The 57,671-nt window shown below is 74.0% G+C and carries 37 protein-coding genes and 1 pseudogene; 29 read left to right on the top strand and 9 right to left on the bottom strand.

Translation table 11 applies throughout. The features are described from left to right. Together LG634_RS01495 and LG634_RS01500 are read right to left on the bottom strand one after the other, a co-directional pair. Positions 1-385, bottom strand: a pseudogene (locus LG634_RS01495) (hypothetical protein); the annotation flags it as partial. Between the two features lie 56 nt (positions 386-441). Further along, positions 442-834: a cell division protein SepF gene (locus tag LG634_RS01500; RefSeq protein ID WP_226731710.1), complete on the bottom strand. Its 393-nt coding sequence runs from the start codon at positions 832-834 to the stop codon at positions 442-444. A gap of 139 nt (positions 835-973) precedes the next feature. Between LG634_RS01500 and LG634_RS01505 the strand changes: the two genes are divergently transcribed. Together LG634_RS01505 and LG634_RS01510 are read left to right on the top strand one after the other, a co-directional pair. Continuing rightward, positions 974-1,597 carry a TetR/AcrR family transcriptional regulator gene (locus tag LG634_RS01505; protein WP_226731711.1) on the top strand — a complete coding sequence of 208 codons (624 nt, stop codon included), beginning with the start codon at positions 974-976 and terminating at the stop codon, positions 1,595-1,597. Positions 1,598-1,686: 89 nt separating this feature from the next. After that, the gene (locus LG634_RS01510) at positions 1,687-2,955 is read left to right on the top strand and encodes a YncE family protein (RefSeq protein WP_372482358.1); all 1,269 of its coding nucleotides are present in this window, start codon (positions 1,687-1,689) and stop codon (positions 2,953-2,955) included. Between the two features lie 15 nt (positions 2,956-2,970). Here the strand turns inward: LG634_RS01510 and LG634_RS01515 are convergent, their stop codons facing one another. Beyond that, complete coding sequence (locus tag LG634_RS01515; protein WP_226731712.1) at positions 2,971-3,369, bottom strand: nuclear transport factor 2 family protein; 399 nt, start codon at positions 3,367-3,369, stop codon at positions 2,971-2,973. Between the two features lie 248 nt (positions 3,370-3,617). On the opposite strand from LG634_RS01515, the gene LG634_RS01520 reads away from it, so the two are divergent. Continuing rightward, complete coding sequence (locus LG634_RS01520; RefSeq protein ID WP_443728998.1) at positions 3,618-7,022, top strand: AfsR/SARP family transcriptional regulator; 3,405 nt, start codon at positions 3,618-3,620, stop codon at positions 7,020-7,022. A gap of 53 nt (positions 7,023-7,075) precedes the next feature. Here LG634_RS01520 and LG634_RS01525 read toward each other — a convergent pair whose 3' ends face one another. Continuing rightward, the gene (locus LG634_RS01525; protein ID WP_226731713.1) at positions 7,076-7,297 is read right to left on the bottom strand and encodes a hypothetical protein; all 222 of its coding nucleotides are present in this window, start codon (positions 7,295-7,297) and stop codon (positions 7,076-7,078) included. Positions 7,298-7,689: 392 nt separating this feature from the next. Between LG634_RS01525 and LG634_RS37700 the strand changes: the two genes are divergently transcribed. From LG634_RS37700 to LG634_RS01615, 18 genes are all read left to right on the top strand, one after another. Further along, entirely contained in the window at positions 7,690-9,120 is a 1,431-nt protein-coding gene (locus tag LG634_RS37700) for a helix-turn-helix domain-containing protein (protein ID WP_264202598.1), read from the top strand. Between the two features lie 134 nt (positions 9,121-9,254). Beyond that, a complete protein-coding gene (locus tag LG634_RS01535) occupies positions 9,255-15,725 on the top strand; it encodes a non-ribosomal peptide synthetase (protein WP_226731714.1) in 6,471 nt (2,156 codons plus the stop codon). Beyond that, complete coding sequence (locus LG634_RS01540) at positions 15,722-16,507, top strand: thioesterase II family protein (protein WP_226731715.1); 786 nt, start codon at positions 15,722-15,724, stop codon at positions 16,505-16,507. Before LG634_RS01535 ends, LG634_RS01540 begins: the two co-directional genes overlap by 4 nt. A gap of 117 nt (positions 16,508-16,624) precedes the next feature. After that, positions 16,625-17,659: a TauD/TfdA family dioxygenase gene (locus tag LG634_RS01545; RefSeq protein WP_226731716.1), complete on the top strand. Its 1,035-nt coding sequence runs from the start codon at positions 16,625-16,627 to the stop codon at positions 17,657-17,659. A 5-nt stretch (positions 17,660-17,664) separates the two neighbouring features. Continuing rightward, positions 17,665-19,518, top strand: coding sequence for a non-ribosomal peptide synthetase (locus LG634_RS01550; RefSeq protein ID WP_226731717.1), 1,854 nt, complete (start codon positions 17,665-17,667; stop codon positions 19,516-19,518). A 47-nt stretch (positions 19,519-19,565) separates the two neighbouring features. Then, complete coding sequence (locus LG634_RS01555; RefSeq protein WP_443728999.1) at positions 19,566-25,769, top strand: condensation domain-containing protein; 6,204 nt, start codon at positions 19,566-19,568, stop codon at positions 25,767-25,769. 155 nt (positions 25,770-25,924) lie between these two features. Then, entirely contained in the window at positions 25,925-26,251 is a 327-nt protein-coding gene (locus tag LG634_RS01560) for a trypco2 family protein (RefSeq protein ID WP_226731719.1), read from the top strand. Between the two features lie 4 nt (positions 26,252-26,255). Next, positions 26,256-29,297, top strand: a complete 3,042-nt coding sequence (locus LG634_RS01565) for a trypsin-like peptidase domain-containing protein (protein WP_226731720.1) — start codon at positions 26,256-26,258, stop codon at positions 29,295-29,297. A gap of 155 nt (positions 29,298-29,452) precedes the next feature. Continuing rightward, positions 29,453-36,643, top strand: coding sequence for a non-ribosomal peptide synthetase (locus LG634_RS01570; protein ID WP_226731721.1), 7,191 nt, complete (start codon positions 29,453-29,455; stop codon positions 36,641-36,643). A gap of 70 nt (positions 36,644-36,713) precedes the next feature. Further along, on the top strand, positions 36,714-36,920 hold the full coding sequence (locus tag LG634_RS01575) for an MbtH family protein (RefSeq protein WP_226731722.1): 207 nt from the start codon (positions 36,714-36,716) through the stop codon (positions 36,918-36,920). A 154-nt stretch (positions 36,921-37,074) separates the two neighbouring features. Then, complete coding sequence (locus LG634_RS01580; RefSeq protein WP_226731723.1) at positions 37,075-37,512, top strand: cobalamin B12-binding domain-containing protein; 438 nt, start codon at positions 37,075-37,077, stop codon at positions 37,510-37,512. Then, complete coding sequence (locus LG634_RS01585) at positions 37,509-38,870, top strand: methylaspartate mutase (RefSeq protein WP_226731724.1); 1,362 nt, start codon at positions 37,509-37,511, stop codon at positions 38,868-38,870. Before LG634_RS01580 ends, LG634_RS01585 begins: the two co-directional genes overlap by 4 nt. A gap of 71 nt (positions 38,871-38,941) precedes the next feature. Further along, positions 38,942-39,934: an asparagine synthetase A gene (locus tag LG634_RS01590; protein WP_226731725.1), complete on the top strand. Its 993-nt coding sequence runs from the start codon at positions 38,942-38,944 to the stop codon at positions 39,932-39,934. Then, positions 39,931-41,301, top strand: a complete 1,371-nt coding sequence (locus tag LG634_RS01595; RefSeq protein ID WP_226731726.1) for a glutamate synthase-related protein — start codon at positions 39,931-39,933, stop codon at positions 41,299-41,301. Before LG634_RS01590 ends, LG634_RS01595 begins: the two co-directional genes overlap by 4 nt. After that, positions 41,298-41,651 carry a hypothetical protein gene (locus LG634_RS01600; protein WP_226731727.1) on the top strand — a complete coding sequence of 118 codons (354 nt, stop codon included), beginning with the start codon at positions 41,298-41,300 and terminating at the stop codon, positions 41,649-41,651. Before LG634_RS01595 ends, LG634_RS01600 begins: the two co-directional genes overlap by 4 nt. 121 nt (positions 41,652-41,772) lie before the next feature. After that, a complete protein-coding gene (locus LG634_RS01605; protein WP_226731728.1) occupies positions 41,773-43,242 on the top strand; it encodes an MFS transporter in 1,470 nt (489 codons plus the stop codon). 7 nt (positions 43,243-43,249) lie between these two features. Continuing rightward, positions 43,250-44,059 (top strand): 4'-phosphopantetheinyl transferase family protein, encoded by an 810-nt coding sequence (locus LG634_RS01610; RefSeq protein WP_226731729.1) that lies wholly within the window; start codon positions 43,250-43,252, stop codon positions 44,057-44,059. Positions 44,060-44,070: 11 nt separating this feature from the next. Next, complete coding sequence (locus tag LG634_RS01615) at positions 44,071-44,523, top strand: GNAT family N-acetyltransferase (protein ID WP_226731730.1); 453 nt, start codon at positions 44,071-44,073, stop codon at positions 44,521-44,523. Positions 44,524-44,570: 47 nt separating this feature from the next. Here the strand turns inward: LG634_RS01615 and LG634_RS01620 are convergent, their stop codons facing one another. Both LG634_RS01620 and LG634_RS01625 read right to left on the bottom strand, forming a co-directional pair. Next, complete coding sequence (locus tag LG634_RS01620) at positions 44,571-45,170, bottom strand: hypothetical protein (RefSeq protein ID WP_226731731.1); 600 nt, start codon at positions 45,168-45,170, stop codon at positions 44,571-44,573. A gap of 6 nt (positions 45,171-45,176) precedes the next feature. Then, a complete protein-coding gene (locus LG634_RS01625) occupies positions 45,177-45,710 on the bottom strand; it encodes a hypothetical protein (protein WP_226731732.1) in 534 nt (177 codons plus the stop codon). 916 nt (positions 45,711-46,626) lie between these two features. On the opposite strand from LG634_RS01625, the gene LG634_RS01630 reads away from it, so the two are divergent. The 5 genes from LG634_RS01630 (at position 46,627) to LG634_RS01650 (ending at position 50,731) form a co-directional block, all read left to right on the top strand. Beyond that, positions 46,627-47,361, top strand: coding sequence for a DUF2470 domain-containing protein (locus LG634_RS01630; protein ID WP_226731733.1), 735 nt, complete (start codon positions 46,627-46,629; stop codon positions 47,359-47,361). A gap of 151 nt (positions 47,362-47,512) precedes the next feature. Further along, on the top strand, positions 47,513-48,733 hold the full coding sequence (locus LG634_RS01635; RefSeq protein ID WP_226731734.1) for an amidohydrolase family protein: 1,221 nt from the start codon (positions 47,513-47,515) through the stop codon (positions 48,731-48,733). A gap of 252 nt (positions 48,734-48,985) precedes the next feature. Beyond that, entirely contained in the window at positions 48,986-49,786 is an 801-nt protein-coding gene (locus LG634_RS01640; RefSeq protein ID WP_226731735.1) for a hypothetical protein, read from the top strand. 88 nt (positions 49,787-49,874) lie between these two features. Further along, positions 49,875-50,297, top strand: coding sequence for a roadblock/LC7 domain-containing protein (locus LG634_RS01645; RefSeq protein ID WP_226731736.1), 423 nt, complete (start codon positions 49,875-49,877; stop codon positions 50,295-50,297). Next, positions 50,294-50,731, top strand: a complete 438-nt coding sequence (locus LG634_RS01650) for a hypothetical protein (RefSeq protein WP_226731737.1) — start codon at positions 50,294-50,296, stop codon at positions 50,729-50,731. The genes LG634_RS01645 and LG634_RS01650 overlap by 4 nt, the downstream gene beginning before the upstream one ends. A 143-nt stretch (positions 50,732-50,874) precedes the next feature. On the opposite strand, the gene LG634_RS01655 is transcribed toward LG634_RS01650, so the two are convergent. Next, positions 50,875-51,597, bottom strand: a complete 723-nt coding sequence (locus LG634_RS01655; RefSeq protein WP_226731738.1) for an NUDIX hydrolase — start codon at positions 51,595-51,597, stop codon at positions 50,875-50,877. Positions 51,598-51,683: 86 nt separating this feature from the next. Here LG634_RS01655 and LG634_RS01660 point away from each other — a divergent pair, with 86 nt between their 5' ends. From LG634_RS01660 to LG634_RS01670, 3 genes are read left to right on the top strand one after another with little or no spacing between them, the layout of a single operon-like run. Then, entirely contained in the window at positions 51,684-53,447 is a 1,764-nt protein-coding gene (locus LG634_RS01660; protein ID WP_226731739.1) for an AbeC-like domain-containing protein, read from the top strand. Further along, positions 53,444-54,361, top strand: coding sequence for a 5'-methylthioadenosine/S-adenosylhomocysteine nucleosidase family protein (locus LG634_RS01665; RefSeq protein ID WP_226731740.1), 918 nt, complete (start codon positions 53,444-53,446; stop codon positions 54,359-54,361). Before LG634_RS01660 ends, LG634_RS01665 begins: the two co-directional genes overlap by 4 nt. A gap of 51 nt (positions 54,362-54,412) precedes the next feature. Then, positions 54,413-55,084: a hypothetical protein gene (locus LG634_RS01670; RefSeq protein WP_226731741.1), complete on the top strand. Its 672-nt coding sequence runs from the start codon at positions 54,413-54,415 to the stop codon at positions 55,082-55,084. A gap of 1,011 nt (positions 55,085-56,095) precedes the next feature. On the opposite strand, the gene LG634_RS01680 is transcribed toward LG634_RS01670, so the two are convergent. Then, positions 56,096-56,950 (bottom strand): tyrosine-type recombinase/integrase, encoded by an 855-nt coding sequence (locus LG634_RS01680; RefSeq protein ID WP_226731742.1) that lies wholly within the window; start codon positions 56,948-56,950, stop codon positions 56,096-56,098. 359 nt (positions 56,951-57,309) lie between these two features. Further along, complete coding sequence (locus tag LG634_RS01685; protein WP_226731743.1) at positions 57,310-57,615, bottom strand: helix-turn-helix domain-containing protein; 306 nt, start codon at positions 57,613-57,615, stop codon at positions 57,310-57,312. Positions 57,616-57,671 lie beyond the last annotated feature (56 nt).

The raw sequence follows: 57,671 nt of genomic DNA on the forward strand, positions 1-57,671 counted from the left end.
CCGCCGGCCCGGGCACCGGGCGGCCACCGGTCCACGGCTGACGGTCCTCCGTCGCGACGGACGGCCCTCCGGCACGCGACGGGAGCGGGACCCGCGCGGGCGCTGCCGCGGGCCCGGCGGGGGCCGGCGACTGCGCCGGTACGGACACGGTGTGCGCAGTGCCGCGTACGGCGTCGGTGGGCGCGGCCGGGACGGCGTGGGCGGACACGGCCGGAACGGCGTCGGTGGGCGCGGCCGCCGGGACCGCGACCCGTGCGGCTCCGTCAGGCACGGACCCGGTGTGGGGGACGGCCGGTACGGCGTCGGTGAGTGCGGCGCCGGTGCGGGTGACCGCCGGGGGCGGCGTGTGGGTGGTCGGGGAAGGGGTGGGGTGGGGGGTGGTCATGGGGCGGACGGTACGCACCCCCCGGTTCGGTGAACCGTTCCGTCCCCCGGGGCTTCCTACGATCGGGGGACGGCTGCTGCGGCGATGCCTTCGACCTCGGTGCCGGCCGGGGCGAGGAGGAAGACGTTGCGGTCCACGCGGTGCATGCCGCTGCCGAGACCGAAGACCACGCCGCTGCTGAAGTCCAGGATCCGCTTGGCCACCTCGGTGTCCGCGCCGGTCAGGTCGAGCAGCACCGGGATCTGGGCGAGCAGGTACTCGGCCACTTCCCGTGCGTCCGCGAAGACCTGCACGCGGAGCACGACGAACCGCCGCTGCTCGGCGGCGAGCTCCCCGGAGCGCGGAATGGTGCGGTGGTCGACCCTCGACGGCCATTCGTTGCGGCTGCGCAGGGGCACCACCTGGGCAAGCCCCTCCCACTGCTCGTCGGTGACGTCGTACCTGCTCACCGGCCCACCTCGGCCCCACGCTTCATGTGCATCCACCCATCCTCTCGCGTTTCACCCGTTCAGCCCAACACCGACACGGCCTGTCGGGCGGGTGGCGCGAGCGGAATCCCGCTCCTTGGCCCCGCGTAAGGTCTTGGCCATGACTGACGGTGAGGGGCGGCTGCTGCCGAGCGAGATACCGGCGGCCGGCCGGCGGACTCCCCGTCGCCGCCCGCGGGCCGACGCCGTGCGCAACCGTGCCCAGATCCTCGCCGCCGCCGAGCACCTTTTCTCAGAGCAGGAACCGCACACCGTCACGATGGACCAGATAGCCAGGTCGGCCGGGGTGGGGCGGGCCACCCTCTACCGCCGGTTCCCCGATCCAGGGGCCATCGCGGCCGCCCTGCTGGAGGAGCACGAGCGGCTGCTCCAGGGCCGGCTGGCCTACGGACCGCCGCCGTTGGGCCCGGGCGCCCCGGCGGCCGACCGGCTGGCGGCCTTCTACGCGGCCTCCGTCGATCTGCTGGAGCGTCACCTTCCGCTGGCCTTGGGAGCCGAGGCCGGCGCGGCCCGCTTCGCCAGCGGCTCGTACCGCTACTGGCAGGCCCACGTACGGCTGCTGCTCGCCGACAGCGGCAGCCCGGACCCGGACGCCTGTGCCGATGCCCTGCTCGGCCCGCTCGCGCCGGAGGTCTACCGCTTCCAGCGCCACCACCTGGGCCTGGAGCCGCAGCGCATCATCGACAGCCTCACGCTTCTGGCCCACCGGATGCTCGGCCACTAAGTTACCGGCGGTAAGTCTTCGTTCCTCCCCCTCAGGAGCAGACTGTGAACGCTGGAAACGGAACCTCCGCCCGCACCGCGCACCGCCGGATCCGCCGCCCCGGCCGCCGCCTCGCCGTACTGGCCGCCGCCCTGCTGGCCACCCTGACCGCCGCCGCCGGCCCCTCCGCCGCCTCGGCCGCCGACCCCGCCGCGGCCCGGCCCGCCGGGGCCGGGCTGCGCGAGGTGCTGTTCGTCGGCAACAACTGGGAGGGCACCGCCGATGTCCTCGCCTCCTCCGGCGGCCTGGAGAAGGTCGGGCGGATCAACGTGATACCCGACAAGGAGGAGCGGCTGCGCGAGATCCGTCTCAATCCCGTGAAGCTCGGCTACTTCCTCGGCATCCGCGCCACCGCGGGCGAGGGCCACGACCAGTTCGTGGACGACATGTACACCACGCCGGACGGCACCGCGGTGGTGGTGTCGCGCCCGAGCTTCGCGGACGTGGTGTCGATCGACCTCGCCACCGGCCGCATCAACTGGCGCTTCCCGGTGTCCGGTTACCGCGCCGACCACATGGCGGTCTCCCCCGACGGCACCCGGGTCGCGGTCTCCGCGTCGACGTCCAACACGGTGCACGTGCTCGACATCGCCACCGGCCGGCCCGCGGGCTCGTTCGGTACGGGCGACAAGCCGCACGAGAACGTCTACACCGACGGCGGCCGGTACCTGTGGAACATGTCGATCGGCGACGTCACGAGCGCCCTCGACGCACCCTGGCTGGACTGGACGAAGGGCGACCGGCGCATCACCGTCGTCGACGCGCAGACGATGCGCCAGGTGAAGGTGATCGACATGCGGCAGCGGCTCGACGCGTTCGGCCGCTCCGACCTGTCGGACGCGGTGCGCCCGGTCGCCTTCTCGCCCGACGGCTCGACGATGTACTTCCAGGTGTCCTTCTTCAACGGCGTGGTGGAGTACGACGTTTCCGCGGACCGCATCACCCGGGTGCGCAGGCTGCCCGCGAACCCGGCGACCAGCAGCGACCGGACCACGTGGGTCAACGACTCGCGGCACCACGGGATGTCGATGAGCCCGGACGGCACGAAGCTGTGCGTGGCGGGCACGATGGACGACTACGCGACCGTCGTCGACCGCACCTCGCTGCTGGAGGGCCCGCTGGTGCCGGCGTCGAAGCCGTACTGGGCGACGGTCAGCGGCGACGGGCGGTCCTGCGTGATCTCGGAGAGCGGCGCCGACCGGGTCACGGCCATCGACTTCGCCACCGGGCGGGCCACCGCCTCGGTGCCGGTGGGCGACCACCCGCAGCGGGTGCGGCTGGGGCACGTACCGGCCGGCTGGAGCGGGCCCGCCGCGTAGCCGCGCGGGCCGCCCTCACGGCGCGACCCCGTAGTAACGGCGGCAGCCCCGCAGCATCGCCTCGGGCGAGAGGGTGAAGACGTCCACGAAGCCGACGCCGCCGGTCCGGCCCACCACGACCACGCTGTCGCCCTCGGCGACGATCCGGTCGATGGCGTGCGGGGCCGGCGGCACCAGGCCCTCCTGGTGGAGCCGGACCACCTCGTCACGGCCGTGCCCGGGCGGCGCGTCCGGACGGCAGAGCTCCACGTCCTCGTCGAGGAGCGACCCGTACCCGTCGACGTCGCCGGTGTCGAGATAGTGGTAGGCGAGGCGTACGTGCTCCACGCCGGCGGCCGTGACCATGCCGCCCCAGGGCCGTCCGCGGCCCGCCTGCCTGCCGTTCCCACTGCCGTCGCTGCGCTGACTGCTCACCGATACGTGTCCTTTCGTGCTGCCTCGGACACTGTGCTCCGCCCCTCCAACCCGGAACTATCGCAGGGCTATCACCGCCGGTCACCATCACGAAATATCCACACCATGGACAAGAACCCTGCAGGTCTACGACACTTGGGCAGGCTGCCAAGCCGATCTTGCTCCGAGTTCCCGGGCGACCGGCAGGGAGACTCATGCCCAATTCCTTCAGTGGAGTGCACGCTGCCCCCGAGATGCCCGCCTTCCGCATCCTCGGACCGTTACAGGTGGCCGGACCACGCGGACCGGTGCGGGTGCCGCCGGGGCGGCAGGAGGCGATCCTCGCCGCCCTGCTGCTGGAGACGAACCGGGTGGTCAGCACGGACTCCCTGGTGGACCTGATCTGGGACGACACCCCGCCGGACACGGCCCGCACGCAGGTGCAGATCTGCGTGTCGCGGCTGCGCAAGCTGTTCACCGGCGCCGGCATCGACGCGGCCATCACCACCCGGCCGCCCGGGTACGTGCTGACGACCGGCCCCGAGAGCGTCGACTCGGCCCTGTTCTCCCGCGAGGTCGCCGAGGCGCGCGCCCTGGGGAAGGCCGGGCGTCCCGCCGAGGCCGTGGAACGACTGCGGGCCGCCGAGGCGTTGTGGCAGGGCGACTGCCTGGGCGGGGTGCCCGGCGAGTCGCTGCGCAGCCGGGCGCTCCAGCTGGACGAGGAACGCCTGACGGCCGTGGAGACCCGGATCCAGCTGGAACTGGACCTGGGCCGGCATCACCAACTGGTCGCCGAAATACAGCTCTTGGTACGGGCGCACGCACTGCGGGAGCGGCTGCGGGGCCAGTTGATGCTGGCGCTGTACCGTTCGGGCCGGCAGGCGGAGGCCCTGGAATCGTACCGGGCGGGCCGGGAGCTGCTGGTCGACGAGCTCGGCCTGGAGCCGGGCGAGGAACTGCGGAAGCTGGAGTCGGCGATCCTGTCCGGCGATCCGGCGCTGCACGCGGGACAGCCGGGCGGACCGGGCGCGGCCGACCGCTTCGGACGGACCGGCGCGGACGGCGGCGGTACGGCGGTCCGGGCCGCGGCGTTCGGCGGGCCGGCGGCCGGCCCCGGGTCGGGATCCGGACTCGGTGCGGTACCGGGCGCGGGGTTGGGCTCGGGGGTGGGCGCCGCCTCGGGCGCCGGCCTGGGCGCGGTACCGGGCGCCGGGCCGGGCACGACCGGCTCCGGTGCTGTGACCGGCGGCTTTCCCGACGTGTCGGCCTGGAGCGGCCGGGCCGGTCTGACGGCCGGGGCGGGTCTGCCGGGTGCGGCCGGGTTCCTGACCGCGGGCCTCCCGGGGGCCGGAGCGCCGCGCGGCGCTGAACCGCGCGGGGGCGCGGGCCTCGCTCCCGGCATGGGGCTGCCCGGAACGGGGCTGCCCGGAACGACGGCGCTCCTCACGCCGGGCCGGTCGGCCGGCCCGGGGGCTCCGGGCGGCGGGCCGGGCGAGCCGGGCGGGGGTGTGCCCGAGGCGGAGCCCGGGCTGGGCTGGCGGGAGGAGGTTCCCCGGCAGCTCCCCGCGGACACGGCGGACTTCGTCGGCGACGAGGCGCAGATGGATGTCATCGAGCAGGCGTTGCTCGGTGACGGGGTGCGGCGCGCGGTGGGCTTCGCCGTGATCGTGGGCAAGCCCGGCACCGGGAAGTCCACGCTGGCCACCCACATTGCCCACCGGATCAGCGAAGGCAGCTTTCCCGACGGGCAGTTGTACTGCGATCTGCGCGGTACCACGCCCGGCCCCGCCTCGGCCGCCGAGGTGCTGGGCCGGTTCCTGCGCGCCCTCGGCATTCCCGGTCCGGTGATCCCGGAGACGCTGGACGAGCGCGCCGAGATGTACCGGACGCTGCTTGCCTCCCGGCGGGTGCTCGTCGTGCTGGACGACGCCGCGTCGGAGAGCCAGGTGCGGCCGCTGCTGCCCGGCAGCCGCAACTGCGCGGTGCTGGTGACGAGCCGGGTGCGGATTACCGGGCTGCCCGGTGCGCACCGGGTGGAGCTGGACGTGCTGAGCACGGAGCGGGCGCTGGAGCTGCTGGTCCGGGTGATCGGGCCGGATCGGGTGGCGCGGGAGCCGATCGCGGCGGAGGCGCTGATCCGCACGGTGGGCGGGCTGCCGCTGGCGCTGCGGATCGTCGCGGCGCGGCTGGCAGCGCGGCCGCATTGGTCGCTGGCTTCCATGGTGCACCGGCTGGCCAACGAACGGCACCGGCTGGACGAGCTGACGCACGGCGAGATGACGATGCGGGCGAGCCTGTCGCTGACGCACGACGGACTGGGTTTCGTGGAGCGCCAGTTGCTGCGCCTGCTGAGTCTGGCGCAGGGGCCGACGCTGCCGGGCTGGCTGGCGGGCGCACTGCTCGACGACGACCGGCCGTTCCCTTCGGACCTGCTGGAGCCGCTGGTCGACGTACAGATGCTGGATGTCGTCGGGGTGGAGTCCACGGGCGGGTTCCGGTACCGGTTCCACGAGATCATCCGGGTGTTCGCGCGCGAGCAGCTGGCCGCGCACGACGAGCCGGCGGTGCAGCGGGCGGCGCTGGAGCGGATGATGGGCGGCTGGATGGCGCTTGCCGAGCAGGCCCACCGGCGGATCTACGGCGGGGACTTCACCGTGCTCCACGGTTCGGCGCCGCGATGGGAGCCGCCGCGTACCGTGGTCGACGAGCTGCTCGTCGATCCGCTGGAGTGGCTGGACAGCGAGCAGGCCAACCTGTGCCTGGCGGTGGAGCACGCGGCCCGCGAGCAGATGGACGAGCTGTGCTGGAACCTGGCGACGACCCTGGTGACCCTGTTCGAGGTGCGCGGCTATCACCTGCAGTGGGAGCAGACCCACCAGCAGGCGCTGGCGGCGGTCCGGCAGGCGGGCAACGTGCGCGGTACGGCGGCCCTGCTCAGCTCGATGGGTTCGCTGCACCTGAGCCGCAGTCAGCATCACGAGGCCCGGGAGGCGTTGGGCACGGCGCTCGGGCTGTTCACGGAGCTGGGCGATGCGCACGGGCGGGCACTGTGCCGCCGGGACCTGGCGCTGCTGGAGCGGCTGCGCGGGGACGACGACCGGGCGCTGGGCCTGTACGGGCTGGCGCTGCAGGACTTCGACCGGGCGGGCGACGCGGTGGGGCGGGCGAACGTGCTGACGCACAGCTCGCACATCTGGATGCGGCGGGGCCAGAGCGGTACCGCGCAGTCGCAGCTGGACGAGGCACTGGGCATCTACCGTTCGGTGGGGTACACCGGCGGGCAGGCCCGGACGCTGCGGCGGGTCGGTCAACTGCTGTTGCAGCAGCGCGAGTTCGAGCAGGCGGTGACGATCTTCACCGAGGTGCTGGAGCTGTGCCGGCGGCGCGGTGACGTGATCGGCGAGGGGCATCTGCTGCGGGACCTGGGGCAGGCGCTGGCGGCCGTGGGCCGGGACGAGCAGGCGCGGGAGTTCTACGACCGCTCGCTGTCGGTCCGCGAGCAGATCATGGACCAGGGCGGTGCGGCGCTGGTCCGGCTGGACCTGGGACGGCTGCTGGTCCGGTCGGGCGAGGCGGCCCGGTCTCGGGAGCTGCTGGAGAGCGCGGCGCAGGCCTTCCGGGACCGGAACATGGCGCCGGAGCTCCGCGAGACGGAGCTGCTGCTCGGGCGGTGAGCGTACGGCGCGCCGTTCGCGCGTCTCTCCGAGGCCTGTCGGCCGCCGTCCGGTCAGTCCCAGGGGTCGTTGTTGTGGCTCGCGGTGGGCGAGGGAGTGGCGGCCTGCGGGGCGGCGGCGTCGCCCTCGCCGGTGCCCGGCAGCGGCTGGGTGACGCGGGTGGGGGCGGTGGGAGCCGTGGCGTCGTCGGCCTGTGCTGCCTGCGTGCCCACGACGGCCAGACCGGCGACGGCGGCGGTCAGCAGGGCGGTGCGGAAGGCCTTGGCCAGGCTCATCGGAGAGTCCCTTCGGCTGGTGAGCGCCCCGGTGCGGTGCGCTTCGTTCTCTGTGGCACCAACTTAGGAAGGCCGGGAATCCCCCCACCGTCTTCACCCCTATCCCCGCGTTATCACCGCGCGGACCGGTTTTCGGGCGGAGATAGCGGGGGCGGCGGGGCTGCCGGGCGCGATGGCGCAACCGCCCGGCGGCGGTAGGGGCGGCGGGCCGCAGTGGGGCCGCCACAAGGCCCGTGACCGGCGCTAACCCGTGGCCATTGGTCGGGGGATGCCCTGCGGATAGCGCGATTCGGACGATGGGAAGCGGAACCGGGCTGCTGCCTCTCCCACGAGGGGTGGGCGGCGGCCTGCATCTGCCTCCGGGTTCCCCACCACGACTCGCGGGAGCACACATGAGCACCACCGTTCCGGTCACCGCAGCGTCCGCGGAGCCGTCCACCGCCGCCGACAGCGCGCAGTTCGGCGCACTGGTACGGGCGCACCGGCTGCGCATCGGCCTGACCCAGCGGGAGCTGGCCGACCTGTCCACGATCAGCGTGCGGGCCATCCGCGACCTGGAGCAGGGCAAGGCACGGCGGCCGAGAACCGACACGATCCGGCTGATCGCCGATGCGCTGCGGCTGGGACCGCGGGCCCGTGCCGCGCTGGAGGCGGCCGCCCAGCAGGGGCGGTGCGCCGGGGCGGCGGGCGGGCTCTTCGACGGGGAGCCGCCGGCGCCGCCGACCGCGCTGCACGGCCTGACCGGCCGGGAAGCGGAGGCCGGGGTGCTGGTGCGGGAGCTGGGCTCGGGGTCGGAGCGGCTGGTGAACGTGGTGGGGCTGAGCGGGGCGGGGAAGACCCGGCTGGCGCTGGAGGCGGCGAACCGGCTGTACGCGGCGGGGCTGCCGGTGCTGTGGCACGCGTTCCCCGGGGCGCCGCGGGACTATCTCGCCGCGGCGGACGCAGGCCCGGCGGAGCGGCTCGTGGCGGAGCTGGTGGCGTACCTGTTCGAGGCGGGGCCGGGCGACGAGGGCCGGCTGCCGGCGCAGCCGGTGGGCGACCGGCCGGTGCTGCTGGTGCTGGACGGGGCACCGGAGCGGGCGCCGCGGTGCGACCGGCTGACCCGGCTGCTGCGCGAGTTCCCGGGGCTGCGGCTGCTGGTCACCTCCGAGCACCCATGGGGGCTTCCGGGTGAACGGCCTTTCCTGCTGGGCCCGTTGGAGGTGCCGGTGGAGGGTGCCGCCGAGTCTGCTGCCGTAGGACTGTTCCTCGACCATGCGCGGCGGGTGCGGCCGGAGTTCGCCCCGTCGGGGGGTGAACTCGCCGACGTGGTACGGGTCTGCGCGCGGCTGGACGGGCATCCGGTGGCGCTCGCGGCGGCGGCCTCCTGGCTGGCGGTGTGCGATCTGCCGGCGCTCCGCCGGTCCGTGGACGCCGATCCGGCCGCGCTGCTGGACCACCTGGCGGGGGGTGACGGCGGACGGCGCTTCCGGGAGGGGCTGCAGCGCGGGCTGCGCCGGCTCACCGACGGGCAGCGGGCCCTGCTCGCGGACCTGTGCACCGCGCCCGGGGACGGGGCCGGGGCGGACGGGTCCGGCGACGGAAGGGGCGACGGATGCGGCAACGGGTCCGGCGACGGGTTCGGGCTGGACGAGATCGTGGCGCTGACCGGACGCGGCCTGCCGGAGTCCGGGCGGATGGTGCGCGACCTGCTCATAGCCGGGGTGATCCGGGCCGGGCACGAGGCGGGCCGGTCCCGTTTCCGGGTGCTGCACCTGGTCCGTGCCTTCCACCGGAGCGCCGAGGGTGCCCCGCCCGCCGCCCTGGCTGCCGCCGGGCACTGAGCTGCTGCCGTAGTGCCGGAACAACTGCCGCCCGGGGCACGGCACCCGGGTTTGGATGACATCGGCCGGATGGTGCGCGGAACGCCCCGGAGACGGCCGGCCCCGCACCCACCGTGATCACACAAGGAGCTTCCATGGCCTCCCTGACGTCTCAGGCGTCTCAGACGTCGCAGGCATCCGGTCCTGGTACCGCCCCCGGCCCGTCCGTCGTCCGGCTGCCGCTGTCGGCGGCGCAGCGCGACATCTGGATGGCCCACGACCTCGACCCGACGGGCTGCCGGTACAACATCGGCGAGTACCAGGAGATCCGCGGCGCGGTGGATCCGGAGCGGTTCGCGGCGGCCTGGCTGCAACTGGTCCGCGAGGCGGACGCGCTGCGCGTACGGGGAACGGAGTGCGACGAGGACGGCGTATGGCAGTTGCTGGCGGACGGGCCGGGTGACCGGCGGCTGGAGTGCGTGGACCTGACCGGCGCGGGGGATCCGCCGGCCCGGGCCCGCGCGTGGGCCGAGGCGGCGGTGGCCGCACCGTTCGACCTGGCGGCGGGGCCGCTGTCGCGGCATGCGCTGCTCAAGCTCGGCGACGAGCACTTCTGCTACGTGAAGAGCTACCACCACCTGGTGCTCGACGGCATGGGCTCGGCGCTGCTGGACCGGCGGCTGGCCGAGCTGTACGAGCGGGCGCTGGCGGACGAGCCGTGGGGGCCGTCGCCGTTCGGGACGCTGCCGGAGCTGCTCGACGAGGACGCCGCGCACCGGGCGTCGGACGAGGCGGCGGCGGACCGTCTGCACTGGGCCGAGCACCTGGCGGGTGTCCCGGAGACCCCGCGGATCGCCGAGGGCCGTACCCCGGTCGCGGCGGCCGACGGGCCGGCGCTGCCGTTCGTACGGCGTACGGCCGTGCTGGACCCGGAGCGGACCGAGCGGCTGCGGGCCGCGGCCCGCGGGTACCGGACGCGCTGGTCGATGCTGATGGTGGCGCTGGTCGCGGGGTACGTGCACCGGATCAGCGGGCGGACCGAGCTGCTGCTGGGGCTGCCGGTGACCGGGCGGACCACGGATCTGACCCGCCGGACGCCGGGGATGTCGTCGAACGTGGTGCCGCTGCGGGTGCGGGTCGCGCCCGGCGACACGCTGGGCGGGCTGGTGCGGGCAGTGGTGGCGGAGACCCGGCACGGCCTGGCGCACCAGCGCACCCGGTACGAGGACATGTGCCGTGACCTGGGGCTCGCCGACGGTGAGCGGCGGCTGACCGCGCCGCTGGTCAACATCATGGCCTTCGCCCCGGACCTGGCGTTCGGTGGGCTGCCGACGCTGGCGCACAACCTGAGCAACGGGCCGGTGGAGGACCTGGCGATCGGGGTGTACGACCTGGGTCCGCGGACGGGTCTGCGGATCGACTTCGACGCCGCGCCGGAGGTGTGTGACGTCGAGGCGGTCGCGGGGCACCAGGACCGGTTCCTGCAGTTCGTCGACGAGGCGCTCGGCTCGCCCGAACTCGCCCTCCGGGACATCGGATTGCTGGATGCGGTGGAGCGGCGGCTGGTGCTGGAGGAGTGGTCCGGCACGTCGGTGGAGATCGAAGACCGTTCGCTGGCCGCCCTGTTCGAGGAACAGGCGCGGATCCGGCCGGAGCATCCGGCGGTGGTCTTCGAGGAGAAGACCGTCGGATACAGGGAGCTGAACGAGCGCGCCAACCGGCTCGCCCACCATCTGGCCGCGGCGGGACTGCGGCGCGGGGACATCGCGGGCGTACTGATCGAGCGCGGCATCGAGTTCGCCGTCGCCATCCTCGCCGTGATCAAAACCGGCGCCGGATACGCCCTCCTGGATCCAGAATTCCCGGACGAGCGGCTGCAGAACACGGCGCTGGACGCCGCCGTCACCATGCTCGTCACGGACGCCGGCCAGGGGGCGCGGCTGAGCGGGCCGTGGCGGACGGTCCGCGTGGACGAAGAGGCCGTGCACATCGCGGGGCGGCCGGCGCGCGACCTCGCCACCGTGCTGACCGGGGACGACGTGGCGTGCGTGATGTTCACGTCGGGATCGACCGGACGCCCCAAGGGCATCCTCTCCTCCCACCGCAACCTCATCTCCACCCTCACCGCCCAGACCTACTGCACCTTCGGACCCACCGAAACCTTCCTCCAATGCTCACCCGTCTCCTGGGACGCCTTCAGCCTCGAATACTGGGGCGCCCTCCTCCACGGCGGCACCACCATCCTCCAACCCGGACAACGCCCCGAACCCACCCACATCACCGAACTCACCACCCGCCACTCGGTGACCATGCTCCAACTCTCCTCCACCCTCTTCAACCACCTCACCGACGAACACCCCCACACCTTCACCACCACCCACACCACCTACACCGGCGGCGAACCCGCCAGCCCCACCCACACCCACAAACTCCACCAACACCACCCCCACCTCACCATCACCAACGGCTACGGCCCCGCCGAATCCATGGGCTTCACCACCACCCACACCATCCAACCCACCACCACACCACCCACCACCCACCCCATCGGCACCCCCCTCACCAACAAACACACCTACATCCTCGACACCCACCTCAACCCCACACCCCCCGGAACCACCGGCGAGCTCTACCTCACCGGACACGGCCTCGCCCACGGCTACCACCACCAACCCACCACCACCGCAACCCACTTCATCCCAAACCCCTACGGACCCCCCGGCACCCGCCTCTACCGCACCGGAGACCGGGCGTACTGGGACGCCGACGGCCGGCTGCACTACGCGGGCCGCACCGACGCCCAGATCAAGATCCGCGGCTTCCGCGTCGAGCCGACCGAGATCGAGACCACGCTCACCACGCACCCGCGGATCGCGCAGGCGGCGGTCACCACCCACCCGGACCGGCACGGCATCCCGCAGCTCATCGCGTACGTCACCGCCGAGAGCGGGGCCGGGGGCGGGGCGCCGGGTCCGCAGGAGATCCGGACCTGGCTGCGGACCCTGCTGCCGGACCACATGGTCCCGTCGTTCGTGACCGTGCTCGACCGGATCCCGTTCACCGCCAACGGCAAGATCGACAAGCGGGCGCTGCCCGCGCCGGTGATCGGCACCGTCGACGGCCGCGCGCCGCGCACCCCGCTGGAGGAGATCCTCTGCGGGCTGTTCACGGAGATGCTGGCCGCGCCGGCGCCGCTGACCATCGACGACAACTTCTTCGACCTCGGCGGGCATTCGATGCTGGCGGCCCGGCTGACCAGCCGGATCGGCGCCGCGCTCAGCACCCGGCTGACGGTCCGCGACATCTTCCAGTCCCCCACCCCGGCCCTGCTCGCCGAGCACCTGGGGGTCCGCGCGGGGCGCCGCGCGCTGCCTCCGCTGGCGGCGTCCGCCCGCAGCTGCGAGCTGCCGCCGCTGTCGTTCGCGCAGCAGCGGCTGTGGCTGGTCGCGGACATGCAACAGGACGGGGCGGGCGGGACGGCGTACAACGTGCCGATGTCGGTGCGGCTGTCGGGCCGGCTTGACGTGGTGGCACTGCGGGCGGCCTTCGCGGACGTGGTGGCCCGGCACGAGCCGCTGCGCACGGTGTTCGTACGGGTGGACGGCGAGCCGCGGCAGCGGGTGCTGACGGCGGGTCCGGAGCGGCTGTCGTTCGAGCACCGGATGGTCGCACCGGGGGGGCTGGACGCGGAGCGGACGGCGGCGGCCGGGTACGCGTTCGACCTGGGGTCCGAGTGCCCGCTGCGGGTGACCCTGTTCCAGACCGGCGAGGACGCGTACGAGCTGCTGGTCGTGCTGCACCACATCGCGACGGACGGGCAGTCGCTGCGGCCGCTGTTCGGGGACCTGGCCACCGCGTACGCGGCCCGGCTGGCCGGCGCGGAACCGCAGTGGCCGGCCGAACTGCCCCTGCGGTACGCCGACTTCGCGCAGTGGCAGCGCCGGGCGCTGGGGGACGCGGCCGACCCGGAGAGCCTCCTCGCGCAGGACCTGGCGCACTGGCGGTCCGCGCTGGCGGGGCTGCCGGAGGAGCTGGGGCTGACGCTGGACCGGCCGCGGCCGGCGGTGGCTTCGCACCGCGGTGGTGCGGTGCCGGTGGACTTCGGGCCGGAGCTGTACGGGCGGATCGCGGAGCTGGCCCGCGCGGAGCGGTGCACGCCGTTCATGGTGGTGCACGCGGCGCTGGCGGCGCTGCTGACCCGGCTGGGGGCCGGCACGGACCTGCCGATCGGCGCGCCGGTGGCGGGGCGAAGTGACGAGGGCCTGGCGGGCCTGGTGGGCTTCTTCGTGAACACGGTGGTGCTGCGCACGGACACCTCGCAGAACCCGAGCTTCCGGGAGCTGCTGGGCCGGGTGCGGGCGGCGGACCTGGATGCGTACGCGCATCAGGAGAGCCCGTTCGACCTGGTGCTGGAGGCGGTGAACCCGCAGCGGTCGCTGGCGCGGCATCCGCTGTTCCAGGTGTGCCTGGCACTGGAGGCGGGGGCGCCGGCGGGGCTGGAGCTGGCGGGCGTACGGACGCTGCGGACGGCGCCGGTGTCCAACGGTTCGGCCAAGTTCGACCTGGAGTTCCTGCTGTCGGGGAGCGAGGCGGAGGGGCTGTCGGGTGCCGTGGTGTACGCGGCGGACCTGTTCGACCGGTCGAGCGTGGAGCGGATGGCCGCGATGCTGCGGCGGACGCTGGAGCAGGCGGTCGCCGATCCCGGACTGACGCTCGGCGAGCTGGAGTTGCTGGATGCGGTGGAGCGGCGGCTGGTGCTGGAGGAGTGGTCCGGCACGTCGGTGGAGATCGAAGACCGTTCGCTGGCCGCCCTGTTCGAGGAACAGGCGCGGATCCGGCCGGAGCATCCGGCGGTGGTCTTCGAGGAGAAGACCGTCGGATACAGGGAGCTGAACGAGCGCGCCAACCGGCTCGCCCACCATCTGGCCGCGGCGGGACTGCGGCGCGGGGACATCGCGGGCGTACTGATCGAGCGCGGCATCGAGTTCGCCGTCGCCATCCTCGCCGTGATCAAAACCGGCGCCGGATACGCCCTCCTGGATCCAGAATTCCCGGACGAGCGGCTGCAGAACACGGCGCTGGACGCCGCCGTCACCATGCTCGTCACGGACGCCGGCCAGGGGGCGCGGCTGAGCGGGCCGTGGCGGACGGTCCGCGTGGACGAAGAGGCCGTGCACATCGCGGGGCGGCCGGCGCGCGACCTCGCCACCGTGCTGACCGGGGACGACGTGGCGTGCGTGATGTTCACGTCGGGATCGACCGGACGCCCCAAGGGCATCCTCTCCTCCCACCGCAACCTCATCTCCACCCTCACCGCCCAGACCTACTGCACCTTCGGACCCACCGAAACCTTCCTCCAATGCTCACCCGTCTCCTGGGACGCCTTCAGCCTCGAATACTGGGGCGCCCTCCTCCACGGCGGCACCACCATCCTCCAACCCGGACAACGCCCCGAACCCACCCACATCACCGAACTCACCACCCGCCACTCGGTGACCATGCTCCAACTCTCCTCCACCCTCTTCAACCACCTCACCGACGAACACCCCCACACCTTCACCACCACCCACACCACCTACACCGGCGGCGAACCCGCCAGCCCCACCCACACCCACAAACTCCACCAACACCACCCCCACCTCACCATCACCAACGGCTACGGCCCCGCCGAATCCATGGGCTTCACCACCACCCACACCATCCAACCCACCACCACACCACCCACCACCCACCCCATCGGCACCCCCCTCACCAACAAACACACCTACATCCTCGACACCCACCTCAACCCCACACCCCCCGGAACCACCGGCGAGCTCTACCTCACCGGACACGGCCTCGCCCACGGCTACCACCACCAACCCACCACCACCGCAACCCACTTCATCCCAAACCCCTACGGACCCCCCGGCACCCGCCTCTACCGCACCGGGGATCTGGTACGGCGGCGGATCGGCGGCGAGCTGGAGTACGTGGGGCGCGCCGACCAGCAGGTGAAGATCCGCGGGTTCCGCGTCGAGCCCGGCGAGGTGGAGGCGGCGCTGCTCGGCTGCACCGGGGTCGCACAGGCCACCGTCCAGGTGCGCGAGGACGTGCCGGGGCAGAAGCGGCTGGTGGGGTACGTCGTCCCGGAGCAGGGCGACGGAGCGGACGGCGACGGCGCCACCACGCCGGCCGCGCTGCGGGAGCGGCTGCGCCGGGTGCTGCCGGACCACATGGTCCCCGCGCAGGTCGTGGTCCTGGAGCGGATGCCGTTCACCGCGAACGGGAAGATCGACAAGCGGGCGCTGCCCGCCCCCGCCGTCGGTGTGGCCGACGGCCGCGCCCCGCGCACCCCGGTGGAGGAGACCCTCTGCGCCCTGTTCGCCGAGGTGCTCGGCGCCGGCTGCCGGACTCCGACCATCGACGACAACTTCTTCGACCTCGGCGGGCACTCCCTGCTCGCCTCCCGGCTGACCGGCCGGATCGGCACCACCCTCGACACCCGGCTGACCACCCGGGACGTCTTCCAGCACCCCACCCCCGCCGCCCTCGCCGCGCACCTCGCGGAGCGCGGGGCGGCCCCGGCCAAACGCGCCCGGCCCGCCCTGCGCCGCCGCACCCACACCGATCGGAGAGACTCGTGACCCACACCCCGCACCCCGCGCCCGAAGACGTCGTCTGGGACCTGCCGGGTACCGCCCCGCACCGCCTGTCGCTGCTGGTGCTCCCGCACGCCGGGGGCAACGCCCACGCCTACGCCGAGTGGCGCGAGCACCTGCCGGCCGACGTCCGGCTGCTGATCGGCCAGTACCCCGGGCGCGGCGCCCGGTTCTCGGAGCCGCTGCCGGAGTCGGTGGACGACCTGGCCGGCCCGGTCGTGGCGGCGCTGCCCGCCGATGCGGGCGAGCTGGTGGTGCTCGGCCACAGCATGGGCTCGCTGGTCGCCTTCGAGGTGGTCCGCGCCCTCCAGGCCGCCGGCCGGACCCCGCGGGCGCTGATCGCCTCCGCGTGCCGGGCGCCGTTCCTGGCGAACCCGTGCGCCGTGCACCCCGAGCTCCTCGACGACGACGCCCTGGTGGCGGCGATCAAGGAGCGCGGCGGCACCGACGACGGCATCCTCGACGAGCCGGAGCTGCGCGAGATCGTGCTGCCGTCGATCCGCGCGGACTTCGCCATCGACGACGTGTACTGCTGCGCCGACCGCGGGGTGCGGGTGGCCTGCCCGGTGACGGTGATCGGCGGCGACGCCGACCCGGTGGCCCCGGCCGAGAACCTCCACCACTGGTCCGAGGTGACCGACCACGGCTTCACCCGGCAGGTGCTGCCCGGCGGCCACTTCTACTTCCAGCAGCAGCTGCCGGCCTTCTTCGCCCTGGTGAACCCGGTGCTGGAGGCCGCCGCCCCGGCCGCCGCCGGCGCGCGCTGACCGACTGCGGCGCCTCCCCGGGCCGCGGCACCTCCCCCGGCCGCGGGGGCCGCCCCCATCGCCTCGATCGCCCTGATCGCACCGATCTTCCAGACTTCAGAATCCGAGGAAGCACCCATGACCACCTTTGCCGACGCCTCCACCGCGACCGGGATCGTCCCGGTGCGCGAGCCCGGGAAGCCCGTCGTCGTGCACACGCCGGAGTTCGGCTCGATGGCCGAGGCCGCCGCCTGGCTGAGCACGCACCGTGCCGCCATCCAGGCCGAGTTGCACCGGTCCGGCGCCGTCCTGCTGCGCGGCATGCCGGTGACCGACGCCGCCTCCTTCGCCACCGCCCGGGACGCCCTGATCCAGGAGCGGGCCGGGTACAAGGAGAAGGCCACCCCCCGCACCGACTTCGGCGAGGGCGTGTTCTCCTCCACCGACCTGCCGGCCGTCCAGCCGATCCGGCTGCACAACGAGAACAGCTACACCCTCGACTTCCCCGGCGTGCTGCTGTTCGGCTGCGTGACGGCCCCCGCGGAGGGCGGCGCGACCACGGTCGGCGACATGCGCGAGGCGCTGCGGCTGCTGCCGGCGGACCTGGCCGAGCGGTTCGCCCGGGCCGGCTGGCTGCTCGTGCGCAACTACTCGGAGCTGGCCGGGCTGCCCTGGTACAAGACGTTCGCCACCGAGGACAAGGCGGTCGCGGAGGCGTACTGCCGGGAGAACACGGTGGGTTACACGTGGCTGGACGACGACTCGATGCGCACCGAACAGCGCCGGTCGGCGATCGTCACGCACCCGGTGACCGGCGAGAAGGTGTGGTTCAACCACTTCGCGTTCTGGAACAGCCGGACCCTCGACGAGGACGTCCGCGAGGTGCTGCTCGACACCTACGGCGCGGACGGCCTTCCGTTCAACACCTATCTGGGCGACGGGACTTCGCTGACCGACGCCGAGGTCGACACCGTCAACGAGGTGTACGACCGGGTCACGGTCCGCGAGACCTGGCAGGTGGGCGACGTGATGCTCGTCGACAACATCCTGTGCGCGCACGGCCGCGAGGCCTACGCCGGGGACCGGAAGATCCTCGTCGCCATGGGCGAGCCGGTCGCGCTGGCCGACTGCCGTCCCGAGACCGCCCCTTCGACCACCCGCCACGGGGAGTGACCCACATGACCGCCGTCCTGCCCGAGCGCGCCACCGCCCCGACCGGCGCCCGCGTCACCGCCGTCCGCGTCACCGCCGCCGACGCCGCCCCCGCCGACCTGCTCGCCCGGCTCGCGCAGGTCCCCGGCGACCGGCCCGCCGTGGTGGCCGCCGACCGGTGCCTGAGCTTCGACGGGCTGCGCGGCGAGGCCGCCGCGATCGCCGCCCGCCTCGCCGCGCACGGTGTCGGCCCGGAGAGCGTGGTCGCACTGTGCCTGCCGCGCGGCGCGGACCTGGTGGCCGCGCTGCTCGGCACCCTGACCGCGGGTGCCGCGTACCTGCCGGTCGACCCGAAGCTGCCCGCCGAGCGCCGCCGCTACCTCGTCGAGGACTCCGGCGCCGACCTGGTGGTCACGGCCGGGGCCGGTGCGGAGCCGCTCGCCGCGGGCGTGCCGCACCTGCCGGTGGCCGCACTCACCGCGCCGGGCACGGAGCCGGCGGAGTTCCGTCCGGTGCCGGTGCCCGGGGACTCGCTCGCGTACGTGATCTACACCTCGGGCTCCACCGGCCGCCCCAAGGGCGTGGAGATCGGCCGGGACGCGGCCGCCCGGCTGCTCGCAGAGCTGGAGGGCGCCGGGATCGCCGTCACCGACGGCGGCCGGGTGGGCTGGAACGCCTCCCCGTCCTTCGACGCCTCGGTGCAGCAGTGGGTGCGCATCTGCCGCGGCGACACGATCGTGATGATCGACGAGGACACCCGGCAGGACCCGGCACTGCTGGCCGCGTTCGTCGACGAGCAGGCGCTCACGGACCTGGACATCACGCCCTCGCACGCCGATCCGCTGCTGGACCTGCTCACCGCGGACGGCGGCCCCCGCCCGCTGACCCTGCTGGTCGGCGGCGAGGCGGTCAGCCCGTCGCTGTGGGCGCGGATCGCGGAGCGCAGCGCGGCCGGTGTGCTGCGCGCGGTCAACGTGTACGGGCCCACCGAGTGCACGGTCGACTCGACGGCCGGGTGGATCGAGGGCCCGGGGCAGCCGCACATCGGGGCGGTCCTGCCGGGGCTGCGGATGCGGCTGCTGGACGAGAAGCTGCAGGAGGTCGGGCCCGGCGGCACCGGCGAGCTGTACCTCGCGGGTCCGCGGGTGGCGCGCGGCTACCGGCGGCGCGCCGGGCTGACGGCGGAGCGGTTCGTGCCGGACCTCGCCGGCGGGCGGGGCGGCCGGATGTACCGCACCGGCGACCTGTGCCGGCTGCTGGCGGACGGGCGGCTGGAGTACCTGGGCCGCGCCGACGGTCAGGTCAAGCTCCGCGGTCACCGGATCGAACTTCCGGAGATCGAGGCCGCGTTGGCGTGGATCGACGGGATCGCCGAGGCCGCCGTGACGGTACGGGAGGACCTGGGCGGCGCGCCCGGACTCGCCGCGTACTACCGCCCTGCCGCCGGTAAGCAGGTCGACGCGGGCCGGCTGCGGGAGCTGCTGGCGGCGGAGCTGCCCGGCTACATGGTGCCGGCGGCGTTCACCGCGGTGGACCGGTTCCCGACCACCCCGAACGGCAAGCTGGACCGGGCGGCGCTGCCCGCGCCCGCCCCGCTGCCGGCCGCCGCACCGGCCGGTCAGACCGGTGCCGGTGCCCTGACCGGTGCGGTGGAGCAGCTGATCGGCGGGGTGTGGGCCACCGTGCTCGGCGCCGAGCGGATCGGCCCCGAGGACAACTTCTTCAAGCTCGGCGGGCACTCGCTGCTCGCTATCAAGCTGGTGTCGCGGGTGCGGAACGAACTGTCCGTGGCCCTGCCCGTGAAGGCCGTCTACGCCCACCCGCGGCTGCGGGACCTCGCCGCGCACATCGAGGAACTGCTCGCCGCCCGGGACGCGTAGCCCGTCCCGCCCCTCCCCCTCCCGTCCCGCCCACCCTGAGGATGACCGTGATCCCCCTGTCCTTCGCCCAGCGCCGCCTGTGGTTCCTGAACCGGCTCGACGGCCCGTCCGCCACGTACAACGCGCCGGTCGTGCTGCGGCTGGACGGGGTCCCGGACCGGGACGCCCTGGAAGCCGCCCTCGGCGACCTGGCCGGGCGCCACGAGACGCTGCGTACGGTGTTCCCCGCCGGGCCCGATGCGGAGTCGTACCAGCAGGTGCTGGACGCGGCGGGCGTCACGCTCCGGGCCGTCGGCTGCACGACCGCCGAACTGGACGGCCTGGTCGCAGAGTTCGGGCAGGAGACGTTCGACATCGGGTGCGAGGTCCCGTTCCGGGCCCGGCTGTTCGTGCCGCGGGACGGCAGGGACGCGCCGGGCAGCGTGCTCGTGCTGCTGCTCCACCACGTGGCCACCGACGGCTGGTCGCTGGAGCCGCTGCTGCGGGACCTGGGCAAGGCGTACGCGGCCAGGCTCGGCGGGGCGGCGCCCGGCTGGGCGGAACTCCCGGTGCAGTACACCGACTACACGCTGTGGCAGCACGAGATGCTGGGCGACCCGGCCGACCCGGACAGCCTGGCCCGGGAGCAGCTGGACCACTGGCGCACGGCGCTGGAGGGACTGCCGCCGGTGCTCGCCCTGCCGGCGGACCGGCCGCGCCCGGCCGAGCCGACACACCGCGGCGGCACGGTGACGGCCCGGGTGGACGCGGGCGTGCACCGCGGCCTGCTGGCACTGACCCGGCAGCGGGAGGCCAGCCTGTTCATGGTGGTGCGGGCGGCGCTGGCGGCCGCGCTGTCGGCGGCGGGTGCGGGCGAGGACCTGGCGATCGGCACGCCGGTGGCGGGCCGGCCCGAGGAGGACCTGCACGAGCTGGTCGGGTTCTTCGTCAACTCCCTCGCGCTGCGCACGGACCTGTCCGGGGACCCGTCGGTCGGGGAGCTGGTGGCGCGGGTGCGGGCGGCGGACCTGGCGGCCTTCGCGCACGAGGACCTGCCCTTCGACCTGCTGGTGGAGCACCTCAACCCGGACCGGGCGCTGTCCCACCACCCCTTCTTCCAGGTGATGCTGACCATGGAGGCGGCGGGTGCGCCGGACGGGCCGCCGGTGCGGCTGGGCGGGATCTCCGGAGAGCTCACCACCACCGATCTGGCGGCGGCGAAGTTCGACCTCACGCTGTACTGCGCCGAGCGGCAGACCGGGGCGGGCGAGCCGGACGGGCTGGAGATCGGGCTGCAGTACGCGCTCGACCTGTTCGAGGAGGACACGGCGCAGCTGCTGCTCGACCTGTACGTGCGGGCGCTCGCCGGGTTCGCCGAGCGGCCGGGGGCGCGGCTGGGCGAGCTGGGGCTGGTGACGGCGGCGGAGCGGCGGGCGCTGGACGAGCGGTACGCGCGGCTGGCGGAGGCGGCGGCCGCCGCGGAGCCGGCTGCGGCCGCGGGCCCGGCTGCGGGGGCCGGGGCGCAGGGTGCGGCGCGCGGGCCGGGGTCGCCGCGCGAGGAGCTGGTGTGCGGGCTGTTCGCGGAGGTGCTGGGGCGCGACCGGGTGGGCCCGGACGAGGGCTTCTTCCGGATCGGCGGGCATTCGCTGCTGGCGGGCAAGCTGGTGAACCGGATCCGCGCGGTGCTGGGCGTGGAGGCCGGCATCCGCGACCTGTTCCTCGCGCCGACCCCGGCCGGGCTGTGCCGGCGGATCGGGGAGCGGGAGGGCGCGGCGCAGTCCCGTCCGGTGCCGGCGGCGGTGCCGTCCGGCGACCGGCCCGAGCGGCTGCCGCTGTCGTACGCGCAGCGCCGGCTGTGGCTGGTGGGGCAGCTGGAGGGGCCGAGCCGGTCGTACAACCTGCCGGTGGTGCTGCCGCTCGACGGGCGGCTGGACCCGGCGGTGCTGGCCGGGGCGCTGGCGGACGTGGCGGAACGGCACGAGGTGCTGCGGACGGTGTACCCGTCGGTCGCCGGGGAGCCGTACCAGGAGGTCCGGGACGGGGTCCGGCCGCGGCTGGACGTGGTGGCCGTCCCGGCGGCGGACGGGGTGGCGGCGGCCGTGGACGCGGCGGCCGGGTACGTCTTCGACCTGGCGGCGGAGGTGCCGTTCCGGGCGACGCTGGTGGAGTGCACGGCGGACGGGGCGCAGACGCTGGTGCTGCTGGTGCACCACATCGCCGGGGACGGCTGGTCCACCGGCTGCCTGCTCGCCGATCTCGGGCGGGCGTACGGGGCGCGGGCGGCCGGCGGGGCGCCGCAGTGGGAGGCGCTGCCGGTGCAGTACGGCGACTACACGCTGTGGCAGCACGCCCTGCTCGGGTCACCCGAGGACGGGTCCAGTCTGGCGGCACGTCAGATCGACTACTGGCGGACGGCGTTGGACGGTCTGCCGGCGGTGACGGCGCTGCCGGCGGACCGGCCGCGGCCGGCCGTACCCAGCCACCGGGGCGCCGTGGTGACGGCACGGCTCGGGGCGGCGGAGCACCGGGGTCTGCAGGAGCTGGCCCGGTCCCGGCGGGCGACGATGTTCATGACGGCGCGGACCGCACTGGCGGCCGCCCTGTCGGCGGCGGGCGCCGGCACGGACCTGGCGATCGGCACGCCGGTTGCGGGCCGGCCCGACCAGCAGCTGCACGATCTGGTGGGCTTCTTCGTCAACTCCCTGGTGCTGCGCACCGATCTGTCCGGGGACCCGGAGGTCGGCGAGCTCGTCGAGCGGGTCCGCGAGGCCGACCTCGGCGCGTACGCCCACGAGGACCTGCCGTTCGACCTGCTGGTGGAGCACCTCAACCCGGACCGCGCACTGTCCCACCACCCCTTCTTCCAGGTGATGTTCACGCTCCAGAGCGGCGCGGAGGCACCGGTGCGGCTGGGCGGGGCGCAGGCGGTCGCCACGTCGACCGATCTGCGGGCTGCCAAGTTCGACCTGATGGTGCACTGCGCCGAGCGGTTCACCGCGGACGGCGAGCCGGACGGGCTGGACCTCGGGATCCAGTACGCGGCCGACCTGTTCGACGAGGACACCGCGCGGCTGCTCCTCGACCTGTACGGCCGGGCGCTCGCGGCGTTCGCGGCCCGGCCCGGGGCCCGGCTCGGGGACCTCGCCCTGGTGGGTGCGGCGGAGCGGCAGGCGCTCGATGCACGGTACGAGCGCCTGGCCGCGCCGGATCCGGAGGCCGGGACGGGTCCCGGGGAGGGCGCGCCGGGTGCGGGCCGCAGTCCGCTCGCGGAGATCCTGTGCGGGCTGTTCGCGGAGGTGCTGGGCCGCCCGCAGGTCGGGGCGGACGACAACTTCTTCCGCACCGGCGGGCATTCGCTGCTCGCGAGCAAGCTCGTCAACCGGGTCCGGACGGTGCTGGGCGCCGAAGTGACCATCCGCGACCTGTTCCTCGCGCCGACGGCGGCGGGGCTGGCCTCGCGGATCGACGGGCAGGCGGACGGCGGGTCCGGGGCGGTCCGGCCGCCGCTGCGGGCGGTGCCGGCGGCCGGCCGGCCGGCACGGCTGCCGCTGTCGTACGCGCAGCGCCGGCTGTGGTTCGTGGAGCGGCTGGAGGGCCGCAGCGCCACGTACAACATCCCGGTGGTGCGGCGGCTGGACCGGCCGTTGGCCGCAGGGGCGTTCGCCGCTGCGCTGGCGGACGTCGCGGGGCGCCACGAGGTGCTGCGGACGGTCTACCCGTCGGTCGCCGGGGAGCCGTACCAGGAGGTCCGCGACGGGGTCCGGCCGGAGCTGGAGGTGCTGCGGGTCGCGGACGCGGCCGGACTGACGGCGGCCGTGGACCGGGCGGCCGGTCACGTCTTCGACCTGGCGGCGGAGATCCCGCTGCGGGCCGCGCTGATCGACTGCGCGGCGGACGGGACGCAGACGCTGGTGCTGCTCGTTCACCACATCGCCGGCGACGGCTGGTCCACCGACTGCCTGCTCGCCGACCTCGACACCGCCTACCGGGCGCGGCTGGAGGGCACGGCACCCCGGTGGCGGCCGCTGCCGGTCCAGTACGCCGACTACACGCTGTGGCAGCACGCGCTGCTCGGCGACCCCGAGGACCCGGAAGGCCTGCTGCACCGCCAGCTCGACTACTGGAAGCAGGCTTTGGAGGGGCTGCCGCCGGTGACGGCGCTGCCGTCGGACCGGCCCCGGCCGGCGGAGCCCAGCCACCGGGGTGCGCTGCTGCCGTTCGCGGTGGACCGGGGCACGCACGAGGCGCTGGTGCGCCTCGCGCACGAGAGCGGGACCACCCTGTTCATGGTGGTGCACGCCGCCCTCGCCGCGCTCCTCGGCCGGCACGGCGCGGGCCCGGACCTGGCGCTGGGCACCACGGTCGCGGGCCGCACCGACGACGCCCTGCACGGGCTGGCCGGCTTCTTCGTGAACACGCTCGTGCTGCGGACCGGCACGGGCGGCAACCCGCGCTTCACCGAGCTACTCGGCCGGGTCCGCGACGCCGACCTGGCGGCGTACGCCCACCAGGACGCGCCGTTCGACCGGCTGGTGGAGCACCTCAACCCGCGGCGCTCCTCGGCGCACCACCCGCTGGTGCAGGTGATGCTCCAGGTGCACACGGCTGCGGCCGCCGGGGGTGCGGCGACCGCACTGGCCGGCACCCAGCTGCCGGTGGGGGCGCACACCGCCAAGACGGACCTGACCTTCGCCCTGACCTCCGGCCGGGACGCGTCCGGGGCGCCCGACGAGCTGTCCGGGGTGCTGGAGTACGCGTGCGACCTGTTCGACCCGGCCACGGCTGCGCTCCTCGCGGAGCGGCTGGTGCGGATGCTGGAGGCGGTGGCGGCCGACCCCGGGCAGCGCATCGAGGACCTGCCGCTCGGTGGACCGGCCGTCGTGCTGCCCGGGTCCGGCACCCCCGGTCCGGTGCACGAGCGGGTCGCGGCCGTGGCCCGCCGCACCCCCGGCGCGATCGCCGTGACGCACGGCGGCACGGGACTGTCGTACGCGGCGCTGGACGCCTGGGCGGAACGGCTCACCGGCGTCCTCGCGAAGGCGGCGGTCCGGCCCGGGGACGTGGTGGCGGTGCGCGCCGAGCGCGGCGCGGGGCAGCTCGCGGCGGCTCTGGCCGTGCTCAAGTGCGGTGCGGCGGCGGCCCTGCTGGCGCCCGGGCAGGAGACGGCGGGAACCGGGTGCACGGTCCTGCTGGACGGCGATCCGGTGCGGCTGGCCGCGCCGGGTGCGCCGCTCGGGGACACGGCGGTGGTCACCGCCTCCGCCGCGGGGCCCGTCCGTACCGGGCACGGCACCCTGACCGCCGCGCCCCGGCTGGGCGGCCCGGTGGCCTTCGCGGCCGGTTCGGCGGCCTTCGCCCGCGAGGTGTGGGGTGCGCTCGCGGCCGGCGAAACCTGCACGCTGCTGCCCGTACGGCCGGTGGACGGGCCGCACACGGCGGGCGGACTGCTGCTGGACGCACGGCTGCGGCCGGTCCCGGCGGGCGTGCCCGGCGAGCTGTACCTGCGCGGAGTGTCCGCGGGCGACGGCTTCCCGCTCCGGCGCGGTGCGACGGCGGCGGCGTACGTACCGGATCCGTTCGGCGCGCCGGGCGGCCGGATGCTGCGCACCGGGGAGCGGGCGGTGCGCGGGACCGACGGCCGGCTGCGGCACCTCGGCACGGGCACGGTCTGCGGGTACCCGGTGGAGCCCGGCCGCGTCGAGGCGGCCCTGGCCGCGCACCCGTCGGTGACCGCCGCGGCCACCGCCGTACGCGGCGAACGGCTGCTGGCGTACGTCGTCCAGGGCGGTGCCGGGCCGGCCGACGAGGCGGCGCTCCAGGCGTGGGCGGCGGAGCGGCTGCCGGAGTACCTGGTGCCGGCGGCCGTCGTCACCCTCGCGGAGCTGCCGGTGGGGGCCGACGGGCGGACGGACCCGGGTGCGCTGCCCGAGCCGGGGACCGCCCGGGCTGCGGCCGCCGGGGCCGGGGCGCGGCCGTCCGGGCCGTGGGAGGAGCGGGTGAGCCGGCTGTTCACCGAGCTGCTGGACGGGCGGGCGGTGGACCGGGACGACAACTTCTTCCGGGTGGGCGGGCATTCGCTGCTCGCGGTGCAGCTGGTCAACCGGGTGCGGGCCGAACTGGGCCGCGAGATCACCCTCCGGGAGGTGTTCCGCTTCCCGACGGTGACCACCCTGGCGGCCCGCCTCGCCCAGGCGGCGGACGACCGGGCCCCGGCGGCCCCCGCCGGGCCGGCGCTGCGCCGGCGCACCCAGGGCGGGGTGCGGCGCGGCTGACGCCGTCCCGTGCGGTGCGCGGCCCGGGGGGAGTTGGTGAAACCCCGGGCCGCTTCCGTTCCCGCCGTGGCAAGGTTCGAGGTGGAGGGCTCCGGATCACGGTGGCGGGCACCGCGGCCGGGCGGAGCGGGCACGGGCGGGAAGGAGCGGGACGCATGACGGACGCGCGTGCGGTGGGGCTGGACCTGGCCGATGCGATCACCCTGCTGCGGGACCAGGTGGCCGAGGCGCAGCGGCGGCTGGCCGCGGACGGCGACCGGGGCGTCCGCTTCGGGCTGGGCGAGATCACCGTGGAACTCGGCATGGAGCTGACGAGCACCCGCGGCCTGGACGGCGGGCTGCGCTTCAGCGTGGTCCAGCTCGGCGGCAGGCGGGAGGACGCGGACCGGGCCACCCACACGGTCACGGTGCGGCTGGAGCCGCGGGCCGCCACCGGGGACGGGTCCTTGGACGTGAACGACATGATGGCCGAGGACGAGTAGTCGCGTGGAGCTGGAGCGCCGGGCCCAGGTCCGGATCCACCGTCAGGACGGCAGCGGTACCGCGTTCGGGTCCGGCTACCTCGTCACGCCCCGGCTGGTCCTGACGGCGGCCCACGTGGTCGCCGGTCAGGGCCGCATCACGGTCTGCCTCCCGGACCACGGTCCGCAGCGCCACCCGGCGGAGGTCCGCTGGCGCCGCCACGACCACGCGTGCGACGCCGCGCTGCTGGAACTCGACGGCGCCCTGCCCTGGCTGCCGGTGACGGACGCCGGTCCGCCGCCCGCTCAGCCGCCCGCTGCGGTCCGTCCGGCGCCCGGTGATCCGGTGGGCACGCCCGTGGCGGGACTCGCCTGGGGTCCGGCGGCCCCGCCGGCCGACGCCCCGCCGGCCGACGCCCCGCCGGGCCCTGCCGCGGCGGTGCCGCTGCCGCGCGCCGGGTCGGCGCCGCGCCCGGTGCTGCCGCAGCGCTGGGGGGCGCTGGCCGGGGTGGCCGCGCACCCCGTGACCGCGCTCGGGTTCCCCCGCATGCAAGGGGACGGCACGCAGCGGTACGACGAGCAGGTCGAGGCGTGCATCTCGCCCGGTACGGGGGCGCTGGCGGGGCGGTACGAGCTGGTGGGCCGCGGGGCCGCGGCCGGCGGCCAGGACCTGCCGGCGGGGGTGACGCGGTGGTCGGGGATGTCGGGTGCACCGGTGTTCTCGGGCGAGCTGCTGTGCGGGCTGGTCCGGCGGGACCGGCAGACGGACGGCGGGGTGCGGCTGACCGTGACCCCGGCGGCCGTCCTGGTCGCCGATGCGGGCTTCCGCGCGGTGGTGGCCGGACACACCGGAGCGGAACCGCTCGCCGAGCCCGCCGAGGCCGCCCACCTGCTGTCTCCCGCCGGCCCCGAACGCGACCTCCGCTCCCCCGCGATGCTGCTGCGCGCCGAGGCCGAGGCGGTCCCGTTCCGGGGCCGCGAGGAGGAGCTCCGCCTGCTGGCCGGCTGGTGCGCGGCCCCGGAGCCGTTCTCGGTGCGGGTGCTGACCGGGCCCGGCGGGCAGGGCAAGTCCCGGCTGGCGCGGCAGCTCGCCGAGGGACTGCGCGGTGCCGGCTGGCTGACCGGGCACCTCCGGTCCAACCTGACCGACGGCACCGGTGGCAGCCCGGACCTGGGCGCTCTGGCGACCCGGCACTGGCTGCTGCTGGTCGTCGACTACGCCGAGACCCGCCCGCACCTGGTGCGCCGGGTCGTCGAGCAGCTGCGCACCACCCGCAGCCGGGTCCGGCTGCTGCTGCTGGCCCGTTCCGACGGGGAGTGGCGCACCGACGTGCTCGGGGCCTCGGACCCGTGCCGGACCCTGCTGCGCACCGCCGAGGTGCAGCCGCTCCTCGCGCCCGGCCCGTCCGACGACCGGCCCGACGCCTTCCGGCAGGCTGCGACGGGCCTGGCCGGGCTGCTGGAGCAACTGCCCGCGGTGGCCGGCCGCGCCGCCGGCGGCTGGCCCGCCCTGGCCGCGGCCCTGCCGCCGCCCGACGACCTGGCGGACGAGCGTTACGCCTCGCCGCTGACGCTCCAGATGACCGCTCTGGCGGGCCTCCTCCAGCACGGTCCGGCCCCGGTGCGGACGGCATCGGGCGAGCCCGTCGAGGCCGCCGTCGTCGATCACGAGGCGCACTACTGGGAGGAGACGGCGGCCACCCCGGCCTTCCGCCTCGGCGGTCTGCGGACCACGTCGCTGCGGCGGGCGGTGGCCGTGGCCGCGGTGTGCGGGGCCGTCGACCGGGCCGAGGCCGAAGCGGTCGTGCGTGCGGTGCCGGGCCTGCCGGCCGACCGCGTCGCCGACGTCGCGGAGTGGCTGCGGGCCCTGTACGTGCCGGAGGAGGGCCGCCACTGGGGATCCCTGCAACCGGACCGGGTGGCGGAGTTCCACGTCACCCGGACCCTCTGCGGCACGGGCGTCCTGCCGGACCTCCTCCGCACCGCGACCGTCGAGCAGCAGGTCCGGCTGTACACGGTGCTCACCCGGGCGGCCGCGGCACACCACCTGGCGGGCCGGGTCGGCGAAGGCGCCGGGGTCGTGGCGGAACTGTCGGCCGCCCTGAAGGAGGGGCTGGTCGCGTCACAGACGCTCGCCCGGGTGCTGTGGACCATTCCGGCGCAGCCGGGCTCCCCCGCCCTCGCCGGACTGGGCCTGGAGGTCGCCGCCCGCGTCGTCGAGATCTGCCGGCGGCAGGCGGCCGCGCACCCCGGCCTGCCGGACACCGGTACCGATCTGGGAATGGCCCTCGCCTCGCTCGGCAGCCGGCTGCACGCGACGGGCCGGTACGACGAGGCCTGCCACAGCGGCGCCGAAGGCCTGGAACTGTTCCGTCGCACGGCCCTCGCACCGCCCGTGCGGGCCCGGCTGCTCGCCTCCGCGCTGTTCGCTCAGGCCCACCACATGAAACAGGCGGGCCGACCGGCAGACGCCCTCCCGCTGCTGGAGGAGGCCGTCTCCTTCCAACGCCTACTGTCTGCGGAAGGGGCGGACGATGATCAACGCAGCCTTGCCGAGTTCCTGGGCTTCCTCGCCCTGGTGCTCAGGGAGGTCGACGGCCGGGCGGAGGACGAACTCGCCGCGCTGGAGCAGAGGGCACGGATCCTCCGCACGCTCGCCGCGTCGGGCGGACGAGCCGACCTGGAGGCCGCCGCAACCGCACTCTCGTACCGGGGCATGCGCATGGAGCGGCTCGGCGCGGGCCGCGCGGACGCACTCGCCGTCCTGGAGGAGGCGGCCGCACTGTACGGGGTCATGGGGTCTTCGATGGACACACGGCAGCGCACGGAACAGGCGCACGTGCTGGCCGTGATGGCCAGGCTCCACCTCACGATGGCCGTGTCCCCCGAGAAGACGGCGCTGGCCCACTTGGACGCCGTGGAGGCCATCCGTGCCCTGCCCCCTGCGGAACAGCAGGCGATGGCATCGATCCGGGAGTCCCTCATGCCGGTGATCGAGACCCTCGCCCGGCTCGGCGGGGACGGCCCCGGGCCCGCGCTCGGGGCTGCCGCCGCCCCGGAGCGGTAGTCCCCGGCGGCAGATTCCCCCCGGATTCTGCCGCTGCCGACTGCCCGCCGGGCGGCGGCGGCGGGCCTAGCGTGACGGGGACGGAGGCGAGCGGTACGGACGGACCGGCGGCCCCCGCAGTCCCGCGTCCCGCGCCCCCGCCTGGAGGATTCACGATGCCCGCAGCCGAGCCAGAGTTCCTCGACGGCGGTCCGGCCGTGCAGCCCGCCCCGCACGTCCTGGACCGGATCGACGCCCAGGTGGCGGCCGGGCCGGACCGGCTCGCTCTCGTGCACGGCGCCGAGCGCATGACGTACGGGGAGCTGGCGGCGGCCGTCGCCGGTCGGGCCGCCGAACTGGCCGCCGAGGGCGCCGGACCGGGCCGCCTCGTGGCCGTCCACCGGCCGCGCGGCATCGCGGCGATCGTCGGCCTGCTCGCCGTGCTCCGCACCGGCGCCGCCTACCTGCCGCTGGACATCCAGGCCCCCGACGCCCGCAACGCGGCCATCCTCGCCGACAGTTGCGGGGCCGCAGCACCCGAGCCGGCCGAGGTCGCGGCCTGCGGCGAACTCGTGCTCGGCGGCCCCGGTGCGCCCGGCACCGCCGCGTACGTCATCTACACGTCCGGCTCCACCGGCACCCCGAACGGCGTGGTCGTCGGCCACGGCTCGCTCGCCCACTTCATCGCCGGCGCCACTCCCACCTACGGGATCGGCGCCGGGGACCGGGTCCTCCAGTTCAGCCCGCTGCACTTCGACGCGAGCGTGCAGGAGGTCTTCGTGACGCTCGGCGCGGGCGGCGTGCTCGTGCTGCGGACCGACGACATGCTCGACGTGCAGGATCTCCTCGCCGGCTGCGCCGCGCACGGCGTGACGGTGCTCGACCTGCCCGCCGCGTACTGGCACGAGCTGGTGTACGCCCTGGCCGCCGGCCTGGTGGAGCTGCCCGACTGCCTCCGTACGGTGATCATCTACGGGGAGGCCGCGCTGCCGGAGCGGGTGGCGCAGTGGTGCACGGCGGTCGGCGGCCGGATCCGGCTGCTCAACGCGTACGGGCCGACCGAGACCACGGTGGTCTCGACGGTCGCGGACCTGTCCGGTTACAAGGGCGGCCCGGTGCCCATCGGCCGCCCGCTTCCCGGGGTCCGCTGCACCCGTGTCGACGGAGAACTCTGGCTGCTGGGAGGCGGCCTGACGCTCGGATACCTCGGACGGGACGAGCTGAACGCCCGCCGCTTCACGGCCTTCGGCGGCGAACGCGCCTACCGCACCGGCGACGTGGTCGCCTTCCGCGCGGACGGGCAGATCGACTACCACGGCCGGCTGGACGACGAGGTGAAGATCGGCGGCCAGCGCATCGACCCCGCCTCGGTGGAGTCCGTCCTGTCCGGGCACGCCGGTGTGCGGGAGGCGGCCGTCGTCGCCCAGCAGGCCGAGGACGGCGTGAAGCGGCTGGTGGCCTTCGCGGTCGTCGAGCCGGGCGTCGGCGCCGAGGAACTGCGGGACTGCGTACGGGAGAAGATGCCCGCGGCGGCGGTGCCCGCGGTGGTCGCGCTGGTGGCGGCGCTGCCGAGGACCAGCTCCGGGAAGATCAACCGGAAGGTCCTGCGGACCACCGACCCGCAGCCGGCACCGCAGCCGGCACCCGAGACCGCCCCGCAGCCCGGGCCGGACCTCCTCGACGAGGCGGACCGCGTCCCGCTGTCCTTCGCGCAGCGCCGGCTGTGGCTGCTGAACCGCCTGGAGGGACCGTCGGCCACCTACAACATGCCGGTGGTCGTGGAGCTCGACGGGCTGCCCGACCCGGCGGCGCTGGCCGCCGCCCTCGGCGACCTCGCCGAGCGGCACGAGGTGCTGCGGACGGTGTTCCCGGCCGCCGACGGCGAGCCGTACCAGCACGTGCTGGAGGCGGCCGGCATCCCGTTCGCCGTGGAACGCTGCACCGCGCCGGAGCTGCCGGCCAAGGTCACCGCGTGCACCACCGAGCCCTTCGACTTCACCCGCGAACAGCCGGTCCGGGTACGGCTGTTCGACACCGGCGACGGACGGTCCACGCTCGCCGTCCTGCTGCACCACATCGCGGGCGACGGCTGGTCCATCGCCCCGCTGCTGCGCGACCTCGGCACGGCCTACCGGGCCCGGCTGGCCGGCACCGCCCCCGGCTGGGAGCCGCTGCCCGTCCAGTACGCCGACTACACGCTGTGGCAGAACGAGAGCCTGGGGAGCGCCGCCGACCCCGCGTCGCAGCTCTCCCGGCAGCTCGCCCACTGGTCCGGGGCGCTGGCCGGGCTGCCCGCCGAGACCCCGCTGCCGCTGGACCGGCCCCGGCCGGCCGAGCCCTCGCACCGCGGGGCGACGCTCATCGCCCGGATCGACCCGGACGTCCAGGACCGCCTCGCGCAGACGGCCGCGGAGCGCGGCGCGAGCATGCTGATGGTGCTCCAGTCGGCGCTCGCCCTCACCCTGGCGGCGACCGGCGCGGGGACGGACGTGCCGCTGGGCACCCCGGTCGCCGGCCGCTCCGACGAAGCCCTCGACGACCTGGTCGGCTTCTTCGTGAACACCCTGGTGCTGCGCACCGACCTGGCCGGCGACCCGGCGTTCGGGGAACTTCTGGAGCGGGTGCGGGATGCGGACCTGGCGGCGTACGCGCACCAGGAGCTGCCGTTCGACCTGCTGGTCGAGCACCTCAACCCGGAGCGGGCGCTGGCCCGGCACCCGCTGTTCCAGGTGATGCTGACCGTCCAGACCGGCGGCGCCGGAGCCGGACCCGACGCCGAACTCGGTCCGCTGACAGGCACGTTCGTATCCGCTGGGCTGGAGGTCGCGAAGTTCGACCTGATGGCCTCGTGCGTGGACCACCGGGATGCGGCCGGCGCCGCGGCCGGTCTGGAAGTGTGGCTCCAGTACGCCACCGACCTCTTCGACGAGGGGACGGCCCGGCTGCTGCTGGACGTGTTCCAGCGGGTGCTGCGGGCGGCCGCGGCCGACCCCGCGGTGCGGCCGAGCGCCCTGGCACTGCTGTCCGCGGACGAGGAGCTGGCGCTCGCCGGCCGCCGGACGGCGGTCGCCGCGCTGGCCGCCGAGCAGGCGGCGCGGGCCGCACGGGCCGCTGCGCCCTCAGGCCCCCCGGCCCCGCACCAGGAGGCGTTCCAGGAGCTGTTCGCCGAGGTGCTGGGCATCGAACGGGTCGGCCCCGACGAGGACTTCTTCTCCATCGGCGGCCACTCGATGTCGGGTGTGCGGCTGGCGAACCGGATCCGCGCCCTGCTCGGCGTGGAGGTCCGCATCCGCGACCTGTTCCTCGCGCCGACCCCGGCCCTGCTGGCCCGGCGGATCGCCGGAGCGGGCCCGGACCCGGCGGTGCCGGAGGAGTCCGCCCCGGCGCGGACCCCGCTGGTGCCGGCCGCCCGCCCGGAGCGGCTGCCGCTGTCGTACGCCCAGCGCCGCCTGTGGTTCGTCAACGAGCTGGACGGTCCGAGCGCCTCGTACAACATCCCCGTCGTGCTGCGGCCCGGCCGGCCGCTGGAGCCGGCGGCCCTCGCCGACGCGCTGGCCGACGTCGCCGCCCGCCACGAGGTGCTGCGTACGGTGTACCGGGCGGTCGAGGGCGAGCCGTACCAGGAGGTGCTGACCGGGGCGCGGCCCGCGCTGGAGGTGCTGGACGTGCCGGCCGGCGGGCTGGACGGGGCGCTGGCGGCTGCCACCGGGTACGTGTTCGACCTGGCGGGTGAAGTCCCGTTGCGGGCCTGGCTGGTGACGCCCGACGACGGCAGCGGTCAGGTGCTGGTGCTGCTGCTGCACCACATCGCGGGCGACGGCTGGTCGACCGGCCCGCTGCTGGCCGACCTGTCGGCCGCGTACGGGGCGCGGGCCGCCGGGCGGGCGCCGGGCTGGGAGGCGCTGCCGGTGCAGTACGCCGACTACACGCTGTGGCAGCTCGATGCGCTGGGCGGCGACCGGGCGGCGGCCGCCCTCGCCTTCTGGGAGGGGGCGCTGGCGGACGCACCGCCGGTGCTGGAGCTGCCGGCGGCCCGGACCCGGCCGGCGGAAGCCTCGCACCGGGGCGCTCAGGTGCCGGTGTCCGTGGACGCCGCCACCCACGCGGCGCTGGCCGGGCTGGCCCGGGAGACCGGGACCACGATGTTCATGGTGGTGCAGGCGGCGCTGGCGGCGACCCTGACCCGGCACGGCGCGGGCACCGACCTGCCGCTGGGCACGATGACGGCGGGCCGCGAGGACGACGCGCTGGCCTCTCTGGTCGGATTCTTCGTGAACACGCTGGTGCTGCGCACGGACACCGCGGGCGATCCGACGTTCCGCGAACTGCTGGGCCGCGTGAGGGATTCCGACCTGGCGGCGTACGCGCACCAGGAGCTGCCCTTCGACCGGCTGGTGGAGCACCTGAACCCGCGCCGGTCCGCCGCCCACCATCCGCTGGTGCAGGTGGTGGTGCAGCTCCACCAGGACTACACGGCCGGGGTCGCCGGCTCGGAGCTGGCGGGCACGCCGGTGCCGGTGGACTGCGGGTGGACGAAGTTCGACATGACGCTGGCGCTGTGGGAGGCGCAGGACGCGGCAGGTGCTCCGGGCGGGCTGTCCGGCAGCCTGGAGTACGCGACCGACCTGTACGACGCGGGCACGGCTGAGCTGCTGGCCCGGCACGTGGCGGCCACCCTGGAGGCGGTGGCGGCCGACCCGGGGCTGCGCATCGGCTCGGTCGGGCTGCTGACCGCCGCGGAGGAGCAGCGGCTGCTGACGGCGTACAACGACACCGCCCACGACCCGGCCGCGGACGGCCCGTTCGCGCCGGGCCCGGTGCACGAACTGCTGGCGGCGCAGGCCCGCCGCACCCCGGACGCGCCGGCGGTGACCTTCGGCGCGCAGACCCTGACGTACGCCGAACTCGATGCCCGTTCGGATGTGTTGGCGCACCGGCTGGTGGCGGCCGGGGTGACCCGGGACGCTGCGGTCGGCGTGCTGCTGGAGCGCGGACCGCTGCTGGTCGTGTCGGCGCTGGCGGCGCTCAAGTGCGGCGCGGCGTACGTGCCGCTGGACCCGCGGCTGCCGGCGGCCCGGATCCGGATGATGCTGGCCGACTCCGGGGCTGCCGCGCTGGTCACGGACGGGGCCCTGGCGGTCTCCGAAGTGGCTTCGGCGGTGCGGGAGTCGGGACTGCCCGTGCTCGCGGCGGACGCGCAGGCCCCGGCGGACGTCCCGGCCGGCCCGCCCGGGGTCGCGGTGGACGGGCGGGCGCTGATGTACGTGATGTTCACGTCCGGCTCGACGGGCCGCCCCAAGGGTGTCGGCGTCACCCACCTCAACGTGGCCGAGCTGGCCGCGGACCGTGAGTGGAACGTCGCCAACCACCGCCGGATGCTGGTCCATTCGGCGATCGGCTTCGACGCCTCCACGTACGAGCTGTGGGTGCCGCTGCTGCACGGCGGCGAGCTGGTGATCGCCCCCGGTGACGGCGCCGACCTGGCCGAGCTGGACCGCACGATCCGCGAACACGGCGTCACTGCCGCCTACTTCACGATGGGCCTGTTCCACGTGATGGCCGACGAGGGCCTCGACACGCTGCGGCTGCTGGCAGAGGTGTGGACGGGTGGCGACACGGCCGCCCCGAGCGCCCTGCGCCGGGTGCTGGAGCACTGCCCGGACACCGCGCTGGTGCACTCGTACGGGCCGACGGAGACCACGTTCGCCTCGCACAACCAGCGTTTCCCGGCCGGCCCCCGGGAGCTGCCCGGGGTGTACCTCGGGCGGCCGATGGACAACACCCGCAGCTACGTGCTGGACGGGCGGCTGCGGCCGGTGCCCCCGGGCGTGCCGGGTGAGCTGTACATCGCGGGCTCGCACGTGGCCCGTGGGTACGTGGGCCGGCCGGCGCTGACCGCCGAGCGGTTCGTCGCCGACCCGTTCGGCGCGGGCGGCGGCCGGATGTACCGCACCGGCGACCGGGTGGTGTGGACGCCGGAGGGCGAGCTTCGCTTCCTGGGGCGGGCGGACGGGCAGGTCAAGCTGCGCGGCTTCCGCATCGAGCCGGGCGAGGCCGAGGAAGCCCTGTCCCGCCATCCGGCCGTCGGACAGGCGGTGGTGACCGTCCGTGAGGACCGGCCGGGCGACAAGCAGCTCGTCGGGTACGTCGTCCCGCGGGCCGGCGGCACGGTCACCGCGGCCGAGGTGCTGGCTGCCACGGCCGCCGAACTCCCCGCCCATCTGGTGCCGTCGGCGGTGGTGGTGCTCGACGCGATCCCGCTGACCGTCAACGGGAAGCCCGACCGCCGGGCGCTGCCCGCGCCCGCGCACCGGCCGGTGGCCGAGGGGCGGCGGCCCCGCAATGCCCGCGAGGAGGTCCTGTGCGGCCTGTTCGCCGAGATCCTCGGCGTGCCGGAGGTCGGCATCGACGACAACTTCTTCACCCTGGGCGGGCATTCGCTGCTCGGTGTCCGGCTGGTCAGCCGGATGCGCACCGTGCTGGGCGTGGAGCGCGGGGTCCGCGACCTGTTCCGCACCCCGACGGTCGCCGGGCTGCTGCGGGCCCACGAGGAGGAGGGCGGCGACGGCGGCGCCATGGGCGTGCTGCTGCCGCTGACCACGCGGGGCCGGGAGCGCCCGCTGTTCTGCATCCACCCGGGCACCGGCGTCGGCTGGTCGTACGCGGGCCTGGCCCGGCACCTGGGCGAGGAGCAGCCGCTGTACGCCCTCCAGGCCCGGGCGCTGAGCGAGCCCGGCCATGCGCCGCGGAGCGTCGAGGAGATGGCCGCGGAGTACGTGGAGCGGATCCGGCTGGTCCAGCCGTGGGGGCCCTACCGGCTGCTCGGCTGGTCGTTCGGCGGCACGGTGGCGCACGCCATGGCGGTCCGGCTGGCCGAGCTGGGCGAGCGGGTCGAGCTGCTGGGCCTCATGGACGTCCACCAGACCGGGCCCGGCAGCCGGCTGCACGCGCAGGCGGCGGCACGGCCGGCGGGTCCGGACGGCCCGGACCCGGACGGCCCGGACCCGGACGGCCCGGGAGCGCGGGCGGCGGCGATCGAGGCCATGCGGCGGGAGGACCCGGTGCTCGCCGGGTTCACGGACGCCGAGCTGCGGGCGGTGGCGCGGGCGTCGCGGACGCACGCCGAGCTGATGAGCCGCTACGAGCCGCGGCCGGTGGACACGGACGCCGTGTTCTTCACCGCGCGGCGCCCCGGCGAGCCGGCGGGCGAGCTGGCCGGCACCTGGCGGCCGTTCGTCACGGGCGCGCTGGAAAACCACGCGGTGGACGCAGGCCATCTCGAAATGACCGCACCGGAGCCGTTGAAGCACATAGGGGAAATCCTGGCGGCGAAACTCGGCACGTCATCGATTTCGCACGCGCACTGATCGCAAAATTCACCCGAAACACGCAGTCGAACCATCCCACCCATCCTTCGATGAATTCCTGGAGCCAGTCATGACGAACCCGTTCGACGACACCGAGGGCACCTTCCACGTCGTGGTCAACGACGAGGGGCAGCACGCGCTGTGGCCGACGTTCGCCACCGTTCCCGCAGGCTGGAACATTGTGCTCGGCGAGAGCAACCGCGCCGACGCGCTCACGTACATCGAGGAGAACTGGACCGACATCCGGCCCAAGAGCCTCCTCGCACAGTACGCTTAAAACCTGCCGGAAATCCGGCACCGAGGGTCGTGCCCCGCAGCATCATGCGGGGCACGACCCTTTTCCGTAACGGGCTCTGCAAGGGACCGGCACTTCCCTCTTTCTGCCGCCGGAACTTCCGCTCGGGAACCCCGGGCGGCCCTATTTTTGAGCCATGAAGATTCTGCTGACCGGCACCGCATCCGATTCCCACACATGGAATCTGGTCTATCTGCAGCTCTTTCTCGAAGAGCTGGAGCACCGGGTCGTCAACCTCGGCCCGTGCGTGCCGGACGACCTGCTGGCCGCCGCCTGCCGCCGGCACGGACCCGGCCTGGTGGTCATCAGCAGTGTCAACGGCCACGGCTACCGCGACGGCCTGTCGGCGGTCCGCCGGCTGCGCGGCGAGCCCGGCCTCGGCGCGGTCCCGGTCGTCATCGGCGGCAAGCTCGGCGTGGCCGGCGCGCAGGACCCCGAGCGGGCCGCGCTGCTGCGGGCGGCGGGCTGCGACGCCGTGTTCGACGACGGTGACGTGACGGCGCTGCGCGACTTCGTGACGGCCCTGGAGGCGCTGGACGTCTTCGACGCCCTGCCCGACCGGGCGACGGCATGACGGGCACCGTGCTCGCGCCGGCGGCCGGCCGCCCGGCCGCCCGGTTCCGGCCCGCCGCCGCACCCGGCACCGGTGCGGGTGCCGCTCCGGTCCCCTCGTTCGGGGCCTTCGTCGCCGCCGCCGCGGCCTCCGGCCGGCTGGTCGTACAGCCGCGGATGGGGTTCTGCGACCCGGCGCTGATGCGGACCGGGCTGGAGCGCACCAAGGCGGCCGCGGCGACCACCGTGGGCACCCTGACCATCGACAGCTACACCCGGGTCGGCGACGAGGCCGCGGCCCGCGCCTCGCTCGCCGAGGGCGTGCCGCTCAACGGCTACCCGATCGCCACCCACCCGGCGGCCCGGACCCGGCGGCTCCTCGACGGGCTGCTGGACGACACGTTCCCGGTCCAGGTCCGGCACGGCTCCTCCCGGCCCGAGTCGATCATCCGGTCGCTCGCCGCGGCGGGGCTGGACGCCACCGAGGGCGGCCCGGTGTCGTACTGCCTGCCGTACGGGCGCACCCCGCTGCGCGAGTCGGTGGACAACTGGGCGCGCGGCTGCGAGCTGCTGGCGGCCCTGGTGCCGGCGCCGCGGGTGCCGCACCTGGAGAGCTTCGGCGGCTGCATGCTGGGCCAGCTCTGCCCGCCGGGGCTGCTGGTGGCGATCAGCCTGCTGGAGGGGCTGTTCTTCGCCCAGCACGGCATCCGCAGCGTCTCGCTGAGCTACGCGCAGCAGACCGACCCGGCCCAGGACGAGGAGGCCGTACGCGCGCTGCGCCGGCTGGCCGCCGAGTTCCTGCCGCCCGAGGTGGACCGGCACGTGGTGCTGTACACGTACATGGGCGTCTATCCGCGCACCGAGCACGGCGCGGCCTCGCTGCTGGAGGCCTCCGCGCGGCTGGCCGTACGGGCCGGGGCGCACCGGCTGATCGTGAAGACGGCCGCCGAGGCGCACCGGATCCCGACCGTCGACGAGAACGTGCGGGCGCTCGAAACGGCCGCTTCCATCGCCGTACTGACGGAGCGTCACGGAATGCCGGACGCGGACACGGCGGACAGCGAGGTGTACGCGGAGGCCCGGGCCTTCGTGGAGGCGGTGCTCGACCTCGGTGCGGACGTCGGGCGGGCGCTGCGGACGGCCTTCGCCCGCGGCTACCTCGACGTGCCGTTCTGCCTGCACCCCGACAACGCGGGCCGGTCCCGCAGCTTCGTCGACCGCGGCGGCCGGCTGCGCTGGTCGGACGCCGGTGCGATGCCGGTGGCGCCGTCACTGGTGGCGGGCGGCCGCGCGGCCCTGACCTCGGACGGCCTGCTCGCGGCGGTGCACGGCCTCGCCGCCCGCTACGACACGGCGGCCGAGCCGGCCCTCACGGGCTGACCCGCCTTCTTCCCCTCTTCTTCTTCGGCTCCAGACCTTTCACACCCCGACACCCCCGAACGGGAGCAGTCATGGAACAGTCCTCAGTCCCGATGCCGCCGCCGCTCGGCGAGCACCTGCGCTCGCCCGAGCTGCGGGCCGCGATGCTCGTGCAGCAGGAAGCCCTGTACGCGGCCCGGGAGTTCCTGCGCGGCCAGGGCTTCACCGAACTGCTGCCGCCGCTGGTGGGCCCGGTCACCGACCCCGGCGGCCGCGGCGCCAAGGCCCTGGACGTGGACTACTACGGCCATCCGTACAAGCTGATGACCAGCGCGATCCTGTACAAGCAGGCCTCGCTGCGCGGGTTCCCGAAGCTGTTCTACATCGCGCCGAACGTGCGGGTGGAGCCCGAGGAGACCGCCGGCACCGGCCGTCACCTGGTGGAGTTCCACCAGATCGACGTGGAGATCGCCGGGGCCGGCCGGCAGGACGCGCAGGACGTGGCCGCCGGGATGCTGACGCACATCGTCGAGCACGTGTGGACGGCCGTCCCGGACGTGCTCCGCGAACTAGGCCGCGAGGAGCTGGACTTCGCCGAGCTGCGGTCCGGGAAGTTCGACGCCTGCACCCACGAGGAGGCGGTGGCGCGGCTGGTCTCCGGCGGCCACCCCCAGAGCCCCGACGCCGAGATCGACTGGGCGGGCGAGCGGATCCTGTCCCTTGAGGCGGACCGGCCGTTCTTCGTCAACGACTACCCGAAGGGATCGCGCGGCTTCTACGACCGTGAGGACCCCGAACACCCCGGCGTGCTGCGGAACTTCGACCTTCTGGCGCACGGCGGCTACGGCGAGCTGGTCAGCGGCAGCGAGCGCGAGTCGGACTACGCGACGATCGTCACCCGGATGCGGGAGAGCGGCGAGAACCCCGCCAAGTACGCCTGGTACCTGGACCTGGCCCGCGAGGGCATCCCGGCCAGCGCCGGCTTCGGCATGGGCCTGCAGCGCCTGGTCCGCTTCCTGACCGGCCTGGACGCCCTCTGGCAGGTCAGCGCCTACCCGAAGCTCCCCGGGGTGGTGGCGCCGTGACCGGGCTCAAGGCGGCGGGCTTCCCGGAGCGCGCGGTACGCGCCCGGGCCCGCAACGGGACGGCCGAGGTGTTCCCGCCCGCGGACGGGTACGGCGCCGAGCTGTACGGGGCCGAGGCCGCGAGCGGTACGGACGCGCTGGACCGGGCGCGGATCGCGCCGCCGGTGTTCATGCCGCGGCGGCTGGAGAAGCTGATCGAACTGGGCCGCGAGCCCGGTCACGACGACGTGGACCTGCGCACGGAGGTCGGCGGGTTCGCCAGCGAACTCCCGCTGTTCCTCTCGGCGTTCGGCTCCACCCGGGCCGGCAGCGGGGACCTGGGCGTGGCCGCGAGCCGGCAGGCGGCCCGGCTGGGCATCCCGATGGTGATCGGCGAGAACATGGTCCCGGTGCACGGCTACCGGCGGGCCGGTGCGGACGGGGCCGACGGGGCGCGTTCCGCCCTGCTGGCGCGGATCGCCGCGTACACGGAGGCCGTGCCCGACGGGGTCGGCGGCGTGGTCGTCCAGCAGTCCACGGAGGACGCCGACTCGGAGGTGTGGAACCTCGTCTACAGCGACCCGGGCACCCGCCCGCTGCTGGAGTCGGGCCGGCTGGCCTTCGAGCTGAAGACCGGGCAGGGCGCGAAGCCGGGCCTGGGCGGCATGACCGTCGTCGGCCGGGCCGAAGGGGCCCGGCTGGCCGGACGGTTCACCGTACGGGACGTCCTCGGCGGCGGCTCGGCCGCGGACGCGGATCCCGCCGGGGCGGAAGGTGCGTACCTGCTGCGCTGTGCCACGCCGGGGACGTTCACCGAGGAGATCGTGCGCCAGCAGCTCCGCTTCATGCGCAACAACTTCCCGAAGGCCCGGACCTGGGTGAAGTTCCACCCGGGGCGTGACGTGGCGCAGGCCGCGGCGACGGCCTGGCGGGCCGGGGCCGACGCGGTCACCGTGGACGGCGCGGAGGGCGGCACCGGCTGGGCACCGCGGGTGTTCCTCGACCAGGTGGGGCTGGGTCTCGCCGACTGCCTGCGGCTGATCGCCGCCCGGACCGCCGGGGCGGGAGCGGACCGGCCGGACGCGGCCGTGGACTGCCTGCTGGCGACCGGCCGGATGTGGGAGGGCGGCCGGGCGGTCCGCGCCCTCGCGCTCGGCGCCCGTGCGGTGGGCCTGGGCCGGGCCGCGCTGATCGCGGTGGACGAGGACCCGCAGGAGGGCCTGGTGCGGCTGGCCGGGGCGCTGGCCCTGGAGGCGCGGCTGCTGATCAGCGCCCTCGGCAAGTACACGGCGGACGCGCTGGACGCCGAGGACCTGTGGTGGCCGGGCGGCGGCCGCACCCCCGTCGGCGCCGGCACGCCGGCCGCCGTTCCCGGGGCGCTGTCGTGACCCGGAACCGGCCGGAGCCGCGGACCCGGCCGCGGTCGGCGGCTCTGCGCCGCCGGCCGGCGGCCCCCGCCGGCGGCACGGTCCGCGCCCGTTTCTCCCTCTCCGAACTCCCCGTGCTCACCGTCCACCCCGCGTCCGCCGCACCGGCCGCCGCAGCCGCCGTCCGCACCCTGGCCACCGCGGGCCGCGGCTACCTCGGCGGCCACCTCGAACTCCGTACGAGCGCGCCGGCCGGCCGGTCCGCAGCCCTCACCGCGGCCACCCGGCGCGCCACCGCCCTGGCCGTCGCCTCCGCCCTGCGGGGCGGCCCGGGCACCGCCCGCGTCCGCATCGGACCGCACACGCCCTGACCCGGCCGCCCGACCGCCCGTACACCGGTGCGCCCGTGTGCCCGTTCACCGTGCGCCCGTTCACCGCGCTTCCCGACCAACCGGCCACCCGGCCTCCCCGCCTCCACAGAAAGAGTCCTCCATGGCTACGACATCCCCCGCGGCCCCGCCCGGTACCGAGCGGCCGGCCGCCGTGCAGTGGGGCAAGGTGGGTGCCCTGGTGAGCGGGCAGGCCGCGGTGCAGGCCGGCAGCTTCGCCCTGCTCATCGCGATGAACTGGACCGCCGTGCAGATCGGCGGGACCGGCGCCCTCACCCTGGTGCTGCTCGCGGCCACCGTCCCCCGGGCCCTGATGCTGGTCTTCGGCGGTGCCGTCGCCGACCTGCTGGGCCCGCGGGTCGTGCTCCTGCGCGCCACCTCGGCGCGGGTCGCCGTGCTCGTCGCCGGCGCCCTCGTCGTCGCGGGCACCGACCGGCTGTGGCCGCTGGCGCTGGTCGCCGTGGTCGAGGGCGCCCTGCTGGGCCTGGCCGGACCCGCGTCCGGCGTGCTGATGCCGCACCTGGCCACCCGCGAGCACCTGGCCCGCGCCAACTCGCTGTACGGGATGGTGCTCCGGGTCGCGCCGATCGCCGGCGCCCCGCTCGGTGCCTGGCTGATCACCGTCGGGCACCTGTGGGTGGCGCTGGCCGCGGCCGCCGCCGGCTGCGCGGTCTGGCTGGGATGCGCCGCATACGTGACCCACGGGTTCGCCCGGCCGCGCCGCGAGCCGGGGGTGTCGCTGCTGCGCCGTTCCGGCGACGGCTTCCGGCTGCTGGCCGCGCACCCGCGGCTGCGCTGGATGTTCCTGGCGTCCTTCTGCATCGACCTGGCGTTCAGCTGGCCGGCCGAGGTCGCGCTGCCGCTGCTGGTGTCCCAGCGCGGCTGGGGTGTCGGAGCCGTCGGTGTGGTGCTGGCCTGCTTCGGGGCGGGTGCGCTGGGCTCCAGTGCGCTCGGCGCGGCGCTGGCGCACCGGATCCCGGTGTTCGTCCGGCTGGTCGCGACCGGGGCGGGGCTCGCCGCGGGCATCGCCGTGATGGCCCTGATGCCGTCCGTGGTGACGCTGGCGGCGGTGGCGGGCGCGGTGGGCCTGCTGTCCGGGCTGAACGGCCCGGCGATCGTCACGGTCTACCAGCAGGCCGTGCCCGAGGGCCGCATGGGCGCGGCCATGTCCACCCTCTCCCTCGCCGGCATCGGCACGGCCCCGGTCTCGATCGCCGTGTTCAGCACCGTCTCCCTGGGCCTCGGCGTCCGGCAGACCTGGCTCCTGTGCGGCGCGATCGCCTGCCTCTCCCCGCTGTTCGCCCTGTACGCCCTCCGCAGCCCGGCCCCGGAGGCCGCCGAGGGGACGACCGGCGCACCGTCCCCGGAGGCCGGCGCCACGGCCGGCAGTCCGGCAGCCGTCCCGGCGACGACCGGCGAAGGGCCGGCCCCGCGGGCTGCGGCAGCCGGGTCCGCCGCGCCCGCCGGCTCCGCCGACGGCACCGCCGACGGCACCGGCCGGAGCGTCCCGGCCGCTCCGGCCGCCGACACCCCGGCCGCGCCCCTGACGGCCAACTCCCCCGCACCTGTGTGAGGTTGCCATGACGACGGAACTCCCGACCGCACCCCCCGCCCCACCTCCCCCGACCGCCCTCGCGCCCGCCCTGCTGGCGCCCGCCCCGCCCGCCGTCGTGTACGTGGCGCCGCCTCCGGCCTCACCTCCGGCGTACGGCAGTCCGCAGGTGTGGCTGGTGGACACCGCCACCCACCGGGTCACCGCCGCCCGGCACGCGCCGTACGTACTGGACCGTCAGGAACTGCTGCGTGCAGCGGAGTTCCTGCACGACGCCGACCGGGACGCATACCTGTGCGCCCACGTCGGCCTGCGCCGGCTCCTCGGCGGGTACCTGGGACTGCCGCCGCGCGGTGTGACGGTGTCGCGGGCCCCCTGCCCCGGCTGCGGCGAACCGCACGGCCGCCCGGTGCTGCCGGGCGACTCCCTGCACTTCTCGCTCTCGCACTGCGAGGGGCTCAGCCTGCTGGCGTTCGCCACCACCCCGGTCGGCGTGGACGTCGAGGCGGTGCCGCCGCTGCACACCGTGGCCGAGACCGCCGACGTCCTGCACCCCCGGGAGGCGGCGGAACTCGCGGCCCTCCCGCCGGCGGAACGCGCCCTCGCCTTCACCCGGGTGTGGACCCGCAAGGAGGCCTACCTCAAGGGCCTCGGCGTGGGCCTGTCCGAGGACCCGGCCGCGGACTACGTGGGCTCCGGCCCGGTGCCCGCCCCGCTGCCCGGCTGGTCCCTCACCGATGTCGCGGTCCCGCCGGGCCACTGCGCGGCGGTGGCCCTGAACCTGCCCGCGGCGGCTCCGGGGCAGCGCCCCGGAACGCCCCCGCACGGCCGCGGATAGCATGGGACCCCATGACCAGGATCGATATCCGGCCCGCGTCCGAAGCCGACCTGCCCGCCATCGTGGCGATGCTGGCCGACGACGAGCTCGGGGCCGCCCGCGAGACCCCCGACGACCTCACGCCCTACCTGGCGGCCTTCACCCGTCTCAAGGACGACCCGAACCAGAAGGTCGTCGTGGCCGAGCGGGCGGGCCAGGTCGTCGGCACCCTCCAGCTCACGATCATCCCCGGGCTGTCCCGCAGGGGTTCGACCCGGTCGGTCATCGAGGGCGTACGCGTCCACCGCTCGGCCCGCGGCGAAGGACTCGGCGGGCAGCTGATCGAGTGGGCCGTCGAGGAGTCCCGCCGGCAGGCCTGCCAGCTGGTCCAGCTGACCTCCGACCGCCTCCGCGAAGACGCCCACCGCTTCTACGAGCGCCTGGGCTTCACCGGCTCGCACGTGGGCTTCAAGCGCGCGCTCTGACCCGCGGGCCCGCGCGACTCGCGCTCCGACCCGCCTGCGCCGGCGGGTCAGGTGCGCAGCAGCCGGTCGAAGAAGGAGCGGTAGCTGCGCAGGGCGAGCCGGAGGTCCTCGGTCGGAGCCTCCTCGCCCTGCCGCCACCGGCCCTCCAGCTCCTGCTTGTGGTCGGCGAAGGTGCCGGCCAGGGTCTGCATGACCTCGGCGACCAGGGTGTCCGCGTCACGGACCGCTCCGCGCGGGTCGTCGACGAACCGGCCCTGGATGTCGCCCCAGTTGTGCCGGAACTCCTCGGCCCGGTCGCCGTCGAGCAGCGCCATCCGCGGGCCCGCGCCGTCGTCACCGGCCGTCGCGCCGACGGCCTTCGGCCCGTCGTCCGGCCCGTCGTCCGGCCCGTCCCGGCCCTCCTCGAAGGCCGCCTCCCTGGCGTCGGCCTCGTCCTGCTCCCGGCGGGCCTCGGCAGCCTCGTGCCGTTCCCGGCGGGCCTCCGCGGCCACGTCCTCCCGGTCCCGCCCCGGCGCGGGAGCGTGCCCGTCGCCGGTGGCCTCACCGGGGTACTCGGGCGGCCGGCCGGCCGTGCCGGATGATTCCTCCGGCCCGGCCGTGGCGGCCAACTCCTCGGTGCTCGGCCTGTGTTCGCCCGACGTCGTCATGCCGGCTCACCTCGTCCCGATCAGTTCGTCGAAGAGGGCGCGGTAGTGGACCATCGCCCCGCGCAGCTCCTCGGTGGTCGCCCGCCCCTCCCCGCTGCGCTCGTTCACCTCGTGGGCGGCCCGGTAGTGCTCCAGGGTCCGCCCGTGCTCCACGGACAGCTCTCGGAGCTGGTCCTCGTACCCGCGGGTGGGGTAGCCGCGGTCCTGCATCAGGTGGGTCAGGAGGCCGTCGGCACTGTCCACCGCCGCCTTCGGGTCGTCCACGAAGCGCTGCTGGACGGTGATCCAGTCCTCCTCGTAGCGGTGTCGCCGGTCGGCCGGCAGCTCCCTGATGTCGAGGTGCTCGTGCCGCTCCTCGCGCTGCCGCAGCTCGGAGTCCGCGGCCCGCTTGCTGCCCTCGTCCGCCACGGTCCGTTCGTACTCCGGCCCGAACCGCTCACGGAGCGCCCTGCGCCGCCGGAGCAGCCACAGTGCCACCCCGGCGGCGATCAGGACGACCGCGACCGGGATCACGATGGCGAGCAGTGTGCTGGTGGCCATGACCGCCTCCATCCCTGGGTCCCCAGTGACTTCAGCGCCTGCCCGCACCACCCGGCCGCAAACCCGCAGGGCGGCCACGGGGCCGGGGCATCCGCGACCGGCCCGAACCGCCTGCGGCCGACGGCCTCCCCGGGGCGCGGCCGAGGCGACCGGGGGCGACCCGGCATCCGGCCCGCCCGCGGACACCACCGGCCGACGTCACCAGCACGCTTCCAGCCCCGCACGAGGCCACCGCACGGCCCGACCTGCTCCACCATCGCCCCGGCCACGGCCAGTCGGACACAGAGGCCGCGATCCGCGACCACGAATCCGACGACGCACCAACGCACCCCGCACCAGCGGCAGGCAAGCGCGAGCACGCCCGCACAGCACCCACGGAGCCACCCACCAGAGCCTCGCCGGGCCGGACGCCGCCGCGGTCGCGCAGGCCGCGCAGGACGCCGGCGCGGAGACCGCCTCCATCCCACCGTCCCGGACACGGCGCACCCCGCGCCGCCCCCGGACGACGCCGGCAGCACAGCTTCCGCTCCCGCTCCCGCCCTGGGTCACCGCACGGCTCGCCTGCTCCACCCCGCGGCCACGGGATCGCACGACGCGCCGTCGCACCCCGCACCAGCGGCAGTCGAGCGCGAGCACGCCCGCACAGCACCCCCGGAGCGTCCCCACCAGAGCCTCGCCGGGCCGACCGAAGCGGCCGTCAGCACCCTCGCCGGCCACAGGTCCCGGACGGGCAAGGCGAACAGGGGCGGCAGCGGCGGCACGTCCGCCCTGCGCCGACTGCCCGGGCCCGGCCGGTGCCGGCGGTGCCGGTGCGCGCACCCTCCTCGCCCCCGGGGGCGCCCTTCCACCGACCCACTCACTAAGTTAGGTTAGGCATGCCTAAGTAGATTTGCTGCCCCTCGCCCCAGGAGCCCCCATGCCCTTCCGCCCCGCCGCCGCACCGCGCCCCACCCCCGCCGAGCGGATGCGCTCGATCGTCACGACCGCCCACTCCATGACCGTCACCGCGGACGGCCACCGCCACGAGATCCACCGGCTGAGCAGTTCACCGGCCCTGGGACGCCTGCACCTCCACGACCCGAGCGCCCCCGCGGACCCCTGCCCGCACCCCAACGGGCCCCGGACCGCCGGTGACCCGACCCCCCGCGTCCCGGTCCGCGTCGAGTTCACCGACGTCGCCCCCACCCCCGTACGCGACCGGGTCCGCGCCCGGGTGACGCTCACCGGCCTGGTGCCGGCCCCGTACGACCCGGAGACCACCACCGACACCTGCCTGTACCTCGGCCAGGCGGTCATCGAGGACGCCGACGGCCGCACCTACGTCACGCTGGACGAGCTGAACTCGGCCGATCCCGACCCGCTCGCCGGCTCCGAGGCGGCCATGCTCCAGCACCTCACCTCCGCCCACCCCGACCTCGTCACCCTCCTCCTCCGCCTCGTCTCCCCCCGCCTCAAGCACGGCCTCACCCGCGCCCTCCCCGTCGCCCTGGACCGCCACGGCATCACCTTCCGCCTGGAACACCCCACCACCACCCACACCACCCGCCTCCCTTTCCCCAGCCCTCTCACCGACATCGACCAGGCGACCCCCCGCATCCACGCCCTCCTCGCCGCCGCCCGCCGCACCACCCACACCCACCTGACGGCCTGACGCCCGCCCCGCCCGCCACCGGCGCATCCCGGCCACCACCCCGAACGCCCCGAACGCCCCGACCCGGACGAGCCGTTACGTTGCACCGCGGGCCCTGTCCAGCCTCCGGGCCCGCAGCACACCACGCCCGGCTCCACCAGGAAGGCGCACGATGCAGCAGCAGACCGTATTGGCGGCGGGACAGGTACTCGCGGGCCCCGGCGGCGAGGTGATCCGGAACGGAGCCGTCCTGGTCCGGGACGACACGATCACGGCCACCGGACCCCGAGTCGAGGTCGAGCGCCTGGCCGAACCGTCCGCCGTACGCCTCGACTTCCCCGACGGCACCCTGCTGCCCGGCCTGATCGACGCCCACGTCCACCTCGCGCTCGACGCCGGCCCCGACCCGGTGGCGAGCCTGCTGGCCACCTCCGACGACGACCTGTACCCGCAGATGGCCGCCCGCGCCGAACGGCTCCTCGCAGCCGGCGTGACCACAGCTCGGGACCTCGGTGACCGCGGCGGCCTGGCCGTCCGCCTCCGCGACGAGATCGCCGCCGGCAACCGCCCCGGACCCCGCCTCCTGTCCGCCGGCACCCCGCTGACCGGCCCCGGCGGACACTGCTGGTTCCTCGGCGGCGAAGTCGAGGGCGAGGACGCGATCCGGGCCGCCGTACGCCGCAACGCATCGAACGGCGTCGACCTCATCAAGGTCATGGCCACCGGCGGCGGCATCACCAAGGGGGGGCCGCCTGTCTGGCAGGCCCAGTTCACCCCGCACGAGATGAACGTCATCGTGGCCGAGGCCCGCCGCGCCGGCCTGCCGGTGGCCGCCCACGCCCACGGCACCGAGGGCATCGAGGCCGCCGTGGCCGCCGGCGTCGACACCATCGAGCACTGCACCTGGATGGCCCGCGACGGCTTCGACGTACGCGAAGACCTGGTGGCCGCCCTGGCCGACCGGGGCATCGCAGTGTGCCCCGCCGCCAGCCCCGACTGGCGCGGCTTCGCGGAACGCTTCGGCACCGAACGGGCCGAGGAGATGTTCCGGCGCATCCGCTGGATGGCCCAGCGCGGCGTACGGCTCCTGCCCGGCACCGACGCCGGGATCTCCCGCGCCGTTTTCGACGGCTTCGTCGCCAGCCTGGAGTTCTTCCTGCACATCGGCATGACCCCGCCCGACGTCATCGACACGGCCACCGTCCACGCCGCAGCAGCCCTGGGCCTCGCCCGCCGCACCGGCCGCCTCGCCCCCGGCCACCGCGCCGACCTCCTGGTCGTCGACGGCAACCCCCTCACCGACCTGACCGCCCTCCGCGCCCCCCACCTCGTCGTCGCCGCGGGCCGCCCGTACACTCCGGCGACCCCCGCCACCCCGGCCCCGAACGCGTAGCCGCACGTTCCACCGCATCGCCCGGAAGCAGCAAATGCGAAACCAGAACGACCGGAACTCGTCACAACAGTTCACTTGCCGCGAATAAGCGGGCGACCGGCCGCCCGCCGGGAGATCCCCCTTTAGGGTGAACACCACTTCCCGGGCTGACGTGAGCGGATTTCGGTTTCCGGGAAATCCACGAAAAGCGCGGCCGATTGCAGGGGAATGCCAGAAATCGATGTACCGGCCCTCAGGAAACCGTCCCGGCTGATGGGTCAGGAAGTCGCCAGGACCCTGGCCGAGGCACCATTGCACCGGGTTTCCGGAACGCTGCTGGTCGCCGGGGACCCCGGCGGATCCTTCCACCTCCGGGACGGCGCCATCGCCGAGGTGGCCTCGCCGGGTGCCCCCGGCGCGGAAACCCTCCTCCTGCGGTCCGCCCGCATCAGCGAAACGGACTGGGCCGCCGCGACGCTGTCCTGCCCCGCGGAACGGCCCCTCGGCGCCGAACTCGTCGAACGCAAACTCGTCGGCGCCGCGGAATTGCAGCTGATCTGCGTGGCGGCCGCATTGGACGGCGCGCTGGCCATCGGAATGGGCCGGATCGACGGTTTCACCCTCGAACGGGACACGCACGACTGCCGGGTCCCCGCCCTCCGGCCCATCGAGCCCGACTGGCTCGTACGGGAAGCGGAACGGCGCATCCGCGCCCTCGCCGCTCGCCGCCACCCCTTCTCCCCGTTCCGCACCCGGCTCGGCCGCACCGACGCCGGCACCGCCGCCCTGGACACCGCCGCCGACGGCGAGCGCCGGGAGATCCTGCTGCGCGTCAACGGCCGCCGCAGCACCAGGGACATCGCGTTCCTCCTCGGCCGGAGCCTGTACGCCGTCGCGGTCGAGGTCTCCCGGCTGCTCGGCGAGGACCTGGTCGAGGCCGTCGTACCCGACGCGTCCACGGCCACGGACCCGTACGCCGGGCCCCGCACGCCCACGGACGGCCTCCCGCGCCGCCTGCCGGGAGCCAGCGGCATCACCAACGTCCTGCCGCTCCGCCCGGCCGCCGGCCTCTAGGCCGCCCGCCGCCCATCACCCGCCACCCCGCCGCCCCCGCCGGCGGCGGCACGCACGCCCTCGCACGAACGAACCCGACAGGAGCGCAGTGACAACAAGGAAAGCCCAGCTGGCGGCAGAGGTGAGGACCCTGCGGAACCGGGTCGTCGGCGTCACCGACGTCGTCGTGGCGTCCGTGGACGGTCTGCTGATCACGGCGGAGACCGACGACACCGCGGAGCCCGAGAGCCTGGCCGCCCTCACCGCGGCGACCCTCAACATCGCCCGCCGCGCCGGCTCCATGACGCACCGGGGCCTGCTCCACCACACCGTGTCCCAGTTCACCGACGGCTACCTCGTCACCCACTCCCTCGGCGACATGGCCCTGATCGGGGTGCTCGGCGACGCCGGCATGGACATCACCCGCCTGCACACCGAGGCCCAGGCCTCCGCGCAGCGCATCACCACCCTGCTCACCGAACCCCCCGCGGACGCGGGCCACCACGACAGAACCGGAGAAGGAGCGCGATGAGCGGGTCGGAAACGCACGGACCGCAGAGCATGGCGAGCCGCGTCACGAGCACCGTCAAGGCGTTGCGCGCCGAGGTGCCGGACTGCGTGGCCGCGGGAGTCATCGACATGTCCACGGGCATGCTGCTCTCGGTCGAGACCGTCGACTCGCACCCGCCGGAGGTCCTCGACATGCTCGCGGCCGCCACGCTCGACCTCTTCCAGGGCCGCAACGTCCTCATGATCGAAGGCATCTTCAAGGAACGCCGCGGCGTCGTCAGCGACGAGCACTACTTCCAGGAAATCCTGGTCAACAGCGACAACCTCGCCCACCTCTTCCTCAGAGTGGACAGCGACGACGAGGTGGTCGCCGTGGTCGTCTGCCGCAAGACGGTCAACGTGGGCATGCTCTTCGCCCAGGCCCGCCGGGTCCTGAAGGACCAGGGCCACCTGTAAACGGGTCCCGCCTCAAGGGCGTGACCAAGAAACCCCGGCCCCAGAACTCCGGCACCCCCAATCCCACCCAGGGCCTCCCAACCGGCACACCCACGCCAACCCACTCCAACGGGAGGCCCTGGCTCCCGGCCCAATTCGGCCAACTATGCAGGCTGCCCGCCCATACGCAGGAGGGGAGGGCTCAACACCCCTGCGTTCCCCGTGCGGTAGAGCGCAGCCGGACGGCCCGTCGAAGGCATCCTCTGTCCACCTGTCGGCTCCACGAATCCTGCGGTCCCCAGCACCTTGCGCCGAAAGTTGCTCGGATCCAACGGCTGCCCCCAGACCACTTCGTAGACCGTGCGCAAGTCGCTCAGAGTGAACTCAGCTGCACAAAAGGCCGTGGCGACAGGGGTGTGCTCGAGTTTGCGGCGGACCTGCTCCAGAGCGTCGGCGAGGATCTCGGAATGATCGAACGCCAGCCTCACGCCGTCCCGGTCCAGGTCTTCCACCGATGCCCAGTAGGCGTGGTGCGCATCCGTACCACCCACGGGCGCGGGCAGGTCAGGCCCCAGGGCCAGGTACGCGACGGTGACCACCCGCCCTCTCGGATCTCGTCCAGGGTCACCGTAAGCACCCAGCTGCTCCAGGTGGAGGAGACCGCCGTCGATGCCGGCTTCCTCCCACAACTCACGTAGCGCGCCTTGCCGTAGGGTCTCCCCTTTTTGGACATACCCACCGGGGAGCGCAGGCCGACCCAGGAACGGCTCCAGTCCCCGGTCGATCAGGAGCACCATCAGGCGGGTGCCCCGCAGCGTGAAGATCGCGAGGTCCACCGTCACCCACGAGGCCTCCACCTCATCGGAGTCTTTCAGCCAGTCATCCAAAGGAACCCCTAAAGGTCACATTGACTTGAACACTCTCGCCTCTTATGGTCACTCAGACCTTAACCCCAGGACGGCGAGGGCAGGACATGGCCACTCTCCCCGCACCACCCGCAAAGGGCTCCGGCGACGAACTCACCGCCGTAACACGTCACTTATGCACGGGCGCATACGTTGACGAGCACTTCCGCGACCTCGTGATCGACAAGGTCTGCACGTCCCCGCACCGCAGGGTGGCCCCTTCGTACGGCTTCGACATCGTCCCGGTCATGCGCCATGCATGGCGCGCCGCAACCCTTACGGCCGTGCTGCGCATCACGCTGCTCGGTTCGGTCATCGCGCCGACGTGTGCAGGTGCCCTGCCCGCGAGCGTTCTCGTGGCATGCGGCCTGGCTCTCCTGTGGCTCCTCCGTCTGGGTCTGCTCATCCACCGGGGCGACCGCGAGCTCCGGATCGACCGAAAGACCGCACCCCGCAACAAGGAGCGGCAGCACTGGCAGCGTGTGCATCAGCGCCGCCTCCAACAGATGCTGCCGAGAAGGAGATCGGAGAAGTCACTGGCGCTGCAACGCGTCGGCAGCATCGCGCTCGCTGTCGCGACAACGGGCCTCGCACTCGCGCTCATCCACCCCCGCGACGCCACCGCAGCCCTCCACGTGGGGGCAGCTCTCATGCTCATGTGCCTCGCCATCGGAGCCATACGCCAGCTGCAGCTCAATCGGATCCTCCGGGCGCCGACCCTGCGCCCCGCGCGTCTTTCCCGCCGGCAGCGGGTGGCCGACGTTCAACAGGAGGACGTGCACACCGTGTACCGCCGCCCTCGCCACAATCAGGACAAGGGAGTGACCGAGGACGATCTGACCGTGTTCACGCTCTTCGGAAGAGAGTCTCCCTTCATCGGTGCCGGAGAGATCGTCTACCAGTGGAACCCGCCGATGAGCGTCCAACTCCTGCGTCCCGTCGACGACGATGACGCCCCTCTGCAGGAGCGAGAGCATCTCGTGCCCCCTTTCCAGGCACACGAGCTCGTCGAGCACTTGCGCCAGGCAGTACGCCTACTCAACACCGACAGCCACGAGGTACGTCTGCCCGCGCAGGTCAGGGACCGCGTCTACGTGTCCGAGACCGACGTGGCAACCGATCGCTCCCTGCTCCCGCAACAGCTCACCGACGCGGATTTACGGGACATCATCAACACACCAGGGTCAAGGGGGCACCATTTCCTCGAGGTCACCACACCGCTGGAGGGTGCGGAGTACGTGGCGACCGTCCTGCTCCACGTCAGCGTAAGAGGACGAACCCTGATCATCTCCACGGCAGCGTGCGTCCTCGCGCACACGCCGAGGTCGTTCCAACGGACAGCCGAGTTCGGCCAGCACGGCCTGACGGCGGTTGTATCGGCTGCTTTCCGTGAACTGTTCGCTCTCCCCGAACAGGTCGAGCGCTCGTGGCGGATCATCCGGTATCTCCAGGCTCTGGTCAGGGCTGCCGTTCTCCCTGCGGATCTCACCTCCACCCCGATACCCAATGTCCTCATCGGCAGTCGTGTGAGCATCCGGGAGGAATCGGCCCAGGCGTGGTCCAAGGTCCAACTGGAGAAGACCGACATCCTCGGCCGGATGAAGACGATCGAACAACGCCTGCTTCGAGCAGCAGGCGACTTCCTGCTGACCAAGGATGTGGACGCATCCGAGTTCAACAACCGAGCGCTCAAAATCATCAACAGCGGGATCTTCAACTTCGGTGACAACAACACCATCAGCAACAACGCAGTAGGCGATGCAGCCCAGGTCGGCGCTCTGGCGCACCCTGCGACAGCGGCCGACGGCCCCGGCGAAGGAGGAGCTCAGTGAACACCAACCGAGGCATCAGCTCTCATGGAAACGGCAACACCATCAGCAACAACGCCGTGGGCAGCCACGCCCGCGTGGTCGCAGCGCCCCCGGCGGAGCAAAGCGGCACACCGGTCGCCGGCGCCATGGCAGCGGCTGAGCAGGACACGTGGGACGTCGGAATCGTCACCATCCTCAGCGAGGAACTGCGCTCTCTGTGCGCCGAGTTGAAGCTCGAACGGCACAAGGCGCCAGGCGGCCTCTACTTCTACCGCGGAGAATACGCCACTCCGGATTCAACCGTACGCATCGTCGCCACTCAGACTCAGAGCCAAGGGCAGCGGTCGACCATGGCGGCCTTGGAGAACCTGCGACGCCACTACGCTCCTCGGATGTGGGTCCTCGTCGGGGTGGGGGGCGGTATTCACGACGAGCACGCCCGCATCGGGAACGTCATCGTCTCGACCGAAGTCGTCTACTACGAGAACCGCAAAATCAATCCGCTCGGTGACGTCCGCAGACGCGGGGAACACCGACAGGCCCCGGCCCCGGTGGTGCACGCCGTGAACGCCTTCTTCACCGAGCACGGCACACCCGCCCGCATCCACGGTCAGCTCGCCCCACAACCCTCGGGGGAATACGAGGTGTATCCGGGACTGATCGGCTCCGGTGAAGCAGTCATCGCCGACCGCGACAGCGACATCCGTCGATACCTCGCGCAGTACAACGAGAAGGTGCTGGCAGTGGACATGGAAGCGGGAGGACTGAGCCAGTACTGGCAGGAGAACTCCGTGCACGACGAGACGAATCCCGGCTGGATCGTCATCCGAGGCGTTTCCGACAACGCAGACGAAGCGAAGGGACACGCACACCACGAACTCGCGGCCCGCAACGCCGCACACGTTCTGCGACTCCTGCTCCCCTTCCTCTGTTGACCCAGTCGTGGGCCGCGCCGAATCCGACTCGACACCGGAAGAAGGCTCCGCATGACCGAATTTCTGCTCGGAATCCTCGGCTCTCTTGCAGCCAGCGCGATCCTCCTCGTCCTCGGCCTGCTCCGCGGCGCCCGTCCCCTGTGGTGGCTGCTCGCCACCTGCTCCCGGTACACGGGGACCGGCCTCGGACGCGTCTACCGCCACCAGTCCTCGTCCGAACGGGACCTCGCTCGCGATCTGCGGAGAGCCCGCTGGGTCAAAGTGCTGGCGGGCCGGGGAAACGTGCTCACCCGTGAGGTGTTCTCACCCTTGTGGTCGGCAGGTGCCTCCCCGCAGTCCGTCCAGATCCTCCTGCCCGATCCCGACCCCGACCCCAGAGAGGACTCGTGGCTCGACAGGCGCTCCGAGGAGGTGGCCCGATTCGATCCCGGTTTCGCGGTGGGTGTGCTCAGAAGCCAGGTCCGGACGAACATCGACTACCTGGCCCGGGTGACACAGGCGAGGGACGACATTGAACTGCGCACCTTCAACCTGCCGAACAACTGCCGTGTGATCGCGACGGACCGTGCCGCCTACCTCACCTACTACAGTGCGTCGGCCCATGGCAGAAACTCCCCGTGCCTGTACGCGCGAGCGCCCGGCTTCCTCTACACCGCCGCCCTGCGACAGTTCGACGCAACGTGGACACACGCCACACCACCCCTCCCGACACCCCTGACCTGAACCCCAGATCAAGGGTTTCGATGTCTCTGCTTCCGTGCAGAACGGCTCCTTGCGCGCTGTGGCCGGCACCGTGATCCCGATGAACCTCATGCGGCGCCGGGAGCCCCACGGCAAGCCGCTGCATCTGGTCAACAAGAAGGCCAAGGAACCGGCCGGGCCGATCGGGCAGGACGGCAAGCGCGTGTGGGTGGCTGAAGCGGTCTGCTTCACGGGCCGACCTGAGCCGACTACAACGCCAAGCACAGCGAGCTGCCCGAGACAGCCCGGGTCCGCATCGACTTCCGGGAACGCAACTCCTCCGCGGCCTCGCGGCAGTCGGTCGACTACGCCGCCCACCGGGAGCCAGCCGTACTCCAGCGGTTCAGTCACCCCGGTGTTGTCCAGTACCGGCAGCACTACCCGTCCGAGCACACCGCCGGCCCCGTCGTCGTGTTCGACTACGACCGGCAGACCCTGCGCCTGGACGACTACTTGCACCAGTGTGGCGACCAACTGGACATCCTGGCCACGTGCGCCTGCGGGAGAACCTGACGCCAGACACCTGGCGAGCACCCGGCTGGCTACAGCCGTACTGGCGCCAGGCTCGCCGACTTCGACGGCGCGCGCCGGACCCTGGCGGTGTCCGTACGGTTCGTATCAGACCAGCGGCGATCTCAGCACGCGTCGTACCCGCCTGAATCCGCCGCTCACGCCTCGTCCTTCACCGGCTCCAGAATCGCCACGCACTCCACGTGGTGCGTCATCGGGAAGATGTGGACCCGTGGGGTGGTAGTCAAAGCCGCAGGTCAGAGGCGGTTTTCCCCTACTCTCCAACGGGCCGTGCGTCAAACGAGCGTCACCAGCGTCGGCGTGCGTCACGGGCTATCGCCACTCTTGCCGTGCCGCCCTTGAGGGGCGCCCTGGCCAGGGTAGCGGAAACGGGTACGGCGCCGCCGGCCACACGCGGAAAGGGGTGTGGCCGGCGGCGCCGGGGAAACGCTATGTGCGAGGTGGACGGGAGGTTACCTACCGTCACCGACGGCGAGCATCCGTGCCCGGGCTCGGGGTGGCCCCGTCTGGAACGATCAGTTGGGAGTCCAGCCGCTGCCAGGCTCCGAGGACCGCTTGGTGAGCATCGGGGGCGAGGTGCGCGTACCGCTGCGTGGTCTGGTAGCTCTCATGCCCGAGCAGGTGCTGCACCTCGTACAGTGACACCCCCTTCTGAACCAGCCAGGACGCACAGGTGTGACGCATGGAGTGCGGCGGGTAGTGCGGAACCGGCCGGTTCGTCCCGTCAGGTTCTGCGTAGTGCGCGCGCTTGACCGCGGGCCACCATGTCTGGGTCCGCCAGTTGCCGTCGTCGAGCAACCGACCGGACCGGCCCTTGGTGACAGTGGTGAAGACGACTCCCGCGCGGTCGCGCCCGCGCATGTGGCGGGCAAGGGCGTCGAGAACGTGCTCGGGGATCGGGACCTCGCGGCGGCTCTTCGAGCTCTTCGGGTACTCCTTGATCCCTGACTTCGTGTTGACCTCCACGACGAACAGCCGGCCCCGCCGCCAGTCGATGCGGTGCCCATGGAGACCGGCCAGCTCTCCCCACCGCAGGCCTGTGTAGAAGGCGAGCAGCACCATCGTCTGCCACGGCTCTTCGAGCTCGTCGAGGATGGCTTGGGCCTCCTCGACGGTGAACCACTGCGGCGGCTTTACCGCCTCCCGGGGCAGGTCGATGCGCCTGCAAGGCGTCACGGAAATGAGGTTCTCGTCGACCGCCGCTCGCATGATGGAGGACATCAGGTTGTAGGCCCGCCGGATCGCCGAGGCCCCCTTCTTCTCCACGACCAGCTTCCGGACCCAGGACTGCACGTCCAGGCGGGAGATCGCGCGCACTTCCCAATCAGACCAGTACGGAGTGATGTGGGTACGTATGCATGAAGCGTCTCCTCGCTGCGTATGGGGTTCCACGACGCGGGCTTCCCACCAGCGGTCGTGCCACTCCCCAAACTTGATCTTCCCCGCCTGCGGATCCTGATACGCATTCCGGCGGAGTTTCGCCTCCTGGTCCAGGCCCCATTCGCGGGCCTGCGACCGAAGGGGAAACGTTTCAGTGAACCGCTCGCCAGTATGGTTTCTGACAGTGGCCTGCCAATTTCCGGAGGCCAGCTTGCGCAGGTACGGCATATGCCCTTTCCGATTGTCTTGGGTATGACGACGGCTCTCGCCTCAACACGTATGGGGTCGGACTCAGCTCAGCGCCGGGGAGAGGCGGCCGTGCGCCGCCGGACCAGTTCATGCACGTCCTTGCTCGGGATGCGGACGCGCGAGCGTTCGTTGCCTGTGCGCAGGTCAACAACCGACAGCTCGCCCGAGGTGATGTACCGGTAGACGGACCTCCGGCTGATGTCGAGAATCTGGGCCACGCGGGGGACAGAGAGCAGGGTTTCGCACATGGTCGGGTCTTTCACTTCGCCCTGGGCTTCCGACGACGCCCGCGCGCAGTGACTGCGCAGGGCATGGCTCGGGCCGCAGCGGATTTTGGACAGGGCAGCCCGCACCACGCCACCGCCGCGTAGTCGGTGCGAACTACGTCAATGATCTGGAGGATCCCCGG

It is taken from the genome of Streptomyces bambusae, assembly GCF_020532645.1.
GTDB classification, from domain to species: Bacteria; Actinomycetota; Actinomycetes; order Streptomycetales; family Streptomycetaceae; genus Streptomyces; species Streptomyces bambusae.

Bases quoted from the DNA above. Each gene is read 5' to 3' on its own strand.
- LG634_RS01605 (WP_226731728.1), top strand. From the start codon at position 41,773: ATGGCTACGACATCCCCCGCGGCCCCGCCCGGTACCGAGCGGCCGGCC.
- LG634_RS01560 (WP_226731719.1), top strand. From the start codon at position 25,925: ATGACGGACGCGCGTGCGGTGGGGCTGGACCTGGCCGATGCGATCACC.
- LG634_RS01590 (WP_226731725.1), top strand. From the start codon at position 38,942: ATGGAACAGTCCTCAGTCCCGATGCCGCCGCCGCTCGGCGAGCACCTG.
- LG634_RS01625 (WP_226731732.1), bottom strand. From the start codon at position 45,710: ATGGCCACCAGCACACTGCTCGCCATCGTGATCCCGGTCGCGGTCGTC.
- LG634_RS37700 (WP_264202598.1), top strand. From the start codon at position 7,690: ATGAGCACCACCGTTCCGGTCACCGCAGCGTCCGCGGAGCCGTCCACC.
- LG634_RS01615 (WP_226731730.1), top strand. From the start codon at position 44,071: ATGACCAGGATCGATATCCGGCCCGCGTCCGAAGCCGACCTGCCCGCC.
- LG634_RS01610 (WP_226731729.1), top strand. From the start codon at position 43,250: ATGACGACGGAACTCCCGACCGCACCCCCCGCCCCACCTCCCCCGACC.
- LG634_RS01585 (WP_226731724.1), top strand. From the start codon at position 37,509: ATGACGGGCACCGTGCTCGCGCCGGCGGCCGGCCGCCCGGCCGCCCGG.
- LG634_RS01660 (WP_226731739.1), top strand. From the start codon at position 51,684: ATGGCCACTCTCCCCGCACCACCCGCAAAGGGCTCCGGCGACGAACTC.
- LG634_RS01535 (WP_226731714.1), top strand. From the start codon at position 9,255: ATGGCCTCCCTGACGTCTCAGGCGTCTCAGACGTCGCAGGCATCCGGT.
- LG634_RS01545 (WP_226731716.1), top strand. From the start codon at position 16,625: ATGACCACCTTTGCCGACGCCTCCACCGCGACCGGGATCGTCCCGGTG.
- LG634_RS01620 (WP_226731731.1), bottom strand. From the start codon at position 45,170: ATGACGACGTCGGGCGAACACAGGCCGAGCACCGAGGAGTTGGCCGCC.
- LG634_RS01575 (WP_226731722.1), top strand. From the start codon at position 36,714: ATGACGAACCCGTTCGACGACACCGAGGGCACCTTCCACGTCGTGGTC.
- LG634_RS01580 (WP_226731723.1), top strand. From the start codon at position 37,075: ATGAAGATTCTGCTGACCGGCACCGCATCCGATTCCCACACATGGAAT.
- LG634_RS01570 (WP_226731721.1), top strand. From the start codon at position 29,453: ATGCCCGCAGCCGAGCCAGAGTTCCTCGACGGCGGTCCGGCCGTGCAG.
- LG634_RS01670 (WP_226731741.1), top strand. From the start codon at position 54,413: ATGACCGAATTTCTGCTCGGAATCCTCGGCTCTCTTGCAGCCAGCGCG.
- LG634_RS01630 (WP_226731733.1), top strand. From the start codon at position 46,627: ATGCCCTTCCGCCCCGCCGCCGCACCGCGCCCCACCCCCGCCGAGCGG.
- LG634_RS01525 (WP_226731713.1), bottom strand. From the start codon at position 7,297: ATGAGCCTGGCCAAGGCCTTCCGCACCGCCCTGCTGACCGCCGCCGTC.
- LG634_RS01650 (WP_226731737.1), top strand. From the start codon at position 50,294: ATGAGCGGGTCGGAAACGCACGGACCGCAGAGCATGGCGAGCCGCGTC.
- LG634_RS01550 (WP_226731717.1), top strand. From the start codon at position 17,665: ATGACCGCCGTCCTGCCCGAGCGCGCCACCGCCCCGACCGGCGCCCGC.
- LG634_RS01635 (WP_226731734.1), top strand. From the start codon at position 47,513: ATGCAGCAGCAGACCGTATTGGCGGCGGGACAGGTACTCGCGGGCCCC.
- LG634_RS01640 (WP_226731735.1), top strand. From the start codon at position 48,986: ATGGGTCAGGAAGTCGCCAGGACCCTGGCCGAGGCACCATTGCACCGG.
- LG634_RS01505 (WP_226731711.1), top strand. From the start codon at position 974: ATGACTGACGGTGAGGGGCGGCTGCTGCCGAGCGAGATACCGGCGGCC.